Origin of the sequence: Microcoleus sp. Pol7_A1, assembly GCF_036701085.1 — a bacterium.
Lineage (GTDB): Bacteria > Cyanobacteriota > Cyanobacteriia > Cyanobacteriales > Microcoleaceae > Microcoleus > Microcoleus asticus.
The window spans coordinates 1-57671 of sequence record NZ_JAUBQD010000033.1; the positions used below are offsets into that span (position 1 = coordinate 1).

The following is a 57671-nucleotide window of genomic DNA, read 5'->3' on the forward strand; positions in this document are numbered from 1 at the left end:
TAATGAATCCCAAACATCTCAAAAACTGGTTTACTAATTGCTGCTACTGTACCTCATAACATCCGGAAGTGCTGTAACTAATAACCCAGAACTACCACTGCGGCTCGGAAGCCATCAAAGCAGTCGCAGCCTCGCTCGGTAACGGTTTAGCAAAAAAATAACCCTGACCGTATTCGCAGCCGATCGACCTCAACCTAGCTAATTGTGCCGCCGTCTCCACACCCTCAGCAATCACATCCATACCCAAAGCGTGAGCCAGCGCCACAATCGTCCGCACGATCGCCACATTCTCCCCCTCGCTTTCGATCTCCATCCGCCCCACAAACGACTTATCAACCTTCAAAGTATCCGTAGGAAACCGACTCAAATAACTCAACGACGAATAACCCGTGCCAAAATCATCAATTCCCAAGTTGACATTTAACGCTTTCATCTGCTTCAAAACCGCGATCGCCGACTCCACATCATCCATGACCACACTCTCAGTAATCTCCAACTTCAAACTCTCGGGACTCAAACCCGTTGCCCCCAAAATAGCCTGAATGCGATCGACCAAATCCGGCTGAGCAAACTGCTTCCCCGACAAATTTACACTCATAATCAAAGGCCGATCGAAATCAAACATTTCCTCCCACCGTCGCAACTGCCGGCAAGCCTCCTCCAGCACCCAGTCGCCCAGCGGCACAATTGCCCCCGTTTCCTCAGCCACCGGAATAAACTTCACCGGCGAAATCAAGCCCCGCAGCGGGTGCTGCCAGCGTACCAAAGCCTCAAACCCAATAATCCTCCCGCTTGCCAAAGATACAAAAGGCTGGTAGTGCAGCAAAAACTCCTGACGCTTGAGGGCCATCCGCAAATCAGTCTCCAACTGCAACCTCTCCACCGCCAAAGCGTGCATCGAAGCATTAAACACCTGATACCTTCCCGTTCCCAAAGCCTTCGCCCGGTACATCGCCGTGTGGGCGTCGCGCAGCAAGTGTTCCGGCTGTTCGCTCACAGTAGCAGCGGGTTCGCCCCCCAGCGCAATCCCGATGCTCGCCGTCACAAACACCTCCTGCCCCTTCAACTCAAAAGGCACAATTAAAGCTTGGTGAATGCGATCGGCCAAATCCACCGCACTGCCAACATCAACATTCCTCACCAAAATCGCAAAATCGTCGCCCCCCACCCGCGCCACAGTATCCCCGGAGCCAATACTTGCCCTCAACCGCTGCACTACCGACATCAGCAGTTCGTCCCCCGCCAAATGACCCAAAGAATCATTAATCACCTTAAACCTGTCTAAATCCAAAAACAGCACCGCAAACAGATAGCTGCGGCGGCCCCTAGTATTGGCGATCGCCCGCCCCAGACAATCCACGAACAAATCCCGGTTGGGCAAACCCGTCAGAGAATCGTGAAAAGCATCGTAAAGCTTCCTGTAAGCGCTGACGCCCCCACCAGTCAACACCAAACTCAAAGCCGGCGACACCAGCGGCACCCACCCACCCCCAGTAAAAATCCCAAAACTAATCCCCAACAGACCCATCAACGCCGCACCCCCAACTAATCCCGCCCTCGCAGGGTGCTGAATCCGCCAAGCCACAACCCCGCCAACCATCGCCCAAGAACCGTTCCACACAATTTCCGCCCATTCCGGCCACACCCAAAACAGCGATTGCCCATCCAAAACTGCACTCAATATTTGGCTGAGCATTTGCGCGTGAACCAGCACCCCCGGCATTTTCGGACTTTGCTTTTTAACGGGACTGTAGGGCGTCAGAAACACGTCTCTGGTGCTAGGTGCAGTCGTCCCGATCAGCACGATCTTGTCCTTTACCCAACTCGGGTCAAATTCCCCCTTCAACACCTGCCGGATACTGACTTGTCGCGCCACCTGCTTGCCAGAACGGTATTTGAGCAGAATTTGGTAGCCTCTGGCGTCAATATTTGCATAGCCGCCGCTGTCAGAAGTTAAAGGTACAAATTCTGCTTTGCCCCAGTTGATTTGTTTGGGATTAATCGGGCTAATTGTCGGCAGCAGTCTGTCTTTGAGATACAACAAAGCCACTTGCATAGAAAACGAGAAAGCAGCAGTCTTCTGTGCTTGCGAGACTGAAAGTAAATTGCGGCGTACAACGCCGTCAGCATCGAGCACGAAGTCGTTAAAACCAACCCGATCGGGCGGTATCCCCGGAGGCGCAGGCACTCCCGGACTTTCTGAATCGCTCAATTGGTTGATCGCCACAACATTCGGTGCTTTCAGCGCGGCCAGCAATTCTTGGTGTCCCGGCGCTTGAGGCAAATCCCGGTACAAATCCAAACCGATGACTTTTGGCTGATACTTTTGCAGTTTTGTCAAGGTTTGAGCGATCGCCTTGTCGGAAATCGGAAATCTCCCCAAAGCTTGAATATCGGCCTCAGAAATTGCCACTACCAGCAGCCGCGGATCGGGGCCGGAATCTAGCTGCAAGCGCACTAACGAGTCAAAACTCCCCAATTCCCAGCTTTGCAGGCCTCCCAACTGCCTAACTCCCATATTTAGCAGCGTTACTGTCGCGCCCGCCAGCATTGCAGGCAAAATCCTGACCCGTCGGTTTTGAGAACTCAGGTCGAAGCCAGTTGCGACAGACATTACAAATCGAAGATTCCGAGAGAAGTTGGCAGTCACAAAAAAAATATGTCGGTGCAAATTAGCTTTGCCCAAGTCTGTTCTTACAGAATTGGGCTTAATATGAGATTGAATATAATTTTTTCAGAACTTGTGCCGCAACCGAGTTTCTTTAAGCTAATAACTCGATTTGGCAAAGTATTTCTCGGATGGGAACCGGGTTTCTGAAGATTTGCCGACAAATTCTGTCTTTAATTCCTTGTTTCCCCAAATTCCCACAAGCGTTAAAATTTAGTCGATCGAACTTTCAGGATATTTTTGAGATTATGGCGAATCAACTTCCGATTCCGGTGATTGTTAACGGTGCAGCAGGCAAAATGGGCCGTGAAGTAATTAAGGCGATCGCCCATGCTAGTGACATGACCTTATTTGGGGCTGTAGACCGCTCTCCTGAGTGCCTCAACGCCGATGCCGGGGAATTAGCCGGATGCGGCCCGCTAGAAGTTCCGATCACTGACGACTTGCAAGGAATGCTGGTATTAGCTGCTCAGGAAAAGCAGTTAGGGGTAATGGTAGATTTTACGCACCCGAAGTCGGTTTATGAAAACGTGCGATCGGCTATAGCTTACGGGATTCGCCCCGTAGTCGGTACTACCGGATTGAGCAGCAAGCAAATTGAAAACTTAGGTGAATTCGCTGAAAAAGCCAGCACTGGATGTTTGATTATACCGAATTTCTCGATCGGCATGGTTTTGCTCCAACAAGCCGCTGTCACGGCATCTCAGTATTTTGAACACGTAGAAATTATCGAGCTGCACCACAATCAAAAAGCCGACGCCCCCAGCGGCACAGCCATTCAAACTGCCCAAATGCTAGCAGAAATGGGAAAAACATTCAATCCCCCCGAGGTGGATGAAACCGAAAAATTAGCCGGAGCTCGGGGATCTTTAGCCGATGAAGGGATTCGCATTCACAGCATCCGTTTACCCGGTTTAATTGCCCACCAAGAAGTAATTTTTGGCGGCGCCGGTCAAGTTTATACTTTACGACACGATACGAGCGATCGAGCTTGTTATATGCCCGGAGTGTTGCTGTCTATACGCAAAGTCCTTGAACTGCGATCGCTCGTTTACGGTCTGGAAAAGATCTTGTAGTCATTAGTCATTAGTCATTAGTCATTAGTCCTTGGTAATGTGGAATTAATCTAACTTCTAACTTCTGACTTCTGACTTCTGATTTCAACATCAATCCCTTAAATCCGTTACAACGCTTATACAATCCCCTGCCGAACAGACATCCGTTGCATCCGTTACAAAATCTGTTGCCGAACTTCCTATGCTAATTCCCTTAACCAGCGAAACCTTTAAAGAACTGATTCCTGCCGTCGCCACGGGAGCGCAATACAAATATATCTGGGGAAAACCGCCCGATTTTTTGAGGCGAATGTTAATCTCAGCGGTAACAGTAGTTTTCGTGCTGATAGTCTATAACTTCGCCGGTTCCGATGTCGCGCCGCTAGTTTTAATCACCGGATTGATTGCAGGTTTGTATTGGCTGTGGGGGCCGATTTTGTGGGCGAGTTTGCGGAATGCAGAATGCCGCAAATATCAATACTGCGGTTTTTGGCAAGGACGAGTTTTGGATATTTATATCACAGATGAAGTCACAAGCCAAGAAGAAACAGTCAATCAAAAAGGACAACTCGTAATTGTTGACAACTTAGAACCGCGAATTAATTTAGAAGTTGGCGACAAAACCGGATTTACCACTACACTTCGAGCTCCCTTGCGGAAAGATCACCAAGGAATTGCCCCCGGCCAAGCTGCTTTAATGTTAATCATGTCAAATCAAGAAGATTTGGGCCGGATTGGCAAAGTTTCAGATATTTACATTCCCAGCCGCGACGTGTGGGTGAGCGACTATCCTTATTTACGCAGGGATTTGTTTGTAGAAATGAGCCAGCAAATTAAAAAAGGTAGGAAAAAAGACCGCGATCGGGATAATGACAGTAGAAGTTCAAAAAGGCGATCGCCCGCTGATTATTAATTTTGAAAAGTACCCAACATTTAAGAGCGATCGCAAGTTAAACTTAGGAGAAAATTAACTCTCATAACAGCTAATGCCTACGGTTTTTCAGGTTGGACCATACAGTTTCATCTTTTTTAGTTCCGATCGAGGCGAACCAGCCCACATTCATGTTAAGCGCTATCGGCAACTTGCCAAATTTTGGATGAATCCTGTATCTCTAGAAAAAAATCGAGGCTTCAAAGAGCATGAATAAAACCAGATTGCTCGTCTTGTAGAGGAATACGAACAAATATTGCTGGAGGCTTGGCATGACTACTTTGGTACTTGAAACAGAACCCCTCGTAATTAAAGTCACGGTGACAGATGAAAAAGTAATTGTGGACTTAGTTGATGGTCGCAGTTTGAGCGTGCCCTTAGCTTGGTATCCCCGTTTGTTGCACGCTTCCCCGGAGGAAAGACATAATTGGCAGCTACTTGGAGATGGTTATGCCATTGAATGGGTTGATTTAGACGAACATATTGGAGTTGAAGGTTTGCTAGCAGGCCGACGCAGCAGTGAAAGTCAACGATCGTTTGAAAGTTGGTTAATTAACCGCATAACTAATGACTAACTTCCTCGCTACAAACACCTTTTAATTTGGGCTAGAAGGTTTAGTTTTCGTACGCCAGAAAAATTTAGATAGCTTCATTTTTGGTTGACCTAGCCGTTTGCGCCACGCTTCCATATAAGTGTAAAATACCGGAGTAAGATACAGCGTTAAAACTTGCGAAAACAGCAATCCACCGACGATCGCAATTCCCAACGGACGGCGCGATTCGGAACCGCTACCAACTCCCAGGGCGATCGGCAAAGTTCCAATTAAAGCCGCCATCGTTGTCATCATAATCGGACGGAAGCGGACGATGCAGGCTTCGTAAATAGCCTCAAACGCGCTTCTGCCTTCTTGGCGCTGTTTCTCGATCGCAAAATCTACCAGCATAATACCGTTTTTCTTGACAATTCCCACCAGCAGAATAATCCCGATAAACGAATAGAGATTGAGTTCAACCTGAAAGATTACCAGCGTTAACAGTGCACCAAATCCGGCTGACGGCAAACCTGACAAAATTGTCAGCGGGTGAATGAAATCCTCGTACAAAATGCCGAGAATTAAATAAATCACCAGAATAGAAACCAGCAACAACCAACCTAGATCGTTAAAAGATTGGTTAAATACCTGTGCTGCGCCTTGGAAACTTGTTGTCACTGACGGCGGCAAAACATCCTTTGCAACTTTCTCGATAGCTGCGGTTGCTTGACTCAGCGATGTGCCTGGGAGAGTGTCAAAGGAGATTGTAGCAGAGGGCAATCCAGTTAGGTGATTGACGGTTAGCGGCCCGACTGTTTGGGTGACATTTGCGATCGCACTTAGCGATATCATTTGTCCGGTGTTTGATCGCACGTACAGCATCGACAAAGCACTCGGATCGCGCTGATACTCAGGCTTTAGTTCTAACACAACCGTAAATTGATTGTTCGGGGTATAAATCGTGGAAACCTGTCCGGAACCGTAAGCTGCGCTGAGGGTTTTTTGCACTTGTTGAGCACTAACGCCGACGGTTGCGGCTTTGTCGCGATCGACTTTAACTTGAAGCTGAGGCGTGCTCAGTTGCAAATCGCTATCCACACCGCGCAATCCCGGTAGCGTTTTGATTTTAGCTAACAATTCCGGCACCGCTTGACGCAGCGCTTGCAAGTCTAAACTTTGCACCGTAAACTGATATTGTGAATTTGTTTGTTGACCGCCGATCGGAATCGCAGCAGGAGAGCGTAAAAAAGCTTGAATGCCGGGAATTCCGCGCAACTTAGGAGTGAGTTGTTGGATGATTTCGTCGGCACTGAGGCGGCGCTGCGATCGCGGTTTGAGCCTAATGGTGATGCGTCCGTTGTTCGCGGATGCGTTCGGGCCGCTGGCACCTACAGTTGAGTTCAATGCTGCGATGTTGGGATTTTTCCGAATGATATCAACGATTTGTTGTTGGTGAAGCAGCATATCTTCAAACGAAATATCTTGCGCTCCTTTTGTGTTAGCCATCAGTTGTCCCGTATCTTCAGTTGGAATAAAGCCTTTCGGAACCATAACGAACAGATAAGCCGTCAATACCAGCAGAATTACAGAAACAATCAGCGTCACAAAACGGTATTTCAAAACAGGCTTTAGCGACCCTTCGTATCCTTGCAGCAGCAGCTCGAATCCCCGCTCAAAAAGGTGGTAGAAGCGGTTTTGTTGGTGTTGGTGGGACGATTTTAGAAATCGACTGCACAACATCGGCGTGAGGCTCAGAGAAACAAATCCCGATACCAAAATTGCCACAGAAATTGTCACAGCAAATTCGTGGAATAACCGACCGATTAACCCGCCCATAAACATGATCGGAATAAACACGGCGACTAATGAAAGCGTCATGGAAACAATGGTAAAACCAATTTCTTTCGACCCTTTTAATGCTGCTTCTAGCGGTGCTTCTCCCATTTCTTGGTGGCGAACAATATTTTCGAGAACCACGATCGCATCATCCACCACAAACCCCACTGAAAGCGTCAGCGCCATCAGAGAAAGGTTATCTAACGAGTATCCCAACTGATACATCACTGCAAACGTACCGATAATCGCCACAGGCAAAGCTAAACTCGGAATTACCGTCGCTGTGAGGTTCCGTAAAAATATAAAAATTACTAAGACAACCAGACACACCGACAAAACTAAGGAGAACTTCACATCGTCTACAGAAGCCCGAATTGATTGAGAGCGATCGTACATAATTCCCATTTCGACCGATTGGGGAATTTGTTGTTTGAGGGCGGGTAACATTTGCACGATCGAATCGACGATTTCGACAGTATTTCCATCCGGTTGAGGTTGCACTGCCAGCAAGATTGCAGGTTGATTTGTAACGTTTTTATCGGTGTACAAATTCAAAACTTTGTTATTCTGCACGTCGTCAATTACGTTTCCTAAATCTTGCAGCCTCACTGCTGCGCCATTTTTGTAAGCAACGATCAGCGATCGATATTCTGCTGCACGGTTCAATTGACCGTTTACCTGAATTAAATAGCTTTTGTTATCGCCAGAAAGGCTTCCGGTTGGCAAGTTTACATTTCCTTGCGTAACTGCGGTTCTAACTTGATCTAACCCGATTCCCCTTGAGGTCAATTCTCGCGGATCGAGTTGAATTCTCACTGCATATTGTTTCTGCCCGTAAACCTGCACTTGTGCCACACCGTCGATAGCTGAGATGGGTTGTGCGATCGTCACTTCTGCGGCTTCATCCACTTCTGCAATTGGCAGGGTTTTGGAGTACAAATAAAGGTATAGAACCGGCGCAACTGAAGGGTTAACTTTGCGGTAGGTTGGCGGTTTGGGCATTCCCGAGGGCAATGAACCTGCGGCGGCGGCGATCGCAGCTTGTACGTCTTTAGCAGCAGAATTCACGCTGCGGCTGAAGTCGAATTGTAGGGAAATATTCGCGCTACCGGTGGAACTGGTGGAGTTAAACGAATTGAGGCCAGCTATTTCAGTGAACTGTCTTTCTAGCGGCGCGGCAACTGAGGATGACATTGTTTCGGGGGTTGCACCGGGTAAGCTAGCAGAGACACTTACAAAGGGATATTCAACGTGAGGTAAGGCGCTAATTGGTAGCAGGAAATAACTCATCAAACCGAAGATTAGAATGCCGATTGTGACCAGTGCGGTCATTACGGGGCGCCGGATAAAGATTTCTGAAAGGTTCATAAAACTTGGTTGGTAGTGAGATGTCGAACCGTGAGGACACGGCAGTGCCGTGTCCCTACAATTAATCGAGGTAGGGACACGGCATTGCCGTCTCCTCCTCGCGAGGATAATCGATTATTTTGGGGCGCAAGAAACGGTATTGCCGTGTCCTCTTAAAACGGTTATTTTACCGTCCTCATTTAAACGAAAAAACTTGCCGAAACTTCACCTCATTGAGCTTTTTACGCCACGATTCCATGTAGATGTAAAATACGGGCGTGAGATACAGTGTCAAAACTTGTGAAAACAAAAGTCCGCCGACAACGGCAATTCCTAACGGGCGGCGAGATTCCGAACCCGCACCAACTCCCAGGGCGATCGGCAATGTTCCCATTAAAGCCGCCATTGTGGTCATCATAATCGGTCGAAAGCGCACTAAGCAGGCTTGATAGATTGCTTCCGCTGGTTTTTTGCCGTCGTTGCGCTGGGCTTCGATCGCAAAATCCACCATCATAATGCCGTTTTTCTTAACAATTCCTACCAGCAAGATGATGCCGATGAATGAATAAACGTTGAGCTCAACACCAAACAACATCAGCGTTAATAATGCGCCAAATCCCGCCGAAGGCAATCCCGACAGAATTGTAATTGGATGGATGAAATCTTCGTACAAAATACCGAGAATCAAATAGATGACGAGAATTGCGATCGCCAACAGGATACCCAAACTCGGCAGCGAACTTTGAAATACTTGGCTCGCGCCCTTATAATTGGTAGAAATGCTGTCAGGAATTACCGATTTCACGATTTTGTCGATCGCGCTATTTGCCGTTCCCAGCGCCACCCCAGGGGCGAGGTTGTAGGAAATTGTCGCAGCATTCATCCGCCCGACGTGGTTGACAATTAACGGTGCAATTCCCGGAGTGATTTTGGCAAACGTTGCTAGCGGTACTTGTGTTTGACTCGCAGAAGTATCACTCGAATTACTGCCTGTTGTGGCGATGTAAAGCTGCATCAAAGCATTGGGATCTTTTTGATACTTTGGTTCTAGCTCCAAAATAACTTGATACTCGTTGCTCGCACCGTAAATCGTGGAAACTTGGTAAGCGCCGTAAGCATTTCTCAGGGTGTTTTCAATTTGACTGGCAGTAATTCCTAATGCTGAGGCTTTGTCGCGATCGATATCAATTTTGATTTGAGAAGTCATCTGCAAATCGCTGTTAACATCCTGAATTTCTGGCATTGCTTTCATTCTGTCAACCAGTTGCGGGACGTATTGCCGCAGCGGTAGAACGTCAGAACTTTGCAGCGCGAGTTGATACAATCCAGTGCTTTGTTGAGTGCCCAGCGGGATTGCCGGAGGATTTTGCAAGAAGACTTGAATGCCGGGAATGTCTGCTAGTTGCGATCGCAAATTCTGCACAATTTCGTCTGCTCCCATCTGCCGCTGCGAGATCGGTTTCAGCCGAATAAACAAGCTTCCCGAATTTCCGGCAACTGCCGCCCCGCCGCCATTTGCACTCGCTCCTGCCCCGATATTCGAGTTGACTGCTTCCACGTTCGGATCTTGGCGGATCGCGCTGACAACTGCTTGCTGGTGGCGCACTAATTCATCAAAAGAGGCATCTTGTGCAGCTTGAGTAATGCCGGTGATTTGTCCGGTGTCTTGGCTGGGAATAAAGCCTTTGGGAACCGCGATAAATAGTCCAACTGTGACAAACACCATTGCGAATGACAAAATCATCGTGGTGCGGTGAAATTTTAAAACTTTCTTGAGGCTCCAATCGTACCAACTCAGAAAGACCTCGAATACATACTCTGAAGCTCGATAAAGCCGGCTTTGATTGGCGTGATTTACCGGACGCAAAAAACGGCTGCACAACATCGGTGTCAGGCTCAAAGATACAAAGCCTGAAACCAAAATTGAAACTGCAATCGTCACTGCAAATTCATGAAACAAGCGCCCCAACAACTCGCTCATAAATAACATCGGAATAAACACCGCCACCAACGAAAGCGTCATCGATAAAATCGTAAAGCCGATTTCCCTAGACCCGTTTAGCGCCGCTTCTCGCGGGGTTTCTCCTTCTTCTATGTGGCGGACGATGTTTTCGAGCATGACGATCGCATCATCGACTACAAAGCCGACGGATAGCGTCAGTGCCATCATCGACAAGTTATCTAGCGAGTAGTCCAATAAGTGCATGACGCCAAAGGTTGCGATCAGCGAAACCGGCAGCGCTAAACTGGGAATGACTGTTGCAGAAAGATTGCGTAAAAATAAGAAGATTACTAAGATGACTAGGGCGATCGTCAAAACGAGCGTAAACCGAACGTCCTCAACCGAATCGCGAATCGATTGAGACGCATCGTACATCACCCCAAGCTCGATCGAACTCGGAATCTGAGTTTTTAAGTTGGGCAGTAATTTTTGAATCGTCTCTACAACTTCTACAGTATTTGTGCCCGGCTGTCTTTGAATCGTGAGGATAATTGCGCGATCGTTGTTATACCAACTAGCAAGTTGAGTATTTTCTACGCTGTCAATGACTCGTCCTAATTGTTCGAGATAAATAGGCTGTCCATTTTTGTACGTCACAATTAAACGGCGGAATGCAGCAGCATCCTGAAGCTGTCCGTTTGTTTGCACAGTAAAGTTTTTATGGCTGCCGGAAAGGCTTCCTGTGGGTAAGTTGACGTTTCCTTGTTCGATCGCAGTTTGCACTCGATCGATGCCAATTTGCCGCGTTGCTAACTGTTGCGGATCGAGTTGAATTCTAGCAGCATATTTTTGAGAACCGTAAATCTGTACTTGCGCCACACCGGCGATTGTCGAAAGCTTTTGCGCTAGATAGGTTTGTGCGTATTTATCAACCTCAGAAAGCGGAAGTGTTGGGGAAGTGAGATAAAGGTAAAGAATCGGCCCGTCGGCGGGGTTGACTTTGCTGTAGGTAGGCGGATTTGGCAAATCGTTGGGCATTTGACCGGAGGCCGAGGAAATTGCCGATTCCACATCTTGCGCCGCATCGTCAATACTGTGGCTGAGATTGAACTGAAGCGTAATTTGAGTTTTGCCGCTGGTACTTGTTGAGGTTAGCGTATCGAGTCCAGCAATGCTGGAAAATTGCTTTTCTAGCGGGCGCGCCACCGATGCAGCCATCGTTTCCGGGCTGGCGCCGGGTCGGGAAGCGCTGACTTGAATCGTGGGATAATCGACGTTTGGCAAATCGCTAATCGGCAGTAAGCGATAACTCATCCAACCAAAAATTAGAATTGCCGCCATCACCAAGGTGGTCATAATTGGACGGCGAACAAACGGTTCTGAGAGATTCATTAGTTACCTCCGCCCTAGGGATTCTTGCGCGATTTCCATGACTTATTTCCCGATGAATTAGAGTCGCCGGCAGATTTTACATTAGTTTCTTTGGCTCCAGATGTGTCTGAATTATTATTGCCTTTAGTATTATCTGAATTATCTTTAGCATCCGCTGCGGTTTTAATGCGAATCTTGCTGCCATCAACCAGATTTGCTTGTCCGTCGGTGACAATTTCATCACCCGCATCCAGACCTTTTTGGATAACAGTTAAGCCGTTGATTGTATTGCTGACAACTACAGGCACATTTTCCACTGTATCGTCTTCTTGGGCGACAAATACGAATTGTCCGTTCGGCCCTGTCTGTACTGCTTGTGAGGGAACAACAATCGCATTTGGTTGTTGACTTAATGTTAAAGTTGTGCTAACAAATTGACCGGGAAAAAGTTTGCCATCTGCATTATTAAAGTCGCCAATCAGTTGAATTGAGCCAGTGGCATTGTCAACCGTATTGTTCACAAATGACAAGGTTCCCGATATCGGACGATTGTTTCCAGCAAAGGTGACATCAACTTTAAGTTTGCCGTTGTTCGCGTATTTTTGGATTTGTGGCAGGTTCGATTCAGGAACGGAAAAGGCAACTTGAATGGGATTAATTGTAGATATTGTCACCAAGGGTTTGTCGGTGCTTGCTTGCACCACATTGCCTTCTGTCACCAGCACATTTCCGGCACGCCCGTCGATCGGCGCATAGACCTTGGTATAGGATGATTGCACCTGAGCATTTTTCAAGGCACCGCCGTCTGCACTCAACCCAGCTTGAGAACCCTCGATCGCAGCCCGATCGCCCTCCACGACAGCCCGAGCATTCTCAATCCCCACTAAATCGCTTTTCACCGCCGTCTCAGCATTCTCAATCCCTACTAAATCGCTTTTCACCGCCGTCTCAGCATTTGCGATCGCCACTTCATCACTTTTAACGGCTGCCTCAGCATTGGCAATCCCGATGCGATCGCTCTTCACCGCCGTCTCAGCATTGGCGATCGCTTGCTTGTCAAGATCGACCGTTGCCGCAGCGGCTCGGCTGCTGGTAGCGTATTGTTGGGCTTGGTCTTGACTGATTACTCCTTGTTTGTAGAGGGCTGCGTACCGTTGACTTTGTGCTTCGGCATATTGGGCTTGAGCTCGATCCTTGGTCAAGGTGGCGATCGCTTGCTTGACTGCGCCTTGGTCTTTTTCCAGAGTCATTCTGGCTTGTTCGACGACTCCTTTGTCTTTAGCAAGAGTCATTCTGGCTTGCTGGACAATTCCTTGGTCTTTTTCCAGAGTCGCTTTGGCTTGCTCGACCATTCCTCGGTCTTTGTCAAGGGTTGCTCTAGCTTGTTCGACAACTCCTTGGTCTTTAGAAAGGTTGGCTGTGGCTTGTTGCACCTGTGCTTGGCTTTTTGCTACGATTCCTTGAGCTTGCTGGATCGAGGCAGTTTGAGAGCGATCGTCGATCGAAAACAGCAATTGTCCTTTCTTAACTTCTTGTCCTTTCTTGAAATAAACTCCTGTAATCCGCCCGCTAGCTTGTGGTGTCACCGAGACAGTAGAACTCGATTGCACGTTGCCGATCGCTTGCAACTGTATCGGAACCGTTTTTTGCGTCACTGTTGCCACCATTACCGGAGTCACTTGCAGTCTGCCGCTGCGGCTCGGTTTTTCCGCTTTAGGAGCAGTCGATCGAACCCAAACCAAAAATCCCAACCCGGACACCAGCAGCAACCCCAGCAGCAACAGCGCAATCCGCCCTTTCGCCAGCACCTTTTCCGTCGGTTGTTTGGCTGCAACACTTTCCGCCGGTTCGCTCTCCGGCAATGTTGGAGCTTCCTGAAAAACTTCACGGAGAGCGTCTTTAGGAGTTTCACTAACAATTTCTACGTTGTGCGTCGGTTGCTCGTTCAGCTTCTGATTTTCGTCAGAAACTTTAGGGCGAGTGCCATTCCGACTTTCACTAATAATTTCCTCGATCATCACAAACCTCCTTTGTAACTAACATCTTGCACTATTCTCAAAAACAGGCTTTCCGACCTGTTCTACAAAAGATGAGTTTTATCGCTTCACAGGCATCTTTCCTGTTCGTAAAAGGCTTATTAACAAGGGTGCAAAAGGTGAGCAACATCTCATTTGTAACTAACATCTTGTATCATTTATCATTCTCAAGAACAGGCAAGATGCCTGTTCCACAACAGATCAATTTTCTTGTGGAGTAGGCCGGAGAACCCGCGCAAGTCCTGTATCAGTTTCGCACTGCAAATTGCCCAATCAGAGCGTTATTGCGAACTTGTTTGAGACTGCTTTTGTCCCCGAGGATAAGCAGTCTTGAGAATGTCTTTAATTTTTGTCTTTTGTTCGGCGGTGAGATTTAGCTCCGACAAAGCTTTTCGCATTTTTTCACCTCCCTTGACTTTAGTTTCTAACTGTTGTACCTGCTCTGGCGTCAACACCACTTCGACTTGTTTGCGAAGTTCCTCGCGTTTCTGTGCGCGTTCTGCATTCGTTGCTTTCGGTTGCGCTGAACTTGGAGTTGCAGTCGCCGCGACAGGTTGAGCCGCTTGGGAGGAAACTGAATCCGCCTTCGCTTGGTCTGAACTTACTGGATTGGCCGCCGTCGTGTCAGGTAGAGTAGGTTCCGAAGCATTGGATTGCGTACAAGCAGACAAACCGCCTACCAAAAGTGCACCGACGAGGAGAAATGCTGGTGCGATCGTTGTTCTTTTCATGATTTACTGCGTCTAATTAACCTTCACCACCAAATCTTATAGGTTAAAATCAGCCAGCGCATGACCCAAGACTCCTAACTTGATTAGTCAAAAAGCACTTTGCGGTTGTGACTTTTTTCCTAGTCCCAAATGCCAAAATCAGCCGAAAAGGCTCTAGCGCGATCGTTGGCGGATTCGCTAAGCTGCTACACATAACTTGTCTGTTATGGCAAAAGGGGAGAGCGGGAAGAGCGGGAGAGTGGGAGAGTGGGAGAATGGGAAAGTGGGAGAATTGCTCAATGACTAATTCCCTCAACATTCATCCGTTAAATCCCGATTCACTGCGCGTTGCCGAACTTCCTTCTGAACATAAGGGGGTAACGTGTTTTTTGACTCCAAGATACCTTCTACAATTAGGTCAGCGACCTTGCTTGAATCGCTCCAGCTTTTGATGGGGAAAAGTTCTATGATTCGCTTGACCTATCCGTCCTTTCGTTTGTTGCTTTATTTGGAGTGGCTGCTGCTGGCGACGGCAGCCTTGATGGAAGTGCTGCATCCGTTTCAGTCGCTCTGGTCGCTGCTGTTACGGGTTGGCGCGATCGCACTTTTCGGCGCGATCGGGTTGCGTTTGCCAACAGTTCGGTTAGGTAGAAAAATTTTATTTACAGCCCTAGAATTTGGCTTGATTTTGCTGCCAATTGTCCAGGAAGGGTTATCTAGCCGATCGAGCTTTTTGCTTTTTCTCGTGCTGCTGATGCGCAGTTGTCTGATCTTCCGCCAGCCGGGGCAGGTGACAGTCTTGGGTTTAGCCTTGCTGTCCTATAGCTCGCTACTGTTATTAAAACCTATTTTACCTGAAAAAGTCATTGCAACTGTTTGGGAATGGCGATTTAGCAATGTGTTATTATTTGGCTTGACATTAGTGTTCGCTTTATTGTTAATTAATGCGTTGATTGCGGAACGCCAAAGCCGAGAGCAATTAGAAATCGCTCACGATAAATTAGCCGTAACTCACGAACAACTCCGCCATTATGCACTGCGAATTGAAGACCAGGCAACTTTGCAGGAACGCAATCGGATTGCCCGCGAAATCCATGACGGACTCGGACACACCCTAGCGGCTCAAACGATTCAGCTCAATAATGCCCTCTTGTTCTGGAAATCGGAGGATGAGAAAGCGCTGGGGTTTCTAAAACAGGCGAAACAACTCGGATCGGAAGCTTTGTTAGAAATTCGCAAATCTGTTTCGGTTTTGCGATCGAATCCTTTGCAAGGATTGTCGCTCGAAAGTGCGATCGACAAACTTCTCCAAGACTTTCAGCGCATGACTGCGATCGAAGTTTCCAACTCGATTCGCTTACCAGTTCTGCTATCTCAGGAAATCAATACAACACTTTACAGAATTGTGCAAGAATCGCTCACAAATATTCACAAACACGCTGATGCAACGGTGGTGACAGTTGGGTTGCAGCAACACGCAGGACAGATTTATTTGTCGATTGCTGACAACGGCAAAGGCTTCGACCCTGCACAAAATACCACTGGATTCGGGCTCCAGGGAATGCGGGAACGAGTGGCCGCTGTCGGCGGTCAATTTGCGATTTACAGCAAGTCTGGAAACGGTTGCCGGATTTCGGTTGCTTTGCCCTCTCAAAACATATAGAAACCAGCGGTTTAAACCGCGTCTATACAAACTTTTGTCCCTATATAAAAGACTCAAGAAATGATAATGCAGTGCGGTTTTCCCCATGCTAATTGATGCGAGGATTGTTATATGATTCGGATTTTGCTAGTGGACGATCGGCATATTATTCGCCGGGGAATCAAGAGTATCCTGGAATGCTATTCTGATATGCAGGTAATTGGTGAAGCTGAAAACGGACAGGAGGCGATCGCACAAATTCCCATCCTACAGCCCGACATTGTGCTGATGGATATTCGGATGCCCGTGATGGATGGCGTCGCAGCAACCGGGGCGATCGCCCAATCTTATCCCGATACAAAAGTCCTGGTTTTAACCACATTTGATGACGATGAATATGTCAGCCAAGCAATGCGGCTGGGTGCAAAAGGCTACTTGCTCAAAGATACCGAACCCGACGAACTTGCCTTAGCTATTCGCGCTGTTTATAAAGGACACACGCAACTCGGCCCGGGATTGTTTGAGAAAGCCCTGATGACTCCTGCTGCAACCAATCCGACGGTTGTTTCTCCGCCAGAATTAGAGCAACTCACGCCCAGAGAATTAGAAGTGTTGCGTTTAATAGCTTCAGGCGCGAACAACCGAGAAATCGCTCAAACCTTATTTTTGTCGGAAAACACGGTAAAGAACTATGTAACGAATATTTTGAGTAGGTTAAATTTGCGCGATCGAACTCAAGCCGCGCTGTTGGCTCATTCACTCTTCAATTAGGGACTTACCGATGCCTGAAAGTGGCAATCAAAGCCTTGCTCAGAGACAGATTCAGCCACTTTCTCACCACCCGATTTTTTACACTCACCCATCCGCGCCAGCAGCACACAAAATCATCAACTGTTCCCCTCTTGGCCGTAAGCCTGCCAAGCCAAATCCACCAGCCCGTTAACAATAGCCACAGCCACCACCGCAGAGCCCTTGCGGCCCTCAATCCGAATGTGAGGAACCATGGAATCGTGCAGCCGCGACTTAGCCACGTCAACCCCCACAAACCCAGAAGGAGTTCCAATCACCAAAGCGGGTCGAATTTCCTCAGATTCAATCAAATCTACGATCGCCGACAAAGCAGTTTGAGACTGGCCCACCACAAAAATCCCCTCAGGATAGCGTCTTGCCAAAGTTTCAATCCCCCAAGCGGCCCGCGTCCTTTCCTTTTGTGGGCGTGTCAAAGCCTCCATCGAACAGTAAACCGGATTCGCAAAGGTATTTTGGATCAAGGGCGTAATGCCCACCTGCACCATCGGCACATCTACCACGATCGTAGTCCGAGCAGCCAAAGCGGCCGCCCCGGCTTGCAAAGCCTGATCGGAAAAACTAATTAAAGACTTGTACTCAAAATCAGCAGTCGCATAAATCACGCGGCGGACTATTTCGTACTCCGCCGCTGAAAAACCGTGGTCGCCAATTTCGTTATCGATTAATCCCAGACTCTGGGCATCGCTTACGTGCCATTCCATTTGTTGGATAGCTGTCGCCTCTGAGTTGTCAGGTATCAGCTTACCAGCTTTTAGTCAATTCGTTGACTGTTGACTGATGACTGTTGACTGTTGACTGGCAACAGTTGACTGGCAACAGTTGACTGGCAACAGACAAGTGACAACTAAGTTTCCGACGAAGAAGATTTGCCCAGCACCGGAGTTAGGAATGCCACCAAAGCTCCGATCGCAAAACCCGACACATTCCGAACCACAGGCAACCAGTCAGAAGTCCTAGTCACCACCGGTCCAAGTCCGAAAGCGAAAAACAGAATGCCCCACAGCGGCGAAAAAATCAGCGCCCACTGCCAAGCCACCACCTGTCCCGGCTTCCGAGGCTGAGCAGCAAACCCGCAGATGACGCCGCCAACCACCGACGTAATTAACGTCAGAACCCACTGTTCCCTCGGCAAACCCGGAACCACGCGGCACCCGCCCTGACGCAAACAGCCTTCGATCGACTCCAAAGATTCAATAATCGCTCGATCTTCGCCATTGTCCCGCACAAAAAATTGATTACCGTAGCGGGTTTGCAGTTCCACCCAAAAAGTGCGGGGCAGCAGCGGATACAGCGAGTCGCCCACATTAAAATTGAGCAAATTTCCCCCTCGGGGGTCAGCAACTAGCAACACGCTCTTGTTATCTAGTCCCCAATAACTTTTGACAGCTAAACCGGGCGTGCGATCGTACTGAGTCAGCACTCGCAGTTTCCAGCCGGTTTCGGCTTCAAAAGCCTTTAAATTTTTTGCCAAACTCTCTTCTTCAATATCCGTGAGGGCTTTAGCTAAATCAATGATCGGCGTCTGAGTTGAGGGCAACAAATCGGGATTGTTGAAAGCGTGGGCCGCAGGTGCGATCGTCCACACCGACAAAGCCAGAAAAAATGCGGCAGCAAAGGCTAGAAATTTTCGCGGGAAAAGCTGTGACATAGGAACTTGTAATCCGGGTCTTAATTGTGAATGCTAGCTGGCGGTGTTAACCAAAGGATAAGAGAAAACTCATATTTCTTTACAATTATTTACTTTACAGGAAGGGGAGAGCAAGGGGAAGGGGGAAAGAGTTTTTGAGAAAGGGGGAGGGGGAGAGGGAGAGGGGGAGAGGGGGAGAGAGGGGGAAGGGGGGAGAAATTAGCGATCGAGCTCCTCAAGGGGGTGAGTAACATCGAAAATCGAAAATCCACTTAATCCCCCAATCGAAAATCTAAAATCTAAAATCGAAAATCCACTGAATCCCCCAATCGAAAATCTAAAATCTAAAATCTAAAATCGATTTGGTTTTGCCCCCACCCCCTCACAGAGACGCCGATCGCGATCGCTCACATTAGGATTAGTTCTCAGATAATCCCCCACCCAATCGCAGCCCCTCACCAGCAAATCATCAAGATCCAAATTCCACAAAATCACCCGATTATCTCGGCCTGCAGAAGCCAGAACCTTCCCATCCGGGCTAAAACTCACGCTCATCACGCTATCCTTGTGACCCGTCAAAGTTTTCAGCAAAGTCCCGCTGCGACTCCACAGCTTCACCTTATGATCGTAACTGCCCGAAGCAACCAACAAACCATCCGGGCTAAAAGCAACGCTAGTCACGCTGTCGCTAGAACCCTTCAGCAGCGTCGCCACCAAAGTCCCGTCCACCTTCCACAACTTCACCGAATTGTCGTAACCCGCCGAAGCCAGCATTTTGCCGTCAGGGCTAAAAGCAACCCCCAACACAAAACTGTTGTGAGCTCCTTCAAAAGTTCTCAGCAAACGACCGTCCCGATTCCAGAGTTTGACAGTACCGTCATCGCTTGCAGAAGCCAGCATCGAGCCGTCGGGACTGAAAGTCACCCCTGTCACCCAGCCTGTGTGTCCCGTCAAAGTTTTAATCAACCTGCCGTTTCTCGTCCACAGTTTCACAGTCTTGTCCTTGCTAGCCGAAGCGAGAATCTCGCTGTCGGGGCTAAAGCTCACGCTCATCACGCTGTCGGCGTGGCCGTCGAGAGTCAACAGCACAGAAGGCGAACACGGGAACAGCGGAGCCGAAGGACAAGGCAGAATATTACTCATGCCATCTTCTTTCAAACTCCAGACTTTCACCGTTTTGTCGTAACTCCCAGAAGCAAGTAACTGGCCGTCGGGGCTGAAACTGACGCTGGCCACTCTCTGAGTGTGTCCTTCCAATGTTTCCAGCAAAACTCCCGTGCGGCTCCAGAGTTTGATAGTTTTGTCCGTAGAAGCAGAAGCCAGCCTTTGACCGTCGGGGCTGAAAGTAACGCTTTGCACCCGGTTTTGGTGTCCGTCGAGGGTTTTGAGCGGCACGTCATCGAGCCGCCACAGCCTGACAGTTTTGTCAAAACTTGCCGAAGCCAGGGTTTTGCCTTCCGGGCTAAAAGTCACCTGAGTAACCCGATCGGCGTGTCCCTCAAAAGTTCTCAGCAAGCGACTCTCCGGTTTAATGTTGCTAGCATCGGTTGGGCGTTTGTCGCCAACACCAGCAAGACTCCAGAGTTTGACAGTCCCGTCTGCACTTCCAGAAGCAAGTGTTTGACCGTCGGGGGAGAAACTGACACCAAATACCCATTTGCTGTGTCCCCGCAAAGTTGTTAGCAGTTCGCCCTTATTTGCTTGTGTTGAATTTTCTGTTGCTGGGTGTTTTAGTGCAGCGATGCTCCAGATTTTCACCGTTTTGTCTTCACCCGCACTGGCGATCGTTTCACCGTCGGGGGAGAAACTGACGGTGTAAATTTTCGAGGGTTGTCTGTTGTCGCTGTGCCACAAATTAGCGATCAACCTGCCGTCAGAACTCCACAGTTTCACACTACCGTCATCGCTCGCCACAGCGATTATTTTGCCGTCGCGGCTGAAGCTGAGCCAATTTACCGGAGCAAATTGTTCGATCGTTCGCAGCAGCGTGCCGTCGGTTTTCCAAAGTTTGATTGTTTTGTCTGTAGATGCACTGGCGATCGTTTGACCGTCAGGGCTAAAAGCAACGCTGGTAACGCTATTAGTATGCCCTTTGAAAGTTGCTAGCAAACTGCCGTCTGTTTGCCAAATTTTGACAGTTTTATCTAAACTTGCCGAGGCTATTGTTTTGTTGTCGGGACTGAACGCGACAGAGGAAACGCTGTTAGTGTGACCTTTAAAAGTTGCCAGCAAACTGCCGTCGCGCCGCCAAAGTTTGACGGTTTTATCTACACTGGAAGAAGCTATTGTTTCGCCGTCTGGACTGAAACTAAGACCCCAAACTACATCGCCGTGTCCCTCCAAGCGGTTGCGTTCTTTGACTCCATAAACAGCCTGCTGGAGGGCAGCAGAAATTAGAATTTCGGTGTCTTTGAGAGTATACATTTCTTGGGAGTGTTCGATGTGTCTCCACTTTTTACCAGCTCTCAAACTTTCCATCATGGCGTCAAATTTGTTGTTTGAGAAATAAAGTGCTTCAGAAGCTGCTGTGAGGGTACTAATTTCGGCTCGTTGAGTTTGAGCGACAGCTAGCTGTTTTTGACCCACGGCCCGCCACCAAAAGTTGACGGCGGCGATCGTGGAACTCGTCAGCAGCATGACGCCGATCACTGCTAATCCCAGCAGTTGTTTGAGAAAAGTATTGGCTCGGTAGAGCTGTGCTTGACTCATGTTTTTGTCCGCTTCCGCTTTGTGCAGTCTGGCTTCTAAGCCGAATCTTTGGCGGATCGGTCGCACTAAATAGTCGTGTACCAATTGATAGCGGTCTTCTGGGGCTTCCCGCAGCAGAAATAGCAAACCGTGACCGACTAAAATGTCTAAAATTAAGTCGAGGTTGTCGGTTTTCTTTTGTCGGATTTCTGGGTCTTTTGCGAACTGTCGCTGTAGGGAAATTCGGTTTCTGCCGATCGCCGATAATTCGGTTTCGCGGGCATCGGCTGGCTGCTGACCTGTAACTAACGAGAGTTCGTGTTTGGTTTTTATCAGCCGAACGCCTCTTTCATCTGTCAGGGAAAACAAGATTTTCCAAGCTGCGTCTTCGTTAACGGGCCCGCAGTCAGAGATGACTCTTTCGAGCGATCGCTTCACTAATTCCGCTTTGGGATTGTCCCCCAATTGCTGGTATTGTGCTAAACTGGTAATACCTTCTTCTTGAAGTTGCGCTCCCACTACCTGCAATTCGATCGGTCGCACTTCTTGCAATTCGTCTGCTAAATCTTCTACGAAGGCATCGATCAGTGCCGGCTCTAAATAAAATTCCGCCCGTTCTGTTAAGTGTCCGATGACAGCCCGCGCGTCTTTGATAGAAAAACTCCGCAGTTGGTAGCGGATGCTTTTGTCGAGAATATTATTGTTAATAGCGTCAAGATTTGGGAAGCGATCGCAATCTAGTAAGTAGTGCAAATAATCTTCGCGCAAGCACAGAATTATTTTGACATAAGGCAAATTCAAAAACAAGCGCAAAAAATTATAAAAAAGTTGTCTTTGTGCCACTGAAGTCGAAACAAAGAAAAACTCTTCAAACTGATCGAAAATCAGCACAGTCAACAAATTATTTGTGGCATTTTCGCGCAACTGTTCTATAATAAAAGAAGAGACTTCCGAGCTGCGAGCAGGAATAACCGAGCAACTTCTTTTATGGATTTTCTGTAGTCCTTTGGAGATTAATTTACTTTCCTCTTCGGCTTGTTTGTCGTACAGTGCGCTGTTCAAAGCATTTTCTAACTCCACCAGCCAATCAGTGTAAACTTTGACTACTACGGGCAATGTATCGCGCGCGCCCGGAGTAATATTTTTCAAAGCTGGTACTAAGCCGGCATTGACTAGAGAACTTTTCCCGACTCCGCTGGGCCCGTGAATAATAGTTAATTTATGGTCGTCCCTGCTAATTCTTTCTAGCAAGCTATTGATATCTGTTTGGCGGGAGTAAGCTGTCATTTCCGCTGCGATTGCGGCTTGATTTTGAGCTGATGGACCCGAAGGATTGACGGCTTGTCGCTGCTGCTGCAATTGGCTGGCTCCGATAAAAGCTCTAAATCCGTATTGATATTCGATCGACCGCTGGGTTTTTTTAATCCGAAACGCTTTGAGATACTCTCCCTGCTCGAAATAAACCGCTTGCAGTTCCGTCAAAATATCGATGTAAAGTCGGGGGTCGTACTTCGGCTCGCTTTGAGCTTGAGCCAACTCCAATGAATGAACCGCCGCTTCCCACTGGTCTAGCTGCCGCAAACTTCGGGCTAGCAGTAAAAGATACGAACTTCTGTCAGATTTGGGATGTTGGATTTTAGATTTTGGATCGTTACTTGACTCGTTAGTGCCCACAATTTCTGGATAATTTCCCTCAAACCCCAATCTCAAATCTTCAATCAGCAATCTCAAATCGTTAGGCGTTTGATCCAAAATTGCCAAAGCCAACTCGGCTAGCTGGCGGGCTTGACTCCACCTCGACTGTTGCAGGGCAACTTCAGCCAAAAAGCCGTAATCTTGAGCTAGTTGGCTGGGAGTACCGTAAGTGAAGTGCAACTGCAAAGAATTTTCAGCTAATGCTTGCAACTCTCCCCAAGCTTTCAAGCGCTGCAGCACTTCTCCGAGGTGTGCTGTCACCTCAGCTACCAATTCGGGACGTGAGGCAAGGGAGAAAGCGTTTCTAGATTGTTCGAGGCTAATCCAAGCTTGTTCCCAGTGCTGGCGGTTGGCTACCGGATTTCTGGCTGCTTGCAACCGATGACACAGGGCTATGTGAAACAGCACTATGCCTTCTCTCTCTAAATATAAAATGTTGGGGACAGGATTCGACAAGGAAGAGAAGGTTTCTGGGTTTTCGGAATCTTCCGAGTTTGCGAGTTCCCAGTTGCCGGTTTGCTGCTGCCAAAAGGCTAAACTTTCTTGGTAGTGAATTAAGGCTGTTTCGGTTTGGTCGCTGACATAGTAATCTCGACCGAGAACGAATTGCAGGCTGGCTTTGAGGGCGGGTTCTAATTCTTCACCGCGATTTTGTAAATCTCTTAAAGCTAATTCTAGTTCTCGGCGCGGCAAAGAGCCGATCGCCAAATCGAGGGTATTGCCCGGACTCAAGGGCGAATACGAGCGGAGATCTGATTGTCGTGCGTTTTGGGGTTGAGAGTGAAAAGTGAGAAAGCTTTCTCCGGAGCTAATTTCGCGCTCTTGGGCGCGTTTTTCGCACTGCGTTTCCCAGGTTCCAAAACTAGCCAGGGCGCCGACGTTGCTGCTTCCGATTTCTTGATTGAGTTCGCCTACCTTAAATATAGTATCGGCCCGTCTAGCAAGGAAATTAATTAATTCGTCAACGGCCATTTCAAATTTAATTGTGGCGGCGGCCCAACTTTTGAAATCCGGGGCCAGACGAATCATTTTGGTCACGATGTCATCTGTTACCCACAAAATTACCGGGCAGGAAAAATTTTTGCGGAATTCGTCTCGCACTTGATTGGTAGAGGCCATCAGTTCGTCGATCGCTACTACTGTTTCTAAACCGAATACCATCAAAGCCGAGGCGGAACTGACAGGGGAAAACCCCTCCTGAAAAGTGCTTGCCAGCAGGCTAGTGTAGAGAGTTTTAACTGAAGCTGGCAGGACGAAATCTTGAATGGGAACTGGGGACACTTCTCGCAGCCGCTGCGCTATTTGCTGCCGCAACTGCTCGTAGTTGCAGCGCACCAAAATTAGCGAGAATTGGTGTTGAGACATTGTGATGGATCTTACCAGAGTTTTGAGCGAGCGCTCGTTGTAGTTGGCTGTTTCTTGTACCTTAATTAGATCGGTCATGCGTGCACCTCTTTTGCATAAATCTATTACCGTAACGCTCGCCAATCGTGACTGAAAGCGTATCTACTTAGACATAGCCGTCTCTGTCTGACGCTTTATCTCTGTATAAATACGTAGTTTTCCGTACTTGTCCTATCAATACTTACATAGTTATTAGAGCCAATGTAAAGATATCATACCTCTCAATCTCAGAGAATGCGAGACTTCCCAATAAAAATTTAATCCCGTCTAGGAAATTTTTTACTCAGCTACAGATAAATGACTGCAGGCTATAAATAGCTAACGGCTCAAGTTATGATAATACCGACGACTAGCTATTAGTAAACAGCTCCGAGCTATCTGTAGCAGGCATTTAGTACAACCGCAGAAAAATGTCGTCCGGGATGGGATTAGTTGAAATAAGCTCAACAGGTAAAAATAGAAATAGGGGGTCTGGCATTGCAGATATGAGAGTTGAGACTGGGGCAAGTCCTTGGTGGTAGCAAAGTTTTACGCGACAATAAAATTCGTGGCATATAGCTAGCATAGAACACAAATCAGCCAGCGGCAAAAACCGCTGGCTGATTTCTCTATTGGATTTTAGGAGTTCGGAGTTTTGAGCGGTGAATGTTAAGTTAAAGAGTTTCTAAGTCACTCGTGGCTAAGGGTTCTTAGAGTCGCGAAGCAAGCTCAAAAATCCCAACTATTTTGGCTCAATACGCTGTAGCAACTCCTTATATTTTCTGGTTTCTGCTAGGGCTGGATTGATGCCAAACCAGCGACCTTCTTGATCGCGGTATTCAAAGACAAACATACTTCGCAACAAGATTTGAGACTCTTCTTCGCCATTTACACTTTGTCGGTTGACGACTTGAAACAGCAATTCCCATTCCATGTCATTGATGGCTCCCAAAAGGTCATCGCGATATTCTTGAATGACGCTTTCGAGACATTCGCGAGAGAAGGGAGGGTCTTCGTGCTGCAAACAGCTATACAAAAGCATCAGTAGATTGCGAACGTGACCGCCGCTAATCCGGCAAAGCCGGTCTAAAGTTTCGGGAGAGTCAAAGACTTGGGAAATCAAATCGATGCGTTGATGGGGAGCAACTGCGGGGAAAGCTCTAGCTAATACTAGCTGCCGCAGCAGTGCCATTCCTTCCTTGTGGTCGTCGCCCGATCGCATTTGCACTGGTACCATCGGCATCACCTTGGGCTTGACTCCAAATCGACTGGCGAGGCGGCCGAAGTCGTTGGAAAAAATCAAAGTCAGGGGAATCGTGTAGACGACATGGCAATTGAGTTTTTTTAACTGTTCGCCGCGGTCTAAAAACAGGTATTCTGGTTGGGTGCGCCCGCTGGGTTTGAGGGAGGCGTCGAGGCGGTCAAGGTTGTCAACGATGACTGCGAGTCCTTTTTTCCCTTGGTGTTTGAGTTCGGCGTTAGCTCTGTTGAGGAGTTCTTCGTTGATGGACTGCAAGATGCTGTTGGTGCGGGGTTCGAGATATTGCCTGAGTTGCGATCGGAGTTTGGGAGAGTCTTTAGTTTTAGCAGTAACTCTAGCAATGCCTACAGATAACTCGGCTTCCGCTGACAAATCTATGGGAGTCTGCAAAAATTCTGCCACTTCTGCAAACAGATTTGTAAAATAGCTCGGTCTGAGTTTGATTTTAGCTAATTCCATAGTTTCGCTAACTTGGCGCGCAATGCTCAGCAAAATATCGCTGATATCTACATCACCCATGTCTAAGTCTTGGGAAGACTCGAAGTAGACGACGCAAAAACCCTCTTGCTCTAGCTCAGCTTTCAGTCGAAACAATTCCGTAGATTTGCCACACCCGATATGTCCTGTAAATAACTGACAGGTTGGCTCGTTGGGGGAGATGCGGGTAATGGTTCGCTGTAAAGATTCAATGATTTTGCCGCCGCGCACGGAACCAAAATCTATGTAGTATTGATAATCTCCTGGGTCTCCCGCAACAAGGGTTTTGCTCGGGTTGCAGGCTTTATAGAATCTGTCTAATTCGAGTGGGATCACAATTGAAGCCGAATAAAAGTTAAACAAGCTAATCGAAAGTCTAAACTTTCTTTGCTTGAGTTTAGTTGGATTTGTAACCTTTTGCCCTGTGGGGTAAGGCCCTAAATACCCAAAGAACCTTTGTTTGCTAAGCGGCTTTCCCGGCGCTGGAATTGTTAATTATTAATTAATAACTTTTAATTACATAGGGAGATCAGTGATATTACTGATCTTGGCAGGAGTCAGGGTAAATTTGCGGGGATCTGGTTAAATGGTAGGGGAGAACGGGGCTGCAGGAGAGAGCTTAAAAAGTTTTGAATTTGTGCTAATCCTTAATTATTAAATTGTCAAGAGGTAGATGGCTAGTTTTGGAGCGGTTTCTCAAACAGAGTTAGGGCGCAGGCGCCAAGAGTTGCGGCGGCTTCGTCGCGGTCGAGTGGTGGCTGTGGTGTGGCAAATGTTGGCAGCGAGCTCAATGGCAGGGGGTTTGCTCTGGTGGATTGCGCAGCCGGCTTGGTTGATTGCCCGATCGGAACAAGTGAATGTGGAGGGCAATCAGTGGCTGTCGGACAAGGCGGTGCGGTCTTTGGTGCCGCTGTCTTACCCGCAGTCGCTGTGGGGGATTCAACCGCAGGCGCTTGCCCAAAAGCTGGAGTCAACGGGGCCGATCGCCAAAGCGAAGGTGACTCGTAACTTGTTTCCGCCGAGTTTGACTGTAGAAGTGGCAGAACGGCTGCCGGTGGCGGTAGCTCAGCCTACTGCGGTGTTGAGATCGAACAGCGACAAGGAAAAAGTGGGGTGGCTGGACGCTCGCGGAGGTTGGATGCCGTCGGAGAGCTATACTGCTGTGCGCTCGCAGAATAGTTCGATCGGGCCCGGCAGCGTTCAGGGAACGCAGCCTCAGCGTTCTTTGCCAACTTTAAAAGTCATCGGGCCTTTGGAACAGTATCGCGCCTCTTGGCCGCAGTTTTACCAAGGACTCAGCGGCTTGACGGTGAAAGTGTTTGAGATTAATTGGCAAGACCCGAACAACTTGATCTTGAAAACAGAGATCGGTACCGTACACTTAGGGCCGTACAGTTCCAGGACAGCAGAGCAACTTAAGGTTTTAGACCGAATGCGACAATTGCCAAAACAGCTAGATTCAAGCAAAATAGCCTACATTGACTTGAAAAATCCTGCTTCGCCGATCGTCCATTTACCAGAACTCCCCCCCAGTTTGGAGAGTTCCACTCCCGCACCCACTCGCGCCCAGAATTGATCCTCTGTCAACAGAAGGTAGAAGGGATCGATCGGACTGCAGAATTTTTCGCCATCAAGATCAATACGCAGGGCTTGAAATAAGGAGAGTTTTTTGATACCCCTCCGCGTCTGGAAAAAACAATCAGATTTTTCTTTCCATACCGATTGGGGAAGGGATACTAGCCCTTTTTTTTCCTTCTGCCTTGCTTACAAGTGCCTCCTGCACAAGCGCGTTGATGGGGTATGAGGGAGGTACGGGCTAGCGAGGCCGACCAAATCCGAGATTGGCTAACATTAAGCATCTACCAGTGTTAGTTTTTCGCGCAACTTAGCCTATAGTTGATTGTGAATTGGCGTTTAGTTAACAAGCTGTAATCTACTATCCCCGACTCTAATGAAGCTTAATAATAGACAGGGGTCTGATCAAGACAGTCCCCCTTCGGAAGAAGTAAAAAATTTTCCGGTGGCTGCAGATTCCGCCAATCCCTTTAGACGCAAGTCTGGTTATGTAAATGTAGATAGTATTGATATCGATCCTATGGTCAATCCCAAAGACATAATGCCCAGCAGTGCCGCCAAAATCAAAGTAATTGGCGTCGGCGGTGGTGGGGGCAACGCCGTTAACCGGATGATTGCTAGCGAGGTTTCTGGTGTCGAGTTTTGGTGCGTGAATACAGATTCCCAAGCTCTGGTTCTCTCAAATGCTCCGAAACGCTTGCAAGTCGGACAGAAGTTGACGCGCGGTTTGGGCGCCGGGGGCAATCCGGCGATCGGCCAAAAGGCTGCTGAGGAATCCCGCGACGAGGTTGCTAATGCTCTGAATCATGCGGATTTGGTATTTATCACCGCCGGCATGGGCGGCGGTACGGGCACGGGCGCGGCTCCGATCGTGGCTGAGGTGGCTAAGGAAATGGGCGCTTTGACTGTGGGCATAGTGACGCGGCCTTTTACGTTTGAGGGACGGCGGCGCACCAGCCAAGCTGAGGAAGGGATTGCGGCTTTGCAAACCCGGGTGGATACGCTGATCGTGATTCCTAACGACAAGCTGCTGTCTGTGATTTCGGAACAAATGCCGGTGCAAGAAGCTTTCCGAGTTGCTGACGATATCCTGCGCCAAGGGGTTCAGGGTATTTCTGACATTATTACTATTCCCGGTTTGGTGAATGTTGACTTTGCTGACGTGCGGGCAGTAATGGCGGATGCGGGTTCGGCTTTGATGGGCATCGGCGTGGGTTCTGGCAAGTCGCGGGCTAGGGAGGCTGCGATGCAGGCTATTTCTTCGCCTCTGCTGGAAGCTTCGTCTATTGAGGGCGCTAGAGGTGTGGTGTTTAACATCACTGGCGGTACTGACATGACGCTGCACGAGGTGAATGCGGCGGCTGAGACTATTTACGAGGTTGTCGATCCGAATGCCAATATTATTTTTGGAGCGGTGATTGACGAGCGGCTTCAGGGCGAAATTAAGATTACTGTGATCGCTACTGGTTTTTCGGGGGAAGTTCCGGCGCCTCCGACTCCGGGGCGGACGCAAAATGTTAATGCTCCTTGGCGAGCTGCAACTGTACCGGCGACTCCTGCTCAACAGACGCCCGATCCGAAAACGAAACCGCCGCAGGATTTGGGATTGGATATTCCTGAGTTTTTGCGCAACCGTCGCCCGCCGAGATGATTTTAGATTTTAGATTTTAGATTTTGGATTTTGGATTTTGGATTGAATCTCCAATCTCCAATCTCCAATCTAAAAAATCGAACATCTCCAATCTAGAAAAGCGAAAATCTCAAATCGAACATCTCCAATGGAAAATCTAAAATCTAAAATCTAAAATTTCTAGGGTTTGCCCTGGTTCGGGTTCGAGGAGTTGGGTGGAGAGTCCCGATTTTGCTAGTAAATCGCGAAATTCGGGGATGCTGCCGACCGATCGCACTAACATTGGTAAAATGCCTGTGGCTCGGATGTCTCCCGCCGCTGTCGGCACGAAAAACCTAGGCTTTACGGTTTGGGCAAGCTTCAGGGCTTCCGAAGGGCCGATAATGACTTGTCCGAGGAATGGGAAGATTTGACCGATGACTGGGGCGATGGCTACGTCTACTGTGTCTATTTTCTGTTTTACTTTGTCTAATGGCGGTAAGTGCGGTTCGTAGTAAAGTGTCTCGCCGCTGTTTAAGTCTTTGAGCAAGTAGCCGTTTTCTTCTTGTCCGGGCTGGACTTCGGCTCCGGGTACGGCGGTTATTTGTAACTTTTCTTGATAATTAAATTCTTGCCAATTTGCTAAAGATGTGATACTGGTGTAGCCTAAACTTCTGAGGACTTTGGCGGCGGTGGGTGAGGCGATCGCCGGAATTGTGCGATCGAGCTGTTCGAGTGTTGGTCTGTGGCAGTGGTCGTCTAATCCTTGGGAAATCAGGATGAGGTCGATCGGCGGTAAGCTGCTGGGAGTGAAGGCGACGGGGGTGTTGTGGTAGGCGGTGAACAGCCAAGGTTGAGCGTAAAATACGAGGGGATCGACCAGCCAGGGATCGACGAGGATGGTTTGGCCTGCGATGTGGAAGATCCAAGAGTTGAGGTCGATTCGGGTGAGTTTCACAGTTGTTTGCAATAATTCTTTACATTTGGTTTAATCATAGCTAATTTTGTTTGGGAATTTTAACCCCTTCGGAAGCACAGGCGGGACGCCCGTGCCACGATGAACCCAGATATTATTGGGATGTGTCTGTGTTTATCTGCGGTTGACAAAAGATGATTAAATCGAAGATTCCTGTGGCTTTGACTGTGGCGGGTTCGGATAGTGGCGGCGGGGCGGGAATTCAGGCGGATTTGCGGACTTTTGCGTTTCACTGCGTGCACGGTACGAGTGCTTTGACTTGCGTGACGGCTCAAAATACTTTGGGGGTGATGCGGGTGGATGCTTTGTCTGCGGAGGCTGTGGCGGCTCAAATTGAGGCGGTGGTTGGGGATATTGGGGTGGATGCTGTGAAGACTGGGATGCTGCTGAATCGGGAAATTATGGTGGCGGTGGCTTCACAGGTGGAAGCTTTGGGAATAGGGAATTTGGTTGTCGATCCGGTGATGGTTTCACGATCGGGCGCTCGATTGATTGACGAGGGGGCGATCGCATTTTTGCAGGATGTTTTGATTCCAATGGCTGCTGTCGTGACTCCGAATCGGTTTGAGGCGACTATTTTGAGCGGTTTGGAGGTTGATTCTGTTGACGATATGCGATCGGCGGCGCAGCAGATTTACCGTTTGGGTGCCAAAGCTGTTTTGGTGAAAGGCGGCGGGATGGCGGGAGATTTGCGGGGAATTGATGTTTGGTTTGATGGTACGCGGTTGGATGTGTTGAAGACTGAAAATGTTGATACTGGGAATACTCACGGGACTGGTTGTACTTTGAGTGCTGCGATCGCGGCTAATTTGGCTTTGGGGAAAGATTTGTTTACAGCCGTGACATTGGCTAAGGATTATGTTACTACTGCTCTCAAATATGCTTTGGATATTGGGGAAGGCCAAGGGCCAGTAGGTCATTTTTTCCCGCTTTTACTGAAGTAAATTGTGAAACCATCCCTTCTTTTCATTCCTTCCTTCGCGTCCTTTGCGTCTTCGCGGTTTGTTTAATTTCTTAATTTTTCAGGCGAAAGAGCGATCGCCACCAAGTCTTCGATTTTCTTAATATTCGGATCGCCGGCCAAATAACCAATCCCTCGGTGCAAGTGCAGGCGAAATTGTTTGGCTAGAGTTTCTTTTTCTGTGCCTAAATTGTCTTGGTGACACCGCTGTTTGAGGGCCATTATCAGGATATCGGCCATGTCGCCGCCGAAGACATCCCAGCTTAATTCGACGTTGCTGTCGCTGGGAATTGGTACTGGGGATGGGATGCTGGGTTCGGCGAGCGATCGGCAAAATCCCCACCTGCATAAAATATTCCACTGATCGATTTTTGTCGATCGTTTCAGTTTTGATAGTTGGTCTTTGCCTGTTTGCGATAGGCGGATGCGATCGAGTGGTGGTTCCATGAGTTTAAGATGGTTTGGTATATTGTAAAAAGTGTTAATATTGGGGAAGCAAAGCCTCTAGATAACGAGAAATAATTAACATTTTTTTACACGGCGCGACTTAATTAAATCGGTTTTTTTTGGTATTTTGATTGTAGTAGGATTTATCCTTAATAATGGGATGGTCGTAAAAATAAAATTTTCGCAACCATCCCATTATGCTATATATACTACCGCAACCCCAGGGCAAAGTCAAGGGGTTGCGGCTATTTTTTAGGGCGAATTTTTATTCCCAGAAGTAACCTTTTTCGACGGTGGTTTGGTGTTTGGCGGAGTCGTATTTGAGGAGGTAGCTGTGGGCGATCGCCTCTAATTCTTGGAGTTTTTCGTATTCTACTTTTCTAATTTCCGTGTCGGTAGAAAGCAGGATAACTTGGTGGCTGGCTGAGGGGAAATAGCGTTCGACTAGGTTGTTTCTGTGGGAAGAGTCGAGGCGGCCCAAGGGAGTGTCGATCGCCACTGGCAATTGTCTCCCCGATACTCTAGCCAATCCCCACAAAAAGGCGATCGCCAGCAATTGTTTTTCCCCGGCTGAAAGTCGGTGTTTGGGTACTGGTTTGCCTTCTGGATCGTAAATGGAGAGGCTAAATGTTTGAGTGTGGATCGCAACTCTGTGCACGAGGTCGGTTTTGTGCAACAGGTAGCGGAAACAGTCGGTAATTTCTATTTCGAGTTTGTTGAGTTTTTTGAGGGTGAGTTTTTCTTTAAAGAGTTTCAGGGTAGCTTGGGCTTTGGCGATCGAAGCGATGACGTGTTGGCTGTTTCTGATGGTGATGTATTCGCTGCTGTAGTTTTCTAGTTCTTTTTGGTTTTTGGCTAATTCTCTCTCTAATTCATCGACGCGGCGGTTGACTGATTCTAAGGCGGCGGCTGCGATAGCGACTGCTTTTTGGGCTTTCCTGACTTCTTCTTCTAGTTTTTCGTAGGCTTCGGGGGAAGCGGCGGCTGCGAGTTGTCTGTCTGTAAAGTCGATTTCTGCTTCGATGCTTTTGATTTCTTCTATTTGGTCGCGGGCTAGAAGTTGCTGGGCTTTGATTTGGTAGCTAAGGAGGTTTTCTAGTTGCTGGATGCTGTTGTTTTCGGCGTTCATCCAGGGCGGAACGTCTGTTCCTGCTTGCTGTTCGAGTTCTTGGTTTTCTTGGCGGATGAAGTCTTGAATTTTATCTAGCTGTTGGGGATTTAAGGCGATTTCCGCGATGTAGTTGAGGAGGCGATCGCTTCTTTGTTTGATAACATTTTGGGCAATCTTTGCTTGCTGCTGGCTGGCTTCTGTTTCTGCTTGAATTTTTGCTTCACTTAGCAAGGGCGAAATTAAGGCTAGTGGTAGCGTATTTGACGCCAATTCCATCATGGCTTGACGGCTTTTTTCTGCCTGATTTCTGTAGTCGTTTAGCTTGCTGTCTAGCTGACTGCGATCGGCGGCAATTTTCCCGCCTTCATAAATAAACTTTTCTGATGCTTGTTGCTGATTTTTTTGAGCTTTATCTAACTCGTTTTTAAAGCTGGCTTGTTCTTGCTTAGCTGAGTCTATTTCATCACTAATTTTTTTAAAAGTTTGTTCGATTTTCTCTAAAGCTGCCAAGTCTTTTTTGCCAGCAATTTCTTTCCGCTTGCGGCCGGCTAATATTTCTAAATCGACGGCGAGGCGTTCGGCTAATTCTAAACCTAAAAGAGATTTAATCGCCCCGACGACAAACTCTGGCGGTGTTTCGAGTTCGGCGAGTTCTTTTACTTGTTCGCCGTCAAACAAAAATAGGTTGGATATTCCGACGGGCAAAAGGGTTTCGATGTATTCGTCCCAGGTGTTAGTAATTGCTTTGTCCGACCACCAATCGCTGACAATCTCGCTGTATATGAGAATGCTCAAGGTGTCTTTGATGTCTAATTTTTTCCAGTATCTAACTATTTTGAATTGAGCTAATTTGTCGTCTTGGACTTGTTCAAATGTTAGTTCGACGCGGGTATCTTCTGATGGGGGAGTGTGGCGGTTGACGCATTGATTGAGAAAGTCGCTATAGCTTAAATTGCCTCTGGTGGAACATTGGGCGCGGCCACCGTAGAGGGCGAGGCGAATGGCGTCCATGAGGGTGGTTTTGCCGCCGCCATTCATGCCGCCAAATAAAATAACTGGGCAGGGATTCCCGTCTTTTTCGGGGCGGAGATTGATGGTTTGGGTGCCTGCATAGGGGCCGAAGTTTTGGAGGACGAGTTCGAGGAATTGCATTATAGATGTTGTCGGTGGTTGCTGATTTGTTTGGTAGGTACGTCAGCGATTGGGCTATCCATTATGTCGAAAATAATGATAGCTGACGCACCTTACGCAGGGGAAATTTTGATTGAACAGATTTAATCTTTGCTATTTTTATCTCCTACATCAGGAGTAGAAAATTTGATGTCGGCCCAAGATAGCTGTCTGCTTTCATTGCTGTTGCTTTCGAGTTCTTCTTTAAGTTTGGCAATATCAACGGTATCGTTTTTGGCGGAACTGTTGGTTTGGGCGATCGCATCTTTGAATTGCTGAATGTTTTCGGTCGGATTTGCTTTAATATCTTCCACCGCTTTTTTTAAATTGCGTTGATAGTGGGCGTTGCCAATCGCTTCTTCCTTCGATCGCGAACTGGTTTCAAAGCATTTGTCCAAATCGGCGTAAATGCCTGTACGGCGGGGTTTCGTGTAGTATTGGCGTTCTGTATCCAGGAGTTTTGCCATCAATTCGAGGTGCATTTTATCCTCGCTGCAAATCTCTTCGATCGCAGTCCATTCATCGCTACCGAGGAGTTTTCTTTCAGCGGCGGGACGGGAATCTTCAAAAGGTTCGCCCGTAACTTCTTCGTAAATCCGGGGTAAAGAGTCGTCGAATTCGTGCTTTTCTTCCAGCCAAATGCGGCGGATTTCGCTAAGTTCTTCAGGAGTAATTAAGGTGATATCGCGCATTTCTAGGGGGGCGGTTTTGCGGACGTGGGTTTGTGCTTCCAGGACTCGTCTCAGCCAGTGTTCTCGCCAGAATTTGGTGTAGGGCCCTGGGATGGGTTCGACGGAGGTTGTGTCGTCGCCCATGTTGCGTTCAAACAGTTCTACTCTACCGTAGATGCGGCGGAAGTCTCTTTTTGGGTGATCGTCTGGAATGTCTAATTCGTTGCGAATATCGAGTAGAGGCTGCATCCATTCTTTTTCCTCATCGTTTTGAATCATTGCCTCCATAGATTTATCTTGGCTTACCATTGTGCAAACCCAGCAGCCAAAGCGAGAATTTCCACAACTAGGGGTGGAAGTATCAACCACTAGAGGACATTCATTATCTGCTGTCGCACCTCGATACATAGTTAGCAAATCTTTGTTGTTATTTCCCCACGGATTATCCCACTGCATCAAGTAAAGCCACACTTCATCTGTTCGCCAGTCTTCAATGGGAAGGTAAATATAAGAGTTAGGGCGAGTGGGATTAGCATTAAGGCGTTCGCTTACCCGCCACTCCCTATGTTTAGCCATATTTGCGGCGCGTTTAGCACTTTCAGCCTTGCGAGTACCTAGAACAAGAATTACCTCGCCGCTAGTTCTAATTATTTCACGAATAAAAGAACCGGTTGGTTGTATTTTTAATCGTTCCGTACACCATCTAAATCGGTTTCTAGGTGCTGGGTATCCTTTACCTATTAAGCACGCCCAAAAGGTATCTTGAACGGCTGGATAAGTTAAATGAGTTTCTATTGGCATTCCCTGTTCTTGGGCTGCAACTTTCATCCGTTTTAGAGAATTATGTACTCCAGCAGCTACTATAGGGTTTTCTACCAGTGTATCATTTGTTAAAACATGAATTGTTTTGTGGCGTTTCTCAATTGGTAACTCTGCAATCGCATACCAGACAAGCTGTAAGACTGCCGAACTATCTTTGCCACCACTCCAACCGATTACAAGTGGGAGTTCATCTTGACAATAAAGTTCTTGAATTTCCTTTTTTAAAATTTCTATGTCTGCCATTAAATCGCCAATATTGCGGGGCGGAAATAGTGACATTTGTTGTAGATCATTCATTTTCTAGAACTCCGTTTTGATTTTAAAGTAAACACATTTTTGCGATGCCACTGAAGCGCATCTTTTCTCGGATAATATTGCTCGGAACTCGGCAAAAGAATAAGTTCGCCGTGAAACTCTTTCATTAATCTAGGGTGTGGTGAGTCCTCTTGTAAATCACTAGCAACTATAATCTGATAACGATCGTCAACAGCAAACCATCCTCGATCGAATGCCCAATGATGATTTTTACAGAGTGAGAGCCCATTATTTACTCTATTATCATAAAACTCTGAGAAGGGCTGGATATGTGCGCCATCTACAATACTTTGACTAAGTGAACGAGTAACTTTTAATCGACAAAAAGCACATCGGTAATCATACAAATGCACGATAGATTTACGAAAAACAGCCTCTCTAACCACAGATTTTTTTAAATACACCTTTGGTTGTCTATCTGTATTACCCGATTCAATAGTATCTAATTCAGCCAATGTTGAATCTTGAAAAGACTGGTTAATCTTTAAAATATCTTCAATTTGTTTATTGGTAGATGAAAACCAGACCGAGATCAGTACATCTATTAATTCTTTTCTGGCATTCCTATCTTGCAAAAGACTAAATAGTTCATCGTCAATTATTGCACTGTCAACAGCTTTTTTTAAGGTATTGATTGTTTGAGGTCGCCCTCCTTCATATTGTTCGCTAAATTTAAGATACCAAAATCTAGGTTCTTTGTTTTTTAAGTGATAAAACGGAAGAGGAAAAGAATCACCCTTTAAAGGATTAGAAGTCAGCGCCGACCAATTTTTGTTGAAGGTGTTAATTAATTCCTCGGAAATGGTAATGTGGTTCTCCTTGATGAAACCTTGTGCAATTAAATCAGTGACAGACAATAGCAGTATGGGCTGATTTAGAGCATCTCCGCGTTGTTGTGTACGGTTGACATTAAGATTTGCAAAACAATTGCGATAATAAGCTAAATTTTTATATTCTGACTCCTGCCCCGTACTCACTGCTCCCTCCTGCTATGATTAAATATAATCCAGTCTTAAATTTTACACGATTTTTCAAAAGCTTTATCCATTGTGGCCCGGGCGTCCCGCCTGTGCCGCATCTGCGGTTTCCAAACCCAACCGATTTTTCAAATAATTAGTCATCCAACTAACACTCGCCCTCGATCGCGAAATCCCCCCTTTCAACAAAATCCCACCCTCCCAATCAGGATTAGAAATCGACCAATCAACCTGCTGCAAAAGGCTCAAACGTTCCTCCAAACTCTCAGGAAAAACCGACAGCAAAGCGGCCCCAACTTCCCCCAAACACTCAAGCACAACACTGTGACAGTGTACGCAATCCCGGCGCATTTCCCCCGCCGCAACTTGCTTGTGCAGAACTAATTGCCAATCTGGAATAAAACTGCTAACCGCATTCCAATAACTAACCGCCAGTTGTATTTTTTGAGCAAGTTCTTCCTCTTTCTGTTCTTTTTTGGTGCGAGAACCAGAGGGTTTTGCCTGTTCGCTGCCGTGAATATTAGACAGCAAAGCCATGATAGCACGATCGATCGCACTCAGCGTAAACAATTTGTGCGATCGCCCGTTCAAACTCCCCCTCTCCATCTCAGTCAAACACCGGAAAACCTCAACCTGCTTAACAACAGCCTTGACCACAAAAGCGCGATCGTCCCGGTGGTTGTAAAGTAGACTGAGTGACGCCTCCAAAGGAACTTGAAAACCGTTCAAATCAGCAAACATCTGCTGCGATTTTTCCAACCCAATATCGAGAAACAAAATCAGCGCCACCGTCTCATATCCCAACTGCGGATTTTCCCTCAAAGCCATCTCAAAAGCCGCGCGCCGATGCTGTCCGTCATTAATAGTAAACTTAGCATCCATCGGCACTCGCAAGCGACCGATTTTCCGTTCTTCGGCCTCATTTCCCACTGCTTCAAAAGTAATATCCGCATCAATCGAAGCAGCAATTGCCCCACAAGTATAATTTGTAGGATTCTTAACAAAATACTCAGCAATTTCGGGAATCCTAGCTTTGTTAAGCGCGCGTTTCGCCCGCATAGACGGCGGCAAATCTTCAGATTCAAAGGGAAACAATTTCGGCAAAAAACGCACCGGACACATCGACACGTAATATTCGCGGCCCGCTTGAATGCCCCGAATTACCGGCAAAATGTATTCAAAAGAAGGAGTAGACATATTTTAGAATGGGGCATTGGGAATGGGGCATGGGGAATGGGGAATGGGGCATGGGGGATGGGGCATGGGGCATGGGGCATGGGGTAGAAAAATTAGGCATTAATAGCTATTGACTTTTTGCAATTTTTATGAAATACAGGTGGTCTAGTAGGGCATAACTTAAGTATTTCACAAGGTTTTTTTAAAAACAAGTGTTGACATAAACTTTAATATATGATATTTTTTGAAAAAATAGCCTAATTATATAAAAACCGCCGATGAACACCAACCCAGCGGATGACCTCGCTAGCAAAATTTTAGAGAAAGAAAATAGCGACAGACAGGAAATCGCACTTTTATTAGATAATTATTTAGGAAAGGACGATCGCATTTTCGTACAAAAAACCCAGATGGGAAACAGCGAAGCATACATCGGTTCAGTCACCCTAGAATGGTTAGACTCTCGCGTCCGTTTCGCCTCACAAATGCCGCTTTTCCGCCAAAAATTCGACCTCCAAACGAACAACATCGTCCGCGACGACGAAACCATTGACGAAATTATCCAGCGTCCCTTAGATTGGTCGCGGCAAGCCACCCTAACTCAATATTTAGCAGCCCGAAAATCGCACAAATTCCCCGCAGTTTTAGTAGTCGTCAGTCCCCCGTGGGTAGATAATCCTTTAGCCGAGGAATGGGATAAAAATGGCGTAGCAACCAAATCCGCGACTGAATTTACATCCTTTGATAAAAACGAGAACTTAGGGCTTTTGAATGTCTCTCAAAAAGTCTCAATTTTTGCCTTAGACGGCCAGCATCGGCTGATGGGAGTTCAAGGTTTAATGAGTTTAATTAAAACCGGAATCCTGCAAAGATACAACAAAAATAAAAAACCTGTCGGCGCTGCAATTACTCTGGAAGATTTAGCAGAAGAGTATCAAATCGACCCCGAAACAGTGTATAAATTAGCTCACGAAAAAATCGGGATTGAGTTTATCCCGGCTGCGGTAGCGGGGGAAACGCGACAGCAAGCACAACGGCGCGTGCGATCGATCTTTGTGCACGTTAACCTAATGGCGGTAACGCTGAGTCAGGGCCAGCTAGCATTATTGAACGAGGACAACGGATTTGCGATCGCGGCCCGAAAAATTGCCGTCACCCATCCCTTATTAAAAGAACAAGATGACAGAAATCCCCGCGTCAATTGGGACAGCGCCACAGTCGCAGCTAAATCAACTGTCTTAACCACATTGCAAGCGCTACAAGATATGTCCGAACGGTATTTAGAATACAAATTCCCTCATTGGAAGCCGGAACGAAAAGGTTTAATCCCCATGCGTCCCGAAGATGAAGAACTAAAAGAGGGAATTGAAGAGTTTAAAAAATTGTTCGATCATTTAGCAACTTTACCCAGCTATCAAAGAATTGAAAGCGGCGAAGAAACGACTGAATTGCGCCGATTTAGTTTTGAAAAGCCAGGGGGCGAGGGAAATATTTTGTTCCGTCCAGTCGGTCAAATTGCTTTAGCTAATGCTTTGGGAATTCTAGTATTTAGAAAGAAACTTTCCCTGAAATCTATTTTCGACAAACTCCGCAGGTACGATGTCGATGAAGGATTTAGCCACATGGACAATCCTGAGTCTGCCTGGTACGGGATTTTGTACGATCCGAACAAAAAGCGAGTGCTAGTTTCTGGAAAGGATTTAGCGACGAAGTTAATTGTATATTTGGTGGGGGGAATTCAGGACGATATGGATCGAGCTCATTTGCGGCAAGCGGTGGCCGAAGCGAGGACTTTTGAGGATAAAGCTATTAGTTTTAATGGCAGGTTTGTGCAGCCGCAAGAGGTAGGATTGCCGCCAGTGCTTAGCTAAGTTTTTATGCTGATAGCTGCTGCAATCAGGGATTGAAATTTAGGAGTATTTTAAAGCGCGATCCCTAAATTTTGATCCTAGTTAACGTTATTTCTTGATTATGATTGTTGCTGATTGCGGAAGCTATCGATAATCTCATTGATTTCTTCAACGGCGACCGTTTCTTGGTCAGATTTGGCATAGATGATGAGCAAGATGAAACAAGTGGTTGATGTGACTTGATAAATAATGCGATAGCCTCCACTTTTTCCTTTACTGAGGTCGCTGTTTTTGGCTCTTACTTTGAATACGGTGTAGCCCGTACCGGAAATGCGATCGCCTGGATATTCGCCTGCTTGCAACTGCTGTAGGAGAGGTTGCAAGTCGGTTTGAATTTGGCGATAGCGTTTGGCGAGGGTTCGGAGTTGGCGCTTGAATTGATCTGCAAACAGAACCTGGATGCTGGGTGCTTCAGACATCAATACCATCCCAAAGTTCTGCGATCGGGTGAACTTTGCCGTCTTCTACTTCCTGAAGCGCAATTCGGAGGCTGTTGAGGATATCTTCTTTAGATAGCTCGTCTTCGTCTTCTTGAAATAGTTGACCCAGGGATTGCAAAATCAGGGTTTCGATCGGCAAGTTGAGTTGGCTAGCTTTCTGAAGAAGCTGCTGTTCTAAGTGATCGGGGATGGTGAGGGTAATTTGCATGGGGTTTGCCTCTGGCTTTTAATAGTATAGATTAATTCTCACAATCTGGCTTCGTTTAACAAAATAAGTTCGGCTCCTACAGGCAAATGATCGGACTCGGTTGCCTCCAACACCGAACTCGATTTAGCACCCCAATGCTTTGAATACCAAATATAATCAATCCGGAAAACCGGATAATTTAATTTCCAATTCGACCTTTTTACCAAGAACTTAAGTTCCCAACCGTGAGGCCAGGTAAAACCCAACCCCCATCCCGATTTTCGGAAAGCATCTTGCATGACTTTCTGCACCCTGTCATAATCTTGAGTTTCGTCTGTCATATTAAAATCCCCCGCGACAATTACTGGCCGAGTTTCTCGCTCAACTCGCTGCACTAAATCTTTAATTTCAGGCGATCGTTTGTCATATTTGTAAACTGGAATTTTGATAAAACCAAATTTTTTAGACATCTTCAACCACGGCCCGGTAGCTTGCATATTATAAATCACTACTTCTTGTCCGTTAAATTTAATAATTGCCCGCTGCTGCGTTTCTGGATGGCCGGCTAAATGCAGTATTTCGCTGGATACAATTGGATATTTACTGAGAATTCCTGCAGGGGGAGTGCCAATTTGATAGGGGTAGTCTGCTTTTAACCAGGTGAAAGCTCTTTCGGTATGTTTCCTAACGATTTCTTGTAAAAAGATAATATCGGGTTTTTGCTGCTGAATCAGTTTAAATAAAGTAGGTGACTGAGTTTTATGCCAACTGAGGTTATGGGATAAAACTTTGATGCTGGGCTGCGAGTCTGTGATGTTGATGGGTGCGGGAGAAAAGTATTTGACGTGCAGCCAACTTATTAGGAGAAGGCAGGCGATCGCCGAAATAATAGTGAACCATCTTTTTTTGATAATTGACAAGCCGATGATAGGAAGCAGGAAAGTTGGGAATAAAATTAAGGGGCTAAAAGTGCTAATTAAGGCAATAATCCACAGTCTATCCCCAAAAATTAGTTTGAGAAGGAAATAGCAGATAATAAATGCTGAGTAACTGTAAGCGAGAAATTTTGCAGCTTGCTTTAAGCCTCTCTGGATTATATCTTTTGGTTTATGCTTCATTGGGAACCTATTAAAATAAGAACTTGCTTAAATCGAATTCTTCATTTGACCGATGTTGATTGTCTCTTTCAGAAATCAAAACTAACAAAAGGCGATCGGTATAATCCGCCGCACCCCGCAACTCTTCTCGCAAAATTTCCAGTCCACCATTAGCATATTCTTCAAAAATTTGCAAGCGTTCTGCTTCCAATTGTTCGTCAAGATGGGAGAGAATTTGAGGATTTTTGGTTTCGGCGATCGCAATTAATTTAATCGCCATATCGTAACCCCTGGATACAAAGATATCAACATCTATCGCCCCTGGTTCTCGTTTAGAAATTTCCCCCAAAGGCGAGCGTTTTTTCCGCTGCTTTCCCAAGGATGCGGCGAAAGCGATGACATCGGCGTAAGTCTGGAAAGGGCCCGTGTTGTTATCCGATAAAGTTAATGATTTGACTAACTCCGCTTTATCTTTAGCAATTCTAATTTTGTTAGCAGCCATTGCCATAATATCTAGTTTCTAACTATAATACATCTCGCAAATATCCAACAGTCCGCGCAGGCGGACTTCCTTTGTGTAGCGCCGGCTTTCAACCGGACGCACTTCACAAAGTCCGCAACAACATAATTTTTTGTGCAAAACCTCCTCTTGCTTGCCGCCGCTTCATTTGTTCCGCCAAAAGTCGATCGCCCGAAATGCCAAAACTCGCCATCACCGCATCTATTACCTCATACAAATCCGCCAATTCCGCCACCAAATCTTCCTCATCAGCCTCCGCCGCTTCCCCCGCTTCCTCAATCAATTTCAGCCGCAAAGCTTGACGGTATTCTGCATCCGGCAAAATTACAACCTCGCATTCATTCCCGCTTTGGCGAATAATTTCAGGAATGCGATCGCGCACCAACTTATGATACTCTTTTTCCACGTCAAACTCCTTTCAACCTTGACTAAAAGTTTGAATCAACCACCGATTAATTTCCCCATCATCTTGGGTTTGACTCCGGTTCAAAGCTTCCTCAACTAACCGGATTTCCAGCCCCGGTAAAACCCGCGACTCTTGAATTCTCCCGCTACCTCCGCCATTAATCGCAAACGCAAAAACCTCCCGCGTGTTTGCACGTTCAACCCAATATTCACTAATTCCTGCATTTTCGTAAAGCAACCGCTTACTGCCTAAATCATCGTTAAAAGAAGATGCCCCAATTTCTATTACCAAATTAGGCGGATCGTATTCATCCAAATCAACAGGTGAATTGCTGTCATTAGGAGGAACTCTCAAATCTGAACCGATGTAGTAAGCTAAATCCGGTTGAAACTCGCGAATACCTGCTTTCCTAAAACTGCCATTAGCAAATTGAACTACTCGGATATTTCTCAATGTAGCAAACAGAATAACTACATACGGGATGATTGAATTATGACGCGCGTGCAATGGCCCTACTGGTGACATTTCCACCCTCATGTGTTCTTCATAGTAATAAAACTTGCCCTTTTCCCATGCTGAGTCCTCAGCAAAATTTAGAAACTCTTCCCATGTAGCCTTCACCCAAATATCCATTTCCAAAGCTTGCGTAATTGCCGAATTAGAAGTCATACTCCACCTCTACAATTTCTGTATATTCAAATTCATTCGGACTGCGCTTAACTAAAGGATAGCGCGTCCCGCCAAGTTCGATCGCATCTTCTTCGCAATCAGCTTTCGGAGAATTGTACACCAGCACGTATTCCCTGCCTATAGAACTTTCCATCTCTTGAGCAACTTCTCCGCGCCACTGAGTTTTTGTCACCAAAACTACCAATTGATTCGCCAACTTTGGCAGCTTATTCGCGATTTGCTTGCGATAAATCTCGTCCAAACTGCCAAAGGGAGAATCCATCACAATTGGAAACGTACTGCTATCCGGGCCCATCAAAGTATTTTTTTGACTCCACTCCCGCACGCCGTCAATAATTCCGCCGATAAACGACAAACTGAGGATTTGATTTTCTCCTGTAGAAGCGGCAACCAAAGATTCTTTTCCCGACGTATTTTCTACTAGCGTTAGTTCATATTTATCACTCAACTTTGGGATATAAGGAGTAAATGAAATTTGACTAAAAATATCTTGCACCCGCTTTTCTAACTGAGAACAAAACTGTTTTTCTAAGCGCGAGCGCACTTCAGTGAGGCGATCGATCGCATCCTGAGTCGCAGCAATCCGGCGCTGGGCTAATACTTGCCTTTGCTCATTCAGTTGCTGCTTGTCGATTTGCTTGTCCAGATTGGCGATTGACACCTTCAAACTCTCAATTTGCTGCTGGTTAGAGCCTGTTTCCCGGTGCAAATCGCCAATTTTTGCCTCAATTTCATCCAACCGCTTTTGCAAGCGGCTGACATCGCCGTCAGGAAAATTTCGCAGCTTGCTGTGAATATCGTCTAGCTGATTTTCCACCCGAGAAAGTTCGGTTCTGTCACGGCTAATATTGCCTTGCTGTCGGTCAATTTCCTCCCAAAAATCAGCCACTTGTCGCTCAATTTCCTTTACCCGATCGCTAATACGAATAGTTGTTTCTTCCACATCGCCAACACCCGCCTTATCCATCCAACCGCTAACCTGTTGGCGAGATTCAGAACCCTCTACTAATTCCGCACCGCAGATACACCGCTGCTGCGCTAATAACTCTTCCAAAAACGGTCGCTGAATCCCCGAAAGCAAATCGCCTTTTTCCCGCAAACCTTCAATAATTACTTCAAATTCAGCCGCCGCATCTGACAAAAATACCGCGTAACCGCGCACAGAAATTGCTCGCTTTAGAGCATCTGTAGCCTGTACAATTTGTTGCTTAAATAAATTTTTCTGCATTTGCAATTCGTCTCGTAACTTTTGTAAATCCGCAGCACCGCTAAGTTCCAACAAATTACCATTAACTACTTTCTTTAACTCCCCTTGGTTCGCCAATTCCCGCTCTATTTCTACTTGTCTGCTCGAAAGTTGCTCAGCTTCTTGCTCAATTTTTTTCTTGTCTTTTAAAAGTTTCTTCGTTTCAGCATTCCCAATTATATTTAAATCAGTCTCAAGAGATTTTTTCGCTTCTATTAAATGCCGGATCGATCGATTCAACACTTCCACCCCCAGCAACTCCTTAGTAGCTTCAGCAATTTCTGCTTTCTTGTCGTGGCGGACAATTTGCTCGATTCGCTCCCCATCAAAAAAGAAATATTTATGTAAACTTTCCGGCAAAATCCGCCCGATAATATCATCGGGATGCTGATCCGGCTTCAGCCAGAGCCCGTTATCTTTTGCTACATTCAGGAACAATTCAGCCTTGCCATGTTCTACAGTGTTTTCACTTTTATAAGCACGACAAATGCGTCTTGCTTGGTAGCGCGTGCTGTCGTGTTCAAACACAATTTCCGCCCAACAACCTACGGCTTTTCCCATTTCTGCCTCAGCCAGAGCGCGCTTGTTTACTAATTGTTCTTCCGCCGCAAAAGCCGCGCTAAATTTTCCGTAAAGTACCCACGTAAAGGCATTCATCAAGGCAGTTTTTCCAGCGCCATTATTGCCGTGAATTACTGTAATGTTTTGCCCCCCCCAAGCTAGTTTTATTTCGGGACTTTTGCCGTAAAATTGACGAAAGTTGCACAGAGTAATTGAGATTAACTTCATACAATTGCTTCCTTAATAATTTTTAAAATGTCATCGTTAATGTGGCGGGGAGCTCTCATGTACAACTTATCTTTTTCAATTTCCAATACCCGCTCAATAATTTGTCTGACTTCGGGCGGCGCGCTAGTAATTGGTTGCTGTACGTCGCTGAATTCCTGGTGAGTTTGATAAGCAGAACGCTTTTCTGCTAAAATGCTTGTCGGTACGGCTGCGATCGCACTATCTTCATATCTAAATGCCATAATCAGATTTTCATTCAGATTTTCCGTCATATTGTTTTTGCAAATATTAAAATATACAGGGCCTAGGCTCATGGGCGAGAAACCCGGTTTCTACGAGTTTTGCGAACAGTCACGAGAAATCTACAAAGAAACCTGGTTTCTGAAGTCTGGGTGCGATCGCGAACTAAACTAGCAACTAAAACTGCTATCAAATAATTCTATATTCTCAAACATAAACCGAACCTTAATAAATGTCAAATATCTAATAGCCCGTACCGTCTCTGAATTTGCAGCAATTTCACCCTAGCTTCTCCAGCATTGTCGGCTAAATCTGCAAATTCCAAGAACCGCTTCAATTCTTTTCGCAGCAAATTGCGCTCGACTTCTAAGGTTTCTCTGCCCAAATCTGGAGGCAAAACTATCATGTCAAATAAAGTTGCCCTTTCCTTCCCCGGATGTGGCCGCAAAATGCGTCCCCGGCGCTGAATAAACTGGCGCGGATTGCTGCTGCTTGCTAAAATTACAGCATTGCGAATTGCCGGGATATCAACGCCTTCATCCAAACAGCGAATCGCGACTAAACCTTGCAATTCTCCACTCTCAAATTGCTGACGCAATCGTTCTCTTTCTGCTAAAGGAGTTGCCGCAGTATAAGTGTTAACTCGGTAGCCTAATTCTGAACCCAATAACTTCGCGGTTTCTGTTAGTTGGCGGTTGTTATTTCGGCGCGCACCTCCTTCGATCGCACCGTCGCCGCAGTAAAATAAAGTGTGGGCTGTATCGAGACGGTGAATCATTAATTCTCGCAAAGCTACTAATTTATTAGCCGCAGCTCCAATCAACCGGGATCGCTGCATTAATAAAGTTGTTAAAGCATCGTTTTCTTCTACTTTTTCATCGCCCCAAAGCGCCCAGCCAATTTTTTGAGTTAAGCGAGAATACTTGCGGGTTTCGGCTTCTGTCAATTCTACTAAAATTGGATAGTATAAATAATGTACTAATGCTTTTTGGCGGATGGCGTCGGCTAAGGTGAGTTCCGGCTGCAAAACAGGACCGAAATAATCTAAAATAGCTTCGGTTCCCTGTTCGTCGAAATGCCTTTCTGGGGTGGCGGAAAGGGCGAGTCGCAGTCCAATATTGCGAGGCAAACTTTCTCCTAAACGGGGCGCGCCTAAATTGTGAACTTCGTCTCCAATAATCAGGGTTTTTTCTGGGAAATAGCGCAGTTGCGATTGCAAGCTATCGGACATTAATGTGGCGTTAGTGGTGATGATTGTGAGAAATAGCCTATCGCCCGTTAGCGAAGCCCTCGAAGAGGATCGCACTTCATACAAACCCGCAGCCAGCTTATTTTGCCAACTGCGGGCGCTATCAAAAGCCAAAATAGGTTTTAAACCAAATTTCTCCGATTCGCGCGCCCACTGATTCACCAGGTGGCAGTAAGGGCAAATTACGAGCAGGACTTGCAGGTTAATTTTGTTGTATAATTCAGTGGCGATCGCCAGCGCAGTAATCGTCTTGCCGCTACCCGTCGCCATCTTCAGCGTACCGCGTCCCTGATTCGCAAACCAATTAGCAACCGCCACTCGCTGATACTGTCGCAATTGCAGCGATGGCGGCATTTTCGGAAACCCAAATTGCGAATTATTAGCCGTTGAGCGATTCACCTTTAAATGCCGTTAGATGCAATATTCCCTATACTCAACTTTAACTCACAGGCGATCGAAACTTAACAGCCCAAACAAATCATCCGCCGACAGTTGCAAATCCGACAGCACATCCAGAACTGGTAAAATATCTTCATTCTCCTTAATCTCAGGTTCTTGCTGCGGTTTAAAAACAATTACCAATTCTTCTTCCGGGTCAATCATCCAACCCAATTTAGTGTGATTTTTGAGGCAAAACAGAATCTTATTAATTACGCGACTTGAACTTTGCTCTGGCGATAAAATCTCAATTGTCCAATCCGGAGCAATTTCAAACCTATTTTCAATTTTTCCCAGAGAATTCAGAGGAATCCGCGGCCACTCGAACACTGCTATATCTGGAACAATAGAACGTCCCCCAAAAGTACAGCGCAGTTCGGGAAAAGCATAAGCTAATTTCTGCGGCTTGCCAACTCGATTAATAACAGATGGAAACTCGAATTGTAACGTGCTGTGTTTTCCTTGCGGCATATCTTTTTGATAAATTTTACCGTCAACATACTCGCTAGCAGGCTTAGTCTCTGGCAATAGCAGAAACTCTTCCAGAGAAATCTTTGACGGAGACTGAATTGACGTTACCATAAGCCATTAACCCCTCAACAACTCAACTCCCGTCTTAAAAATTCATATCGCTGTCAGTTTCCCAATCAGCACAACTCTCCGATTCCACACCAGTAGGGTGCATCGCACAAACCAACAAATTGCCCCCGTAAACTTGACCGTGATAGTTGCGACAACCGCGACAAGCCGGCTGCTGCGTCGGCGAAGGGTCTACATAAGTCACCATCGACAAATCTATCTCATCAAACTCAGGGTCGAAGTCGCGGCAAATTTCAATTATCGGTTCGATAAATTCATTAAATAAACCGTCAAATTCATTGAAATAACCGTCAATGTCATTAATCAGATTACTTTGTACTTGTTCAGTAAAATCTTCCGACATCTTTGCCAAAACGTCCAGCATTTCGACAAACTCTTCGCCCATTTCGCTGAAAAAATGCTCTACTTCAGAAACAGCATTTTCCATTACTCCAAAAAAATCTTTAGACCAATCTTCCATGAATTTGACAGCTTGCTATTACAAAATATTTTACAGACAGGTGCAGCCAGCCTCATGCGAAGCGATCGCACCTACTTTCAATTCTATTACCTATTGCCTGATATCCGTCCACATCTGACAGGGGAGATATTCAAAAAGGGAACTCAAGAGTATTATCCTGAGTTCCCTTCCTGCTTTGCTGAGCGAGTTTTTTCCTGCTTAATCCCGCTTCAGCCGCCGCAATTCCTCTTGTAAATTCTGCACCTGTTCGCGGAGCTTGTCTACGCCGCCTGTCTCTTTAGCATCTTTTACCGAGACATCTTCTTCCTCAGAAACAATTTCAATCCGCCGAGGTTCAGCCGGTTTTTTGTCGCCAGCCGATTCTACGGGGGGCTGCTGCTGAGCCTGTTGCACCATATCGTCAACAAAGCGACGGGCTTCTTCCGTTGACATCTCACCCCGCTTCACCAATTCGTCTGCCAGCTTTTGGGCTTCAGTGCGTAATTCAGTTAACTTGCTGCCAGCTTTTTCACCAGCGTAGGAAGCTAGCCCGACACCAAGGTACACTGCTTTTTGTAAAATATCTCCAAAACCAGGCATAGGAGCTACACATCATAAAACTGGGTGAACCGGAGACCACGCCTATTACAAGCATCCCGTGTTGCTGCTACCTTCCGGTCCTGACAAGATTTGGGCGTTGGAATCGCGTGGGTCCAGTTCATTTATCAGTATAACACAGTTATTTATTCTTCAACCACGCACCAGTGATAAATTTCATAAATAACGCAACCGTTCTTCACCAGCGGGTCTTCAGCGACGATCGCCTTCGCCTCATCCATCGAACCCGCCTCAAACAGCAACATACCGCCGCCCCGCCGCGCCCAGTAGCCAGTTTTCGCTCGGTGTCCTTTAGAAATCAACTCTCGGACATAAGCTCTGTGAGCTGGCACGTATTGGTCAAAGACAGGCTTTTCGACAATTCCTTGCTCAATTTTGACAAACCAAGGCATTTTTATTTGGGATTTTAGATTTTATATTTTAGATTGGGAATGGGCGATCGCCAATGGGATCTAGGGCAAATGCTCTATATTCCATTTTGCACTATCCTTTCTTAACTGCGATGTTATCCGATGAACCAGTCAAAACAGCGATTTTTTATTGCCCTAGTGCCGCCTCCCGATATTGAACAGCACATTACTGAGATTCAACAATATTTTGCGGAACATTACAACAGCCGCGGTGCTTTGAATTCGCCGCCGCACATTACGCTGCAACCTCCTTTTCACTCGTTAGCGGAGGATGTTCCCAAATTAGAGGAAAGTTTGAACCAGTTTTCTGTAAACCGGCGGCCCATTCCCGTTACTCTATCCGGTTTTGCTGCTTTCGCGCCCCGCGTCATTTACGCTGATGTTGTCAAATCACCCGAATTGCTGGAGATTCACAAAGATTTGATGAGTTATATCGAGGCAACTTTGGGAATAGTCGATCGAGTTTCTCAGACTCGCCCATTTGTACCGCACATGACAGTGGCTTTTCGCGATTTAACTAAGGAGAATTTTCAAACGGCTTGGTTAGAATTTGCAGGGCGATCGCTCCACTTTGAGTTTACCGCTTCGGCGTTAACTTTACTGCTTCACGACGGCAGCCGGTGGAACATCAGCAACCAATTTCCCCTTGCAGCCGAGCCTCCAACAATCCTAAATCCATCCTAAACACTCTCCCTTCTCTTTCTGCTCTTTCTTTGCGTCTTCGCGGTTCGTTTTCCCCAAAAAATATTATTAGCAAATCCTGATAAATATCATTGACTCACTACAAACCAGTTTAAAATTAAAGGCATTCGCAGCTTACCGATTAATCTTATTAGGAGTTGCAAGTGCCACAGTTCCGTAAACCGAAATTCCCGACTCTTCTAATATTTTAATTGCCGACTTAACCGTAGTACCGCTAGTGTAAATATCATCAACTAACAGCACGCCAGCGCGCGGGAGCCGGCGACGAAAATCTTTCCCCAAACTTAAAGCATTTTTCATTTCCGCTTGTCGCTGCTGTGGCGTCAGAGCGAATAAAGCCTGAGTATTTTTCACCCGCTCCAAACCGTGCCGCTGCAAAGGCAAACCAGTCAGCTAGCAAAAACTTTCAGCCAAAAGTTCCGCCTGGTTAAAACCGCGATCCTTGAGCTTTTCTTGATGCAGGGGAATCGGTACAACTGTTAAATTTTCTATAGCTAATTCGGGAAAACTCAGCCAAGCTTCTGCCAGCCAGCCGCCTAGAGGTTTGGCTAATTGCGGATTGCCGTCATATTTCAAAGCTGCGATCGCCCGTTTGAGAGCCCCGCCGTACTCACCCCACACAAAAACACGCTGTTCTGAATGCCAAAATCGACCCGGATCGCTTAACTGACATAGCTGAAGTTGCTTGTGACAGTACGGACAAAACTCTCCGGCGGCCGGTCGCTGACAAAGAGGACAGTTAGACTTAAGAAAAAGATTGAGAAAAGATTTGACTAATCCCGTCCATTTTCGCTTGTTCATCCTAAAATTGTCGTAAGTGATTAATGGGAAAAACTTTCAACTTCAATCAGTTTCCACCGACAGGCTCGCAGCGTGAAAAACCTCTACTGGTTAGACAAAATTCAACCTTCAGACCGAGATGCAGTGGGAGAAAAAGCATTTTACTTGAGCTGTTTGCTCCAGAAAAATCATCCTGTTGTACCGGGTTTTGTCGTGCCGGCTACCACATTCTGGCAGTTTTTAGAGTCGATCAACTGGCTAGAACCGCTGTTTGCTGACTGGCCACACTCTTCCCTGCACTTGAATGTAGATGAACCCAGACAACTGCAATCGATCGCCCGCAGCATCCGCCACCAAATCCTCGCCGGCAAACTGCCAGATTCACTGCTCTCCACCCTAGAGTCTGCTGTTTCTCAACTCAACTCACAGTCAAACTTAAACTCCACAGCCTTAATTTTTCGCCCTTCCCTGACTTCCTGGAACCCGAAAACAGTCGGCATTCTGGAATCTCAGGCAGTACGGGCAGAACCCGAAGCCATTGGGGCCGGACTCAAACGAGCTTGGGCAGAAATGTTCAGAGCCCGAAGTCTATTTTACTGGCAGCGGTGCGGCCTGCGGGTACAGCAAATCAATCCCGCAGTTTTGGTGCAGCCACTTCAAGAAGCGATCGCCGCGGGCGAGGTGAAAACAAAGGCGGGCGCACAGTGGGAAATCCAAGCCACCAGCGGTTTGGGATTGTCCCTCGCCAGGGGAGAAACCATCCCCGATTACTATCAAGTGCAGCCAGAAACAACGGCGGTTAAATTCCAGCGGATCGGTTACAAAACATTAGCCTACAATCTCAAAGTCGGCGATGGTGAACCGAAAAAAAAACTGCTGCTGGGCAAGTTTGCTGCTTTCCCAATTCCCGATTCTCCATTTATAATTCCTGATTTTGCTGATTGTTGCGTGCAAGTTTCAGCGCTGGGAGAGGAAGCACAAACTGAATACGTTTTAGAGGAATCGCAACTGCAAGAAATCATTGAATTGAGCAAAAAAGCGATCGCAGAATTTGACTCGGATTTAATTTTGGAGTGGACGCTAAACCAGACAGCAAACAGCAGCGAACCGCAGTTTTATTTCACTCAAGTTCGTCTTGTGAAAGGGGAAAAAGTCGCGCCGGTAGAGGAAAATTCGATCGCCCTCCCGCAGCCAAACTCGATCGCCCCAGCCCGAACTCCTGCCATACTCAGAGGTGTGGCAGCAGCATCAGGAAAAGCCGAAGCAATTGCCCAAGTTATGACTAATTCCCACCCAGAAAACGCGGAATTCTTAGCCGGAGGCATTTTAGTAGCCAGGACAATCGAGCCGAATTGGCTGCCTTGGCTGAAAGTTGCTGCTGGGGTGGTTGCGGAACAAGGAGGCATGACAGGCCACGGCGCCATTTTAGCGAGAGAATTGGGGATTCCCGCCGTTGTGGGAGTGGTCGGGGCCACTCGGGCGATCGCCTCGGGCGATTCCGTGTTGGTAGACGGCGATAGCGGAGAAGTTTTTGCCCTCGCCCAACCGGATGCGATCGAGATAGCAGACAGCCGCCGACTTCTGGACAGAGCAACAAATGCAGATACATACAGTACAGCAGCCAAAATGTCAATAGCAAACCACCAATCTTCAACCTCAGATCGATCGTCCAATTCCGGGCATAAATCTCGACAATCTGAGTCTGCCGAATATGTTTGGGGCCCACCAACGGCGACTCAACTGCTAGTTAATGTCAGCCAAACAAGTTCGATCGACCGCCTCAAAAATCTGCCAATAGACGGCATCGGATTGCTGCGATCGGAATTAATGGCATTGGAAGCTTTGGACTGTCAAAACCCGAAACTTTGGTTGCAAAACGGGCGCAAATCGGAATTTGTCGATCGCATGGCGGATTGCCTCAGTTTATTTGCTGCTGCCGTTTCGCCGCGGCCGATATTTTATCGCTCTCTCGATTTGCGCGAGTCTGGCGCGCACGGCAGTTTCAGTTATACCTTTGAACCGGAGTTATTTGATTGGGAACTGTGCGTACTTCAAAAACTCTGCGAGTCAGGCTATACGAATGTTAATTTAATTTTGCCTTTCGTGCGCTCGGTTGAGGAGTTTATCTACTGTCGCCAGCGCTTAGAAACTATTTGGAAAAACCGCTCAGCAGAATTTCAACTGTGGATTATGGCGGAAGTTCCTTCAGTGTTATTTCTATTGCCAGATTACGTAAAAGCAGGAGTTCAAGGAATTTCCATCGGCACCAACGATTTAACCCAATTGCTGTTAGGCATTCACCGGAACTCCGAACAGGTAGCAGGTGCTTTCAACGGGCGCGATCGAGCAGTGATGAGGGCGATCGAACAATTAATCAAACAGGCCCGGGCCGCCGGTATTCCTTGCTCTATCTGCGGCGACACTCCAGCTTTGTATCCCGATACAGTTGAATCCTTCGTGCGGTGGGGGATTTCGTCTATTTCGGTCAATGCCGAGGCTGTAGAACAAACTTGCAGGGCGATCGTCCGCGCCGAACAGCGCCTGCTGCTAGAAGCCGCTCGATCAATAATTAACAATTAACCAGTCCCGGATGCACTATACCTCAGAAATCCGGTTTCTACTCTAAATCATACCTTTGGCAAGCAGCCACCCGCTCAGAAATCGGGTTTCTAGACAACCCGTGCATCCAGGACTATTAACAACTACAGAAACCAGGTTTTAAATTAGATATAGCAACCGCCCAGACGGTGAGGACATTTTTAATTGGTGAAACCCTTGCTTTTATTGCTTCTTCCTTCTTCCTTCTTCCTTCTTCCATCGGACTGACATCCGTTACATCCGTTACATTCGTTACAGAATCCGTTGCCGAACTTCTTCCTTGTTTTTCCTTCCGCTATCACAAGATCTGATTTTAAAGCTAGGATAGAAATATAACCAACACTTGACCTGGAGGTACAAACAGTGAAATCAAAAATTATTGCAACAGTAGCAATACTTGCCGCCCTGGGCTTTCTTCATCCCCATCCAGCATTATCTCAACCTGCAACTGACGGTGGCACAAAACCCGGATTCTGGCAACCTCAAGCGCAGGTTGACAATACTCGCAACATTACCCTGAGACTGTTAAATGAAACGGGATTAAACCTAGAATACGGTCAATCAGGTGCCAGCTTGTCATCCTTGCCCGTCGGAGCCAGCAAAAACATCATTGTTCGCATCAGCAATCGCACCGGCGACATTGCTAATATTCCGATTAATGCCACAGGAGGAACCACAACTTTAAAATACGACTATAACGTTGACTCGCAGCAAAACATTGTGACGATTCGCATCACCAGATCGGATAGCCGCACTAGGCAAGACCGATCAGTTTATATTGATGAAAAAGGCCGAGTTTACTCTTTCTAAAACTGACGCCGATCGACCCGGTTTCTCCTAATAAATCTTGGTTTTAGCAGCGAGGTATCCGGGAAGAAATCATGTGTCTAGACTCCCGTGCGTAAATTCTGTCTTTCTCAAAAAGCATGAATCAAGTGATCCCATAAAGAATCGATGTTTTTGGGCAGCGGATTTGACATGGCATCCCCAAAATCAACTGCTGGTAGCAATTCGGCGCTACTTGCGCACTTGCGCATCAGGTGGGTTCCGAGAGGATGTCAACCGCTGCATGGCGGACTAATATCCGTCGTTTCTCTTGATACCTGCGCCTCGATTTCCCTCTTCTTTGGGTTTAGCTTTATTCACTCGCAAGGGGCGCCCCATCCACTCTGCACCGTCTAATGCGGCAATTGCAGCGTCTTCTTGGGCATCCTCCATCATCTCAACAAATGCAAAACCGCGCATCCGACCAGTTTCCCTGTCGGTAGGCAAAACAACTCGCTTGACAGTACCGTACTCTGCAAATACTGCTTTCAGGTCTTCTTCGGTGGCGCGGTAAGACAGATTTCCAATATAGATAGTCATGTCGATCGAACTGAACTTGTTGTGCTATACATAATAACCGGTTAATTTAACTCTTAAGTGCTATCTAGCATACGACTCGGCTATCGAATCTGACTAAAAGGGTTTGCCACATTCACAAACCCTTTGTACTGGCTGCAATAGTTAGCTCGATCAAAAACAAGCTCTCACTCACCGTTCGAGTGAGTGATGAGATGAATTTTGAGGCGGTGAGGAATCCCACCTCGGAACAATATTTGATTTTAATCAGATGAGTGATTGGTGGGCGACGAATCGCCAAGTATATTCGGAAATAAAGGAACTAACAAAGTATAATATATGAGGTTAGTCCCCGCCACGATCGTTGCTCTAGCGGTTCTCAACTTTCGCGAGGTACTTGCCAGTTAATTACCAATTCCCCACTTCTTCCATTCTTTAATCTAAAATCTAAATTTGTACCTCACTCACTTGAGAATTGCTATACACATTTGTACAGCCCTTTGAGGAAACCTACTTGACATCTCCCCTGCCCTTCTATAGACGGCAGATGTCACCTTCAATCCTTTGGGAAAATAGGAAATTGGAAATTGGAAATGGGGAATTGAGAAAATTTTATCCCCATCTCCTTAATCCCCAGTTGAGGATATTACTTTTCTCAATTAAACTACAGATTTGAGATTTAAAGCCGCTTTGTTAAGTGTTTGAGTGCCAACTCGACTTTGGGTGATACCGCTGGCTGTTTCCGCTGCTCCTTTATTCAGAACATTCATCGCATCTACCACTTGCTCAATAGCGATCGCCTGCTGTTTGGTATTCAAATAAATTTGCTGACTGCTGACAACAACACTGTTAATTGCAGTAGCAACATTGTTAAAAGTCTCCGCCGTACCTTCAGTCAACTTCAGGCTCTTATCTAAAGTTTTATTACCCTCATCTGTTACAATCACTGTCTTATTAATCGCATTCTGAATATCGTTTACCAAATCATTAATCTGAGCCGCCGATTTCTTGCTTTGATCTGCCAGTCTGCGAATTTCCCTCGCCACCACCCCAAACCCCTTTCCTTGTTCTCCGGCGCGTACTGCTTCCACTGTAGCGTTAATTGCCAGCATATTAGTTTGATTAGCCAAATCGCTCACTAAATTAGTAATATTAGCAATCTGATTGGTTTGCTGGCTCAAATGTAAAACTTGCTCGGCTATCCCTCCAACTTTTTCGGTCAAAGTCAACATTCCCTGCTGGGTTTTCTGCACTACTTTACTGCCTTCTGCTGCCATGTTTAAGACATGACTGGCATTCTCAAGGGCTGATTCGGCTTGCATAGCTGATTGCCTTGATGATGCGCCCAATTCATCCATTGTGCTAGTTGTTTGATTAACAGAAGCAGCTTGTTGTACAGCAATACGTTCCTGTTGCTCTATGCTAGCAGCGATCTCGGTGGAAGAACTGACAATCATATTAATAATACCTTTCAAGGCCTTATCTAAAGGTTTGGCGATCGCTATACTTAAAGCTATTCCTAAAATAATCGCTGTTAGCGGTCCAACCGTCATCCCCAAGAATACAGCTACTTGAGTCTTACTGATATCATTTTCTGCACTTTTATAAGCGTCATCTGCTTGTTTCTTGTTAGACTCAACAAGTGCTAAAATTGATTTTTCCGAAGCGATAAATTTAACGCGAGTTACCTTAGCTTGCTGAATAAGTTGATCCAAAATGTTACTAGCTGTGTTTGCTGTTGCGATTTCTGGCGAATTACTTTTACCCTGCTTAATTAGTTTTAGCTGCAAAGCCACAGGATTAAAAATTCCCACTTTTTCAAATTCTTGATTAATTCGCAGGAGTTCTCGATCTTCTTGCTTCCAATCCTCCCAATACTTAAGCATTTGTTGATATAGTGCATCTTCCTCTGAGGTACGTGGAGTGGTTTCGTATGCTTTAAACGCATCTTGAATCTGCTGCCAAGCCTTGTCCATTCTGTTTAAGGCATCTTGCCTTTCTGTTTGACTGAGTGCCGGATTAATTAGCGCTCTCTCGGATGACTCAATTTGGGTGTGTCCCTCGTTAATTTTCAATAAATATTCAATACTCGGTAAGTTATTTTTACCAATACTATCTATGTGTTGACTGAGATTAGATGTTGAGTTCCATCCTACCCAGGCAACTAAAAATACTAAAAGTCCCATAATCATAAACGCACCGATCAGTCTGGTTTGTAAATTCATTTTTCTCAACATAATATTTTTGCTTCTTTCTACTAGAGCGATCCTCGCTGGAGTCACGAACACATATTGTATAGTATAGTCTTTCTCATGTAGATGAATTGCCAGTCAAAAAGGAGACGTACTCCAATTAATTTTCAATCGCCCTATAAAAAGGGCGGGGTGCAGTTTCCTTTTTGACAATTTCTGTAGACACCCAACTAGCCAATGAGCTATACTTAAGTCAAGGAGTTGAGTGTAAAAATGTTGGTATTGGAAGCAAAACTGGAAGGAACGAAAGAGCAGTACAAAAAGCTGAATGAAGCTATTGGCACTGGTCGTTGTCTTCGGAACAGTTGCCTGAGATACTGGATGGACAACAAGGACATTGGTAAATACGAGTGAAGTGCATATTGCGCTGTACTGGCAAGCCAACTTGAGTTTGCTAAAAACCTCAATTCTATAGTACGTCAAGCTAGCGCTGAAAGAGCATGGTCTGGCATTTCTCACTTTTATGAAAACGGCAAGAAGAACCAACCAGAGAAAAAGAGGTATCCTCGGTTCAAAAAATAACAAATACATGGTTCTGTTTAGTCCGAAACCAGTGGATTAAAGCTTTCCGAAGAGCGGTAATATATCACTTTATGTGACGGTTTTCAAGGGAAAACCTTCAAAATGTGGGGAACCAGCGATTTGCATTTCTATCAATAGAAGCAGATTAAGCGTGTCCGCGTTGTGCGTCGTGCAGACGCATACTACGCTCAATTTTGTCTTGACCAAGAACGCTTGGAGAAACGTGAACCAACTGCCCATAATGTCGGTATTGATGTGGGAGTGAATCACTTCTACACCGATTCCGACGGGTAAATAGTAGCCAATCCGCGTCATCTTCGTCAACCTGAAAAGTCTTTGAGGCGACTTCAACGTCGTATGTCTAAGACCAAAAAA

General features: G+C 46.6%; 45 protein-coding genes, 1 other RNA gene and 1 pseudogene. 14 read left to right on the plus strand and 33 right to left on the minus strand.

The genetic code is table 11. The features are described from left to right. Positions 1 to 91: 91 nt before the first annotated feature. Positions 92 to 2614, minus strand: coding sequence for an EAL domain-containing protein (locus QUA20_RS18575; RefSeq protein WP_333190554.1), 2523 nt, complete (start codon positions 2612 to 2614; stop codon positions 92 to 94). Positions 2615 to 2916: 302 nt separating this feature from the next. Here QUA20_RS18575 and dapB point away from each other — a divergent pair, with 302 nt between their 5' ends. The 4 genes from dapB (at position 2917) to QUA20_RS18595 (ending at position 5229) form a co-directional block, all read left to right on the plus strand. Continuing rightward, positions 2917 to 3744: a 4-hydroxy-tetrahydrodipicolinate reductase gene (dapB, locus tag QUA20_RS18580; protein WP_333190555.1), complete on the plus strand. Its 828-nt coding sequence runs from the start codon at positions 2917 to 2919 to the stop codon at positions 3742 to 3744. Between the two features lie 181 nt (positions 3745 to 3925). Continuing rightward, positions 3926 to 4636: a phosphate ABC transporter permease gene (locus QUA20_RS18585; protein ID WP_333190556.1), complete on the plus strand. Its 711-nt coding sequence runs from the start codon at positions 3926 to 3928 to the stop codon at positions 4634 to 4636. Positions 4637 to 4709: 73 nt separating this feature from the next. After that, positions 4710 to 4871, plus strand: a complete 162-nt coding sequence (locus tag QUA20_RS18590; RefSeq protein WP_333190557.1) for a DUF4160 domain-containing protein — start codon at positions 4710 to 4712, stop codon at positions 4869 to 4871. Between the two features lie 55 nt (positions 4872 to 4926). After that, entirely contained in the window at positions 4927 to 5229 is a 303-nt protein-coding gene (locus QUA20_RS18595) for a DUF2442 domain-containing protein (RefSeq protein WP_333190559.1), read from the plus strand. A gap of 21 nt (positions 5230 to 5250) precedes the next feature. On the opposite strand, the gene QUA20_RS18600 is transcribed toward QUA20_RS18595, so the two are convergent. The 4 genes from QUA20_RS18600 to QUA20_RS18615 form a co-directional block, all read right to left on the minus strand. Beyond that, positions 5251 to 8391 (minus strand): efflux RND transporter permease subunit, encoded by a 3141-nt coding sequence (locus QUA20_RS18600; protein WP_333190561.1) that lies wholly within the window; start codon positions 8389 to 8391, stop codon positions 5251 to 5253. Positions 8392 to 8566: 175 nt separating this feature from the next. Beyond that, positions 8567 to 11704, minus strand: a complete 3138-nt coding sequence (locus tag QUA20_RS18605; protein WP_333190562.1) for an efflux RND transporter permease subunit — start codon at positions 11702 to 11704, stop codon at positions 8567 to 8569. Between the two features lie 14 nt (positions 11705 to 11718). After that, on the minus strand, positions 11719 to 13701 hold the full coding sequence (locus QUA20_RS18610) for an efflux RND transporter periplasmic adaptor subunit (protein ID WP_333190563.1): 1983 nt from the start codon (positions 13699 to 13701) through the stop codon (positions 11719 to 11721). A gap of 299 nt (positions 13702 to 14000) precedes the next feature. Next, complete coding sequence (locus tag QUA20_RS18615) at positions 14001 to 14450, minus strand: hypothetical protein (protein WP_333190565.1); 450 nt, start codon at positions 14448 to 14450, stop codon at positions 14001 to 14003. Between the two features lie 445 nt (positions 14451 to 14895). On the opposite strand from QUA20_RS18615, the gene QUA20_RS18620 reads away from it, so the two are divergent. Together QUA20_RS18620 and QUA20_RS18625 are read left to right on the plus strand one after the other, a co-directional pair. Further along, on the plus strand, positions 14896 to 16092 hold the full coding sequence (locus QUA20_RS18620; RefSeq protein WP_333190566.1) for a sensor histidine kinase: 1197 nt from the start codon (positions 14896 to 14898) through the stop codon (positions 16090 to 16092). A gap of 111 nt (positions 16093 to 16203) precedes the next feature. Then, positions 16204 to 16842, plus strand: a complete 639-nt coding sequence (locus tag QUA20_RS18625; protein WP_333190568.1) for a response regulator transcription factor — start codon at positions 16204 to 16206, stop codon at positions 16840 to 16842. 116 nt (positions 16843 to 16958) lie between these two features. Here the strand turns inward: QUA20_RS18625 and QUA20_RS18630 are convergent, their stop codons facing one another. The 4 genes from QUA20_RS18630 to QUA20_RS18645 form a co-directional block, all read right to left on the minus strand. After that, the gene (locus QUA20_RS18630) at positions 16959 to 17582 is read right to left on the minus strand and encodes a precorrin-8X methylmutase (protein WP_333190569.1); all 624 of its coding nucleotides are present in this window, start codon (positions 17580 to 17582) and stop codon (positions 16959 to 16961) included. A 143-nt stretch (positions 17583 to 17725) separates the two neighbouring features. Further along, positions 17726 to 18529, minus strand: coding sequence for a TPM domain-containing protein (locus tag QUA20_RS18635; RefSeq protein WP_333190570.1), 804 nt, complete (start codon positions 18527 to 18529; stop codon positions 17726 to 17728). Positions 18530 to 18859: 330 nt separating this feature from the next. Then, positions 18860 to 24334 (minus strand): WD40 domain-containing protein, encoded by a 5475-nt coding sequence (locus tag QUA20_RS18640; RefSeq protein ID WP_333190571.1) that lies wholly within the window; start codon positions 24332 to 24334, stop codon positions 18860 to 18862. 682 nt (positions 24335 to 25016) lie between these two features. Beyond that, on the minus strand, positions 25017 to 26348 hold the full coding sequence (locus QUA20_RS18645) for an ATP-binding protein (RefSeq protein WP_333190572.1): 1332 nt from the start codon (positions 26346 to 26348) through the stop codon (positions 25017 to 25019). 337 nt (positions 26349 to 26685) lie between these two features. On the opposite strand from QUA20_RS18645, the gene QUA20_RS18650 reads away from it, so the two are divergent. Together QUA20_RS18650 and ftsZ are read left to right on the plus strand one after the other, a co-directional pair. Continuing rightward, positions 26686 to 27588 carry an FtsQ-type POTRA domain-containing protein gene (locus QUA20_RS18650; protein WP_333190573.1) on the plus strand — a complete coding sequence of 301 codons (903 nt, stop codon included), beginning with the start codon at positions 26686 to 26688 and terminating at the stop codon, positions 27586 to 27588. 375 nt (positions 27589 to 27963) lie between these two features. Next, complete coding sequence (gene ftsZ / locus QUA20_RS18655) at positions 27964 to 29238, plus strand: cell division protein FtsZ (RefSeq protein WP_333190574.1); 1275 nt, start codon at positions 27964 to 27966, stop codon at positions 29236 to 29238. 136 nt (positions 29239 to 29374) lie between these two features. Here the strand turns inward: ftsZ and QUA20_RS18660 are convergent, their stop codons facing one another. Continuing rightward, complete coding sequence (locus QUA20_RS18660; protein WP_333190575.1) at positions 29375 to 30154, minus strand: MBL fold metallo-hydrolase; 780 nt, start codon at positions 30152 to 30154, stop codon at positions 29375 to 29377. A gap of 152 nt (positions 30155 to 30306) precedes the next feature. Between QUA20_RS18660 and thiD the strand changes: the two genes are divergently transcribed. Further along, complete coding sequence (thiD, locus tag QUA20_RS18665; RefSeq protein WP_333190576.1) at positions 30307 to 31116, plus strand: bifunctional hydroxymethylpyrimidine kinase/phosphomethylpyrimidine kinase; 810 nt, start codon at positions 30307 to 30309, stop codon at positions 31114 to 31116. A 62-nt stretch (positions 31117 to 31178) separates the two neighbouring features. Here the strand turns inward: thiD and dndE are convergent, their stop codons facing one another. The 5 genes from dndE to dndB form a co-directional block, all read right to left on the minus strand. After that, positions 31179 to 31580 carry a DNA sulfur modification protein DndE gene (gene dndE / locus QUA20_RS18670; RefSeq protein ID WP_006632969.1) on the minus strand — a complete coding sequence of 134 codons (402 nt, stop codon included), beginning with the start codon at positions 31578 to 31580 and terminating at the stop codon, positions 31179 to 31181. A 265-nt stretch (positions 31581 to 31845) separates the two neighbouring features. After that, entirely contained in the window at positions 31846 to 33843 is a 1998-nt protein-coding gene (gene dndD, locus QUA20_RS18675) for a DNA sulfur modification protein DndD (protein WP_333190577.1), read from the minus strand. A 122-nt stretch (positions 33844 to 33965) separates the two neighbouring features. Continuing rightward, positions 33966 to 35651 carry a DNA phosphorothioation system sulfurtransferase DndC gene (gene dndC / locus QUA20_RS18680; RefSeq protein ID WP_333190578.1) on the minus strand — a complete coding sequence of 562 codons (1686 nt, stop codon included), beginning with the start codon at positions 35649 to 35651 and terminating at the stop codon, positions 33966 to 33968. Beyond that, positions 35648 to 36646 carry an HNH endonuclease gene (locus QUA20_RS18685; RefSeq protein WP_333190579.1) on the minus strand — a complete coding sequence of 333 codons (999 nt, stop codon included), beginning with the start codon at positions 36644 to 36646 and terminating at the stop codon, positions 35648 to 35650. The genes dndC and QUA20_RS18685 overlap by 4 nt, the downstream gene beginning before the upstream one ends. 63 nt (positions 36647 to 36709) lie before the next feature. Continuing rightward, positions 36710 to 37843 carry a DNA sulfur modification protein DndB gene (gene dndB / locus QUA20_RS18690; RefSeq protein ID WP_333190580.1) on the minus strand — a complete coding sequence of 378 codons (1134 nt, stop codon included), beginning with the start codon at positions 37841 to 37843 and terminating at the stop codon, positions 36710 to 36712. A 257-nt stretch (positions 37844 to 38100) separates the two neighbouring features. Here dndB and QUA20_RS18695 point away from each other — a divergent pair, with 257 nt between their 5' ends. After that, positions 38101 to 39693: a DGQHR domain-containing protein gene (locus tag QUA20_RS18695; RefSeq protein ID WP_333190581.1), complete on the plus strand. Its 1593-nt coding sequence runs from the start codon at positions 38101 to 38103 to the stop codon at positions 39691 to 39693. Positions 39694 to 39791: 98 nt separating this feature from the next. Here QUA20_RS18695 and QUA20_RS18700 read toward each other — a convergent pair whose 3' ends face one another. From QUA20_RS18700 to QUA20_RS18765, 14 genes are all read right to left on the minus strand, one after another. Next, entirely contained in the window at positions 39792 to 40151 is a 360-nt protein-coding gene (locus QUA20_RS18700) for a type II toxin-antitoxin system RelE/ParE family toxin (RefSeq protein WP_333190582.1), read from the minus strand. Next, the gene (locus tag QUA20_RS18705) at positions 40144 to 40380 is read right to left on the minus strand and encodes a hypothetical protein (protein WP_242723690.1); all 237 of its coding nucleotides are present in this window, start codon (positions 40378 to 40380) and stop codon (positions 40144 to 40146) included. Before QUA20_RS18705 ends, QUA20_RS18700 begins: the two co-directional genes overlap by 8 nt. A gap of 38 nt (positions 40381 to 40418) precedes the next feature. Beyond that, complete coding sequence (locus tag QUA20_RS18710) at positions 40419 to 41477, minus strand: endonuclease/exonuclease/phosphatase family protein (protein WP_333190583.1); 1059 nt, start codon at positions 41475 to 41477, stop codon at positions 40419 to 40421. A gap of 10 nt (positions 41478 to 41487) precedes the next feature. After that, the gene (locus tag QUA20_RS18715; protein ID WP_190742092.1) at positions 41488 to 41958 is read right to left on the minus strand and encodes a DNA phosphorothioation-associated protein 4; all 471 of its coding nucleotides are present in this window, start codon (positions 41956 to 41958) and stop codon (positions 41488 to 41490) included. Between the two features lie 103 nt (positions 41959 to 42061). After that, positions 42062 to 42382, minus strand: coding sequence for a nucleoside triphosphate pyrophosphohydrolase (locus QUA20_RS18720; protein ID WP_333190584.1), 321 nt, complete (start codon positions 42380 to 42382; stop codon positions 42062 to 42064). 12 nt (positions 42383 to 42394) lie between these two features. Next, positions 42395 to 43051, minus strand: a complete 657-nt coding sequence (locus QUA20_RS18725; RefSeq protein WP_333190585.1) for a Uma2 family endonuclease — start codon at positions 43049 to 43051, stop codon at positions 42395 to 42397. Then, a complete protein-coding gene (locus QUA20_RS18730; protein WP_333190586.1) occupies positions 43041 to 45107 on the minus strand; it encodes an AAA family ATPase in 2067 nt (688 codons plus the stop codon). The genes QUA20_RS18725 and QUA20_RS18730 overlap by 11 nt, the downstream gene beginning before the upstream one ends. Further along, positions 45104 to 45379, minus strand: coding sequence for a hypothetical protein (locus QUA20_RS18735; RefSeq protein WP_172193115.1), 276 nt, complete (start codon positions 45377 to 45379; stop codon positions 45104 to 45106). Before QUA20_RS18735 ends, QUA20_RS18730 begins: the two co-directional genes overlap by 4 nt. A gap of 203 nt (positions 45380 to 45582) precedes the next feature. After that, complete coding sequence (locus tag QUA20_RS18740; protein ID WP_333190609.1) at positions 45583 to 46950, minus strand: DNA phosphorothioation system restriction enzyme; 1368 nt, start codon at positions 46948 to 46950, stop codon at positions 45583 to 45585. A gap of 90 nt (positions 46951 to 47040) precedes the next feature. Further along, positions 47041 to 47616 (minus strand): Uma2 family endonuclease, encoded by a 576-nt coding sequence (locus QUA20_RS18745; RefSeq protein ID WP_333190587.1) that lies wholly within the window; start codon positions 47614 to 47616, stop codon positions 47041 to 47043. A gap of 34 nt (positions 47617 to 47650) precedes the next feature. After that, the gene (locus tag QUA20_RS18750) at positions 47651 to 48094 is read right to left on the minus strand and encodes a hypothetical protein (RefSeq protein WP_333190588.1); all 444 of its coding nucleotides are present in this window, start codon (positions 48092 to 48094) and stop codon (positions 47651 to 47653) included. A gap of 198 nt (positions 48095 to 48292) precedes the next feature. After that, a complete protein-coding gene (locus QUA20_RS18755) occupies positions 48293 to 48673 on the minus strand; it encodes a phasin family protein (protein ID WP_172191785.1) in 381 nt (126 codons plus the stop codon). Positions 48674 to 48696: 23 nt separating this feature from the next. Next, positions 48697 to 48793: signal recognition particle sRNA small type (gene ffs / locus QUA20_RS18760), an RNA gene on the minus strand. Between the two features lie 23 nt (positions 48794 to 48816). Then, a complete protein-coding gene (locus tag QUA20_RS18765) occupies positions 48817 to 49083 on the minus strand; it encodes a YciI family protein (RefSeq protein ID WP_015179070.1) in 267 nt (88 codons plus the stop codon). Positions 49084 to 49203: 120 nt separating this feature from the next. On the opposite strand from QUA20_RS18765, the gene QUA20_RS18770 reads away from it, so the two are divergent. Further along, complete coding sequence (locus QUA20_RS18770) at positions 49204 to 49785, plus strand: 2'-5' RNA ligase family protein (protein ID WP_333190589.1); 582 nt, start codon at positions 49204 to 49206, stop codon at positions 49783 to 49785. Positions 49786 to 49917: 132 nt separating this feature from the next. Here the strand turns inward: QUA20_RS18770 and QUA20_RS18775 are convergent. After that, positions 49918 to 50604 (minus strand): annotated as a pseudogene (locus tag QUA20_RS18775) (ComF family protein). 72 nt (positions 50605 to 50676) lie between these two features. On the opposite strand from QUA20_RS18775, the gene QUA20_RS18780 reads away from it, so the two are divergent. Further along, on the plus strand, positions 50677 to 53163 hold the full coding sequence (locus QUA20_RS18780) for a putative PEP-binding protein (RefSeq protein WP_333190590.1): 2487 nt from the start codon (positions 50677 to 50679) through the stop codon (positions 53161 to 53163). 179 nt (positions 53164 to 53342) lie between these two features. Here the strand turns inward: QUA20_RS18780 and QUA20_RS18785 are convergent, their stop codons facing one another. After that, positions 53343 to 53483, minus strand: a complete 141-nt coding sequence (locus QUA20_RS18785; RefSeq protein WP_333190591.1) for a hypothetical protein — start codon at positions 53481 to 53483, stop codon at positions 53343 to 53345. Between the two features lie 61 nt (positions 53484 to 53544). Between QUA20_RS18785 and QUA20_RS18790 the strand changes: the two genes are divergently transcribed. Next, positions 53545 to 53991 carry a hypothetical protein gene (locus QUA20_RS18790; protein WP_333190592.1) on the plus strand — a complete coding sequence of 149 codons (447 nt, stop codon included), beginning with the start codon at positions 53545 to 53547 and terminating at the stop codon, positions 53989 to 53991. A 267-nt stretch (positions 53992 to 54258) separates the two neighbouring features. Here QUA20_RS18790 and QUA20_RS18795 read toward each other — a convergent pair whose 3' ends face one another. Together QUA20_RS18795 and QUA20_RS18800 are read right to left on the minus strand one after the other, a co-directional pair. Continuing rightward, on the minus strand, positions 54259 to 54546 hold the full coding sequence (locus tag QUA20_RS18795) for an RNA recognition motif domain-containing protein (protein ID WP_172191775.1): 288 nt from the start codon (positions 54544 to 54546) through the stop codon (positions 54259 to 54261). A gap of 635 nt (positions 54547 to 55181) precedes the next feature. Next, the gene (locus tag QUA20_RS18800; RefSeq protein WP_333190594.1) at positions 55182 to 56747 is read right to left on the minus strand and encodes a methyl-accepting chemotaxis protein; all 1566 of its coding nucleotides are present in this window, start codon (positions 56745 to 56747) and stop codon (positions 55182 to 55184) included. Positions 56748 to 57458: 711 nt separating this feature from the next. Here QUA20_RS18800 and QUA20_RS18805 point away from each other — a divergent pair. Further along, positions 57459 to 57590, plus strand: a complete 132-nt coding sequence (locus tag QUA20_RS18805) for a hypothetical protein (RefSeq protein WP_333190595.1) — start codon at positions 57459 to 57461, stop codon at positions 57588 to 57590. Positions 57591 to 57671: the final 81 nt, after the last annotated feature.

Coding starts and splice junctions, on each gene's coding strand:
- QUA20_RS18575 (WP_333190554.1), bottom strand. CDS start 2,614: ATGTCTGTCGCAACTGGCTTCGACCTGAGTTCTCAAAACCGACGGGTC.
- dapB (WP_333190555.1), top strand. CDS start 2,917: ATGGCGAATCAACTTCCGATTCCGGTGATTGTTAACGGTGCAGCAGGC.
- QUA20_RS18585 (WP_333190556.1), top strand. CDS start 3,926: ATGCTAATTCCCTTAACCAGCGAAACCTTTAAAGAACTGATTCCTGCC.
- QUA20_RS18590 (WP_333190557.1), top strand. CDS start 4,710: ATGCCTACGGTTTTTCAGGTTGGACCATACAGTTTCATCTTTTTTAGT.
- QUA20_RS18595 (WP_333190559.1), top strand. CDS start 4,927: ATGACTACTTTGGTACTTGAAACAGAACCCCTCGTAATTAAAGTCACG.
- QUA20_RS18600 (WP_333190561.1), bottom strand. CDS start 8,391: ATGAACCTTTCAGAAATCTTTATCCGGCGCCCCGTAATGACCGCACTG.
- QUA20_RS18605 (WP_333190562.1), bottom strand. CDS start 11,704: ATGAATCTCTCAGAACCGTTTGTTCGCCGTCCAATTATGACCACCTTG.
- QUA20_RS18610 (WP_333190563.1), bottom strand. CDS start 13,701: ATGATCGAGGAAATTATTAGTGAAAGTCGGAATGGCACTCGCCCTAAA.
- QUA20_RS18615 (WP_333190565.1), bottom strand. CDS start 14,450: ATGAAAAGAACAACGATCGCACCAGCATTTCTCCTCGTCGGTGCACTT.
- QUA20_RS18620 (WP_333190566.1), top strand. CDS start 14,896: ATGATTCGCTTGACCTATCCGTCCTTTCGTTTGTTGCTTTATTTGGAG.
- QUA20_RS18625 (WP_333190568.1), top strand. CDS start 16,204: ATGATTCGGATTTTGCTAGTGGACGATCGGCATATTATTCGCCGGGGA.
- QUA20_RS18630 (WP_333190569.1), bottom strand. CDS start 17,582: ATGGAATGGCACGTAAGCGATGCCCAGAGTCTGGGATTAATCGATAAC.
- QUA20_RS18635 (WP_333190570.1), bottom strand. CDS start 18,529: ATGTCACAGCTTTTCCCGCGAAAATTTCTAGCCTTTGCTGCCGCATTT.
- QUA20_RS18640 (WP_333190571.1), bottom strand. CDS start 24,334: ATGACCGATCTAATTAAGGTACAAGAAACAGCCAACTACAACGAGCGC.
- QUA20_RS18650 (WP_333190573.1), top strand. CDS start 26,686: ATGGCTAGTTTTGGAGCGGTTTCTCAAACAGAGTTAGGGCGCAGGCGC.
- ftsZ (WP_333190574.1), top strand. CDS start 27,964: ATGAAGCTTAATAATAGACAGGGGTCTGATCAAGACAGTCCCCCTTCG.
- thiD (WP_333190576.1), top strand. CDS start 30,307: ATGATTAAATCGAAGATTCCTGTGGCTTTGACTGTGGCGGGTTCGGAT.
- dndE (WP_006632969.1), bottom strand. CDS start 31,580: ATGGAACCACCACTCGATCGCATCCGCCTATCGCAAACAGGCAAAGAC.
- dndD (WP_333190577.1), bottom strand. CDS start 33,843: ATGCAATTCCTCGAACTCGTCCTCCAAAACTTCGGCCCCTATGCAGGC.
- dndC (WP_333190578.1), bottom strand. CDS start 35,651: ATGAATGATCTACAACAAATGTCACTATTTCCGCCCCGCAATATTGGC.
- dndB (WP_333190580.1), bottom strand. CDS start 37,843: ATGTCTACTCCTTCTTTTGAATACATTTTGCCGGTAATTCGGGGCATT.
- QUA20_RS18695 (WP_333190581.1), top strand. CDS start 38,101: ATGAACACCAACCCAGCGGATGACCTCGCTAGCAAAATTTTAGAGAAA.
- QUA20_RS18700 (WP_333190582.1), bottom strand. CDS start 40,151: ATGTCTGAAGCACCCAGCATCCAGGTTCTGTTTGCAGATCAATTCAAG.
- QUA20_RS18705 (WP_242723690.1), bottom strand. CDS start 40,380: ATGCAAATTACCCTCACCATCCCCGATCACTTAGAACAGCAGCTTCTT.
- QUA20_RS18710 (WP_333190583.1), bottom strand. CDS start 41,477: ATGAAGCATAAACCAAAAGATATAATCCAGAGAGGCTTAAAGCAAGCT.
- QUA20_RS18715 (WP_190742092.1), bottom strand. CDS start 41,958: ATGGCTGCTAACAAAATTAGAATTGCTAAAGATAAAGCGGAGTTAGTC.
- QUA20_RS18725 (WP_333190585.1), bottom strand. CDS start 43,051: ATGACTTCTAATTCGGCAATTACGCAAGCTTTGGAAATGGATATTTGG.
- QUA20_RS18730 (WP_333190586.1), bottom strand. CDS start 45,107: ATGAAGTTAATCTCAATTACTCTGTGCAACTTTCGTCAATTTTACGGC.
- QUA20_RS18735 (WP_172193115.1), bottom strand. CDS start 45,379: ATGACGGAAAATCTGAATGAAAATCTGATTATGGCATTTAGATATGAA.
- QUA20_RS18740 (WP_333190609.1), bottom strand. CDS start 46,950: ATGCCGCCATCGCTGCAATTGCGACAGTATCAGCGAGTGGCGGTTGCT.
- QUA20_RS18745 (WP_333190587.1), bottom strand. CDS start 47,616: ATGGTAACGTCAATTCAGTCTCCGTCAAAGATTTCTCTGGAAGAGTTT.
- QUA20_RS18750 (WP_333190588.1), bottom strand. CDS start 48,094: ATGGAAGATTGGTCTAAAGATTTTTTTGGAGTAATGGAAAATGCTGTT.
- QUA20_RS18755 (WP_172191785.1), bottom strand. CDS start 48,673: ATGCCTGGTTTTGGAGATATTTTACAAAAAGCAGTGTACCTTGGTGTC.
- QUA20_RS18765 (WP_015179070.1), bottom strand. CDS start 49,083: ATGCCTTGGTTTGTCAAAATTGAGCAAGGAATTGTCGAAAAGCCTGTC.
- QUA20_RS18770 (WP_333190589.1), top strand. CDS start 49,204: ATGAACCAGTCAAAACAGCGATTTTTTATTGCCCTAGTGCCGCCTCCC.
- QUA20_RS18795 (WP_172191775.1), bottom strand. CDS start 54,546: ATGACTATCTATATTGGAAATCTGTCTTACCGCGCCACCGAAGAAGAC.
- QUA20_RS18800 (WP_333190594.1), bottom strand. CDS start 56,747: ATGAATTTACAAACCAGACTGATCGGTGCGTTTATGATTATGGGACTT.